We start from the raw sequence: 57,671 nt of genomic DNA on the forward strand, positions 1-57,671 counted from the left end.
TATTCGCATTGGCTGGCTGTTTATCGATGGCATCTGTCTGCGCTTTGGCTTTCGCTTTCGCGTCTTCCTTAGCTGCGTCTTTTTCACCTTGACTTAACTTATTGTTGTTGTCAATGGCTTGAAGTTTGGCATCCAACTCATCTTGAATGGCTTGTTTTGCCTTCTCTTTCCCTACTGGGTTCACCTTCTGAACATCGGCTTCTCCGGTAGCTTGAGCTGTTGTGACCGCTGTTTGAGAACCAGCACCTGTAATAGCAAGGTTCGCTTTTCTAGCTTCCTCTTTTGCCTGCTCCTTAGCCCTAGACTTTTCAGTTGGCGACAAGTGACCATTATCTTCAATACTTTGCTCTTTTTCAGTCAACTTAGCAGTTACAGCATCGTTTGCTTTCTTTTTAATTTGCACCTCTTCATTCAACTTTTTCTGCTGCGCTACAGCATCTTCTGCTACTGTTTTGTAGCTAGCTGTAGTACTAGTGTCAGAATTCAGTGCATCTTTAATTTTTTGCAATTTTGCCTCATAGACTGCTTTGGTTTCTGGCGTTGACCACTTAGTATCGTCATCTAATTGTTCTTTTAATTTATCATACGTCTTAGTCAACAACGCTTTAGCTGCTTTTTTAGTATCCTGAGTTATACTAAACTCTAATCCAGCGATAGGTAGAGCATAGTGCTTCCACGGTACTTGGTACCCCATACCTAAACGAGTATTATCAGCAGAACTGATACGCACAGTATATTCAGTGTATCCAGGAGGAATCTCAATATCTTTACTTGTAAAGGTCCCTGTCGTTCCGTTAGGACTCTTTCCTCTTTCAGCTAATTTTGTGTTTAGGGTATCTGTAGATGTATTACCTCTAGAAGTATCAATATATGAAGAATTTCCATCCCTAGCCGCAATCACTTTCATATCAGGAGTAGTGTTTTTCCTTGAAGGATCAAAAGTTACACTATAAAGACGGACAGGGGTGCTAGTCTCGTCAGTTCTTCCCAGAACCTCAACCTTATATTTAGCTTTACTACCATCTATATCTCCTGTATATCCCGTCTTAAACGAAACCTTTGTAGTTGATCCGACAGTAGGAGAAAAAGCTTTAAATGTTTTTTCTATCCCATTATAGCCTGTTAAACCTCTAGCAATTGTATTGCCCTCATAATTGTCTTTATACTCTGTTTTATCAAATACTTTTTGAGTTCTAGTTGCTTGAGTTCTTACTTCTGATAAAAGCAAGACATGTTCATTTCCACGATCTAAGACAGACTCTGAAGTCCATGTCCTATTTGTGTAATTATTTTGTTTTACAGTATTCACTGTCTCAATTGGAAAGACACCGTTTGCTGTTTTTCTTGCAACCGCAAACTTCCCCTGTCCGTCTGAATCTATTACAGCCTTCCACCCTCCGAACTCATTTAATTCTTTTACTTCACCCGGGGCTATACCCTTGGTTGCCGCAACCTTATCTATATCTGCAAGTTTTGTTTCGTTGTTAATTGTATTAGATAAGTTCACTAGCTTAGCCAGCAGTCCGTCTACATTTTCATTCTCATTCGGCGCTTCAAAAACTTGATTCGCAGCAGGATCGTCAGTTTGTTCAGAAGATGTTGAAAGATCTCGGCGCGACCTCTTCTTAGGTTTATCTTCTAAGGAGTTGGATGGAGTAGTATCAGAGACAGATTGTTCTTGAGAATCTCTTCCATCTTGAACTCTATCTGAAACTGAATTTGTATCTTTAGAAGTAGTAACAGCTCCAGTTGCTTCACCTTCAATTCCTTCAGCACCACTAGCCTTCTCCTTTACTACATTTGTACTATCAGAATGATCCAAATTTTCTTGATTAGAATCTCCTTGAGAATGCTCTATCTTATCTGAATTACTCCTTGAGTCAGGTCCTTCTACTTGGTGCACTCCTCTATCTCCAGAATCTTTTTCAGCAGCAGATACAACTCCGCTCCCCATAAAAAGATAGAGCGTTGCCACCGCTACCGATGCAGCACCAAAACTAACCTTACGAATCGAAAACCGCAAGCGTTTTTCTCTATCTTCGCTACCTTTATAAAACATATATAATCCTACTCCTTTTGCGATAATTATCTGTTGATATATATTAAGGAGGGCAAATAAAAAGCCCCCCCCCTAAAATTTTTATGTAAATTTTAGACTGGCATAATTCATTATACTCTTTTTTGTTTTATAAATCAAATGTTATGAACTAAGCTTGATATGATGCATCTTAGCCAATTCTTCTGTTTCACGCGAAACACCCTGCGCCAGGCAAGGTGTTCTTGCTTTTATACTCAATGAAAATCAAAGAGCAAACTAGGAAGCTAGCCGCAGGTTACTCAAAACACTGTTTTGAGGTTGCAAATGGAAGCTGACGTGGTTTGAAGAGATTTTCGAAGAATATTAAACCCCAAATTATTCATATCTCACACTAACCAAACAATTCAAAAACCACCAGAAGAGCCGTTAAAATACTGCCCTTCTGGTGATTTTCATTGATAGCTGAGTCTCGAAGAAGGTAGAGTTTAAATTGCAACTACTATCATACAAAACTCTTTGATCCTATTTATTTTTATCACAATTTTGATTTATAGTTCTCCGAATACCTTTTAAATGTGAAAGCATTTCATTGGAGCTTTGAAAAATACATACACTGTTTTTATTCGTATGTTAACTTGATAGAATCTTTGTCTTCAAGCATTTTTTTAATGTTAACGACAGGCAATATGAAGTTTGGGAACTCATTACCCCGAGTAATCATATCAGATACGATAGGCCGAATATAGGACCAAAGAATTGCTAAGCCATTCTCTTTAAGAAAAGTTTCAAAATCAATATCAAATTCTGTATCGTCATATATAAATGAAAATTCTCCAACAATATCTACAATAAGCTCAAAAGCAGAATCATCTGAATCTATATTTCCTTGCTTTGTTATCAAGTTAACATAAGCAAGGTTTTCAGATTTTCTTATTAAAATCTGTGCAGACAATTCAGGCTGTAAATTAATAGTACTATTTGTTTGGTCAAAACTAGGATTTCTTCGGTATGATACTTCATTTAAAAAATAATCTTTAAATTGTAAAGAGGACATTAAGCTGCCACCTCACTATTTTCTTTTGTTGTAATTAAGTTTTCAGAATCTATTGGTAAATATGAAAAACATGACTTCTTGTTTTTTATATTATATTCAGGCATTGCATTTACTTTAGTTATAGAATTCAAATCATCAAACTCTTTTTGATTATTTAATTGAGGAGTAAAATGGATTTCATCTTTATATTTTTTAAGACTTCCTGATATATTCAAATCATAATCAAATTCATTGTTTACTGAATAAATTTTGTTGGCCTTAATATTTTCAACTAATTCTTGGAACATTGGAGAATCCATCAAAGAAAATTCTTCAGTTCCTAAAAAGTTTGACAATAAACTCATAAAAGCCTCCTTATTTATAAAATGTTTGTAATACAATTTAAATCACGGATACAAATTTCCTCTCCATTCTTTCCGTCAATTACTGGTAAAAATGGAATATCTGTATATGTTTTAGACTGCACGGCTTCATAATTCTTCCCATGCTGAGACGCTAAATCAAGCAACAGTTCAATAATTAATCCTTGATTTTGGTTAAGAAGAGTAGCTCTATTTTTGGCTCCGCTACCTGAAATACCTGCAATCTCACGTTCAATTTGAATAGATGCCGCTTGTCGATATTCCTCTAATAACCTTTGGTTTTTTGGGTTATCTAAAATAAAAATCTTATCTATAGATTTTAGGGTGATTTTAGCATGAATTAACTCAGGCCTAACCCCAGGTTTGCTTAGTTCAAATGACTTATACTTTGCGACATAAGCAGAAGCAATCGTTTTACCAGTATCTTTGTTAAAAGGTAGAAAAAAGTAAATACCATTACCCAAGTCGTTCGGATGTCTCTGTTTATGAATACCAGGTTTATATTTCTCATAAGAAAACCCAGCAGATAGAATCTTTTCTTTCCTTTTATTGGTGGTGCCGTGCCACCCACTATATTGTAGCATAGAACCTCCTGATGAAGCTACTAGCTTAATTATACTGTTAAAGCTTAGATAATTCAACTATTACGGGCTTTTTTGAAAAAATTCTAGCGATTTCCAGAACGTAACTGAGCATTAAGACAATAACTACCTCACCTTATCATGCCGAAATTATCGGATTTTATCAGAATTAAAACCCCATAAAATCGGGCTTTTTTGAAGAATAGAGTGGATTGGAACTAGAACAGTACACTACGACTACTAAAACATTTCTAGAAATTAATTTGACTTTCCTAATCAATTTGTTCAAATCTTATTTCAATCTACTATAAAAAAACACAAGCCTAAGCCTGCGGAAACATTATCTATTCTAAATAGTCTTTTTCTGTTATGACTCTTAATCTAGTAGAATAATTCTGGAATGTTGAGAATTTAAAGCGTTTAGGATCTTCAAGTTTGTTTCTATCGTTCATTTCTAAAGCACGGTTATAGTCTATAATAGCTTTCACTAACTTATTGATTATAGCTTTATCATTATCCATTACTTTATAATAATCTTCGACTTTCCGAAGGCGAAAAGTGGTATTTAGTAAATAACTTTTATCTTCTAAAATCAATGTTTTACCAATATCTAATCCTTCAACATATCCTTCTTTTGCTGAATTTCTAAGCTTATACTTCAATTGATACTTTTTAGGAATGTAACTTCTAAATGGAATCAAGAAAGTTAGCCCCTGTATTTTGACAACAGTTACCGCAAATCCCCTTCCTTTATTCATTACTTCCTTCGTCTTAAAGTCATAGTCCATCGCTTGAATAAGGTCGTAATCCTTGCACATTTTTAAATCAATTTGACCTAATTTTAATTTTTTGCTTTTCATTTCTATTCCCTAGATAAAAAGCTCACTAAAAAGTGAGCAACATTTCCAATGAGATACTTCTGTTGACGAGCGCGTCTCTCCGCCCCCTCATTGCCTCACGAAAAGGCTAGACGAATCGAAAGGAGGTGAGTTTTCCTGTTTTCAATTCTACTTATTCTTACACATTTTTTTAATTTTGTCAAACAAAAAAACGCAAGCCTAAGCCTGCGGTGAGTGTAATCTATTTTGAAATTTTTAAATAAAAAAGGAGCATTTAAGCCCCTCCTTTGAAATAACGGACCCTTTGGCTGGTCGGTGTACCCAGCATCTCAGATACCCTTTTGCAAGGTGTGGCAGGAACCTTTCTGCCCTCAAATGTCTTTCGTTAATGTTATTCTAGCACTATCTAATTTTTTGTCAAGTTTTCTCAATCTACCAGACTTGATACGTATTAGCTACACCCTCAACAAACTTAAAAAAGTTCTCTTATCTGAAACCATCACAAAAAAACACTTGTTTTACTAATTTTAAGTGTACCACAATACCTCCAATTGCTAATCGATAGAATTGCTCTTAGGAAACATTCCCTTTCTGCTATTCTAGCATAAGTTTGTCTAACTGTGGCATTTGAAACTAGATAATTCTTCTGTTTCACGCGAAACACCCTGCGCCAGGCAAGGTGTTCTTGTTTTTTATGTCGTATAAATCGTTGAAGCTGTCGCAATGGTATGCCACTGGTTGGCTGTTGTGGCTGCGAAGTCCTTGTCTGCGTAGAAGTCGTTAAATGGCAGGATTTCCACTTCTAGTTCGTCGATGTGGTCAAGCTGTCCAGCCAGATAAGCCTCGATACGGCTTTCTGCTCGCTTGATGCGTTGCAAGAGTCCGCCCATACGGATGTCAACTGTATCCAAGCCAAAGACCTTGTTTTCTTTCAGCCATTGGTGGCTAAAGAGGACATGGAAGTGTTCGATTTGGCTTCTAAGTTCTGGTAATTCCTGTCTGGCGATTTCTTGCAGGCTTTCTTTATCATCCGTTTGGTAAGCCTGACGAATGCGTCTTCCCACATCGACTTTGCTACTTAAAATCTGATTCAACTGGGCCTGAGTTTCAAAGAGGTAAGAGTAAGCACCAGCTTTTTCTTTGATTTCAGCAAGTATCTCAGCAGCCTGAGCAAAGTGCGGTTTGTCCTGTTCAGGTGTCATGTGTCGGTCAAGGATAGGACAGAGAACATCCTGATAAAAGACATAGCGGTTGGGATTGATGCCACTGAGATTGTCCGGCAAGTCTGGCAAGAGGTTGGCAAGGTCAATCTGCATAAAGTCCTCAACCGATAGACCAGTATTGGTCTGGAAGTGAGCAGACAAACTATCTAGGTCATTGCGGTAGCTTAGTTCTGCCCAGATTTGCAAGCTTGGGAGGACAGAGAACTGGGCAGTTTCACCACCATTGTCCCCCCAACCCGTCACGATGACTTCTTTAATCTGATTGGCACGGCAGGCTTTATTTGCCTCGATAGCCACTAGACGGCTAAAATGGTTGTGAGGTGTAAAGCCAATCCACTTCCAAGCTCCCCCTGCAAATGCAAGGTCACGACTAATCTTATGATGATTGCGGAAATTGCGATTATATTTTTCCTCGCTATCCTGATAATAATCCCAGTAAACTAAGGTCACACGGTCTTTGAGACGGTCTAGGTAGACACGAGTGTCTTCTGGAATTTCCACGTCGCGGTCGTACTGACCATCCGCTGACATAAGTTTAAAGAACATATCGCTCCACATCTGGCAGTGGAAACCATATTTGTCAGCAATATCCAGCACGCGCTCCAAGTGTTGACACATGAGGAGACTACGATCCACCACACCGTTCAGAATCAAGTAGCGTCCCAAACCAACCAAGTGGGCTTCGTCCATCCCGATATTGACCTTGCGAGTCTTCAGTTTAGATAGAGTAGCAAACATACCATCAATCAGGTCATAAACCTTTTCTTCGCCGATAAGGAGGATATCCTCCACATCACGGAGCTCCTGAACTTCTTTGACACCCCATTTAACGAAGGCAGACAAGTGGGCCAAGGTCTGGATACATGGCACAAAGGTCATGTCAAACTGCTGGGCATAGGCTTCGATTTCCTGCAACTCCTCAGCTGAGTAGGCTCCACGGAAATAGCCAAAGTAAGGCTGCCCTTCAATCTGGTAAGTGTCTTCCATGTAAAGTTCAAAGGTTGAATAGCCCATGAGAGCTAAGAGTTCAATCATCTGCTTGGCAGAAGCCACATTCAGCACCGCATTGCGCGAACAGTCAGCCATATAGGCTAAATCTTCGTAAGCTGCTTGTTCCTCAATCTCTACTTTATCACCTTCTACTAGAGCTGTTGCCAACAAGGACAAGGCACGATAAAGTTGGTGAGGTTTGCGGTAGGTCAATTGATAGTGACCATCCTCACCCTTGATAGAGATAGAAGCTTGGTCAGATTGGGCGACAGCTACCTCTACATCTGGTAGCGAAATGTGCTTTTTAAGCAACTCTACTGCTTGCTCTTGTTTGGAACTAAGTCCTGTAAATGTTACCATTGGTTTTCCTCCTGTAGCCAGTTAACAAGGGCACCGTAAAGATTAGCATCTGCATGATAGGTGCAGGCTTGGATAACGGGTGCGACCGTGTATTCTTCGTAGGTATCGACAAAGTCTTCAACAGCTTCCTTGACACCTTGGATAAAATCTGGATTTTGACTGATAGAGCCTCCCAGACTGATGACATCTGGATCAATCAGATACTGGATATTGAGCAAGCCTTGCGCCAGATTACGGTTCATGCACTCAATAGCTTCTTGACAAAGAGTATTACCTTCTTTAGCTTCTTGGTAAATCTTGCGACCGTCCCAGTCAGTCTGACCAGACTTTTCAATCACGTATCGCACCATATTTCCAGTTGATGCTAGTTGCGACCAGTTATTGAGTTTTTCAGCAGGGGCAAGGGTTGTCATGTAGCCAAATTCTCCACCCAGACCGTGGCGACCTCGGTGCAGTCTGCCATTGATCATCATGGCTCCGCCAATCCCTGTCCCAATCACGACACAGGCTGCATTTTCAAGTTCTGGATGAGCCAGTAATTCACTGAGTCCAACGCAGTTGGCATCATTTTCCAGATGGACAGGAATCTGATAAGAGCTAAGCGCCTCATACCAAGAAAAGCCATGGATGTAGGGCACCGCACTGAAGCCATCAATCACACCTGTCTCTTGATTGACCGCACCTGGAACGCTCATAGCAATCCCGCTATAATCCTGTTCTGACAAGCGCTGGTCTAGCCAAGCTAGTAAATCCTCCAAGTTTTCTGGTGTTGAGATACTTGTCTTATCTAGTATTTTCCCATCAGGAGTCAGACTGGCAAACTTAATCCCAGTCCCTCCGATATCAATCGTTGCAATGGTCATTGTTTTTACCATAAAAAGGGGCGAATCAGCAGTTAGTTCTTACCTTTTCGCCCCTCCTTTCTTTTGATGTTTACTTTTTGAAATTAAATTTCTTCTTTTTTGATGAATTCTGTACGAATCTCTTGTGGAGCCAATAGTCCTGAATGAACTGGGTATGGTCGTTCAAGTAGGTCAAGGAAGAGATGTTGACTTTCTGGTACACGTACATTTTCACTACACATATTGTAGTAGCGAAGAACATAGCCTTCTTCATTTTCAGCTACCTTAAAGGCTGTTGGACAGATTTGCGGTATGCTGAGAACAGAATGGCTCAAGAGGCTACCAGTCGCAGCCACGCTTCCTTCCTGTCTAGCAAGCTGAAGGCTGGTAAACGGTGTCTGCAAGGCTTTAGCTCGACGATAAGCTGAGAAGCGTTCTTGGGCTTGGTGGCACTCAAGCGCAAACTCGACTTCAAATTCACGCAAGCATTGTGCTTCTGGTGTTGGGAAGTAGCCCCAGTCACCTAGCTCACCTGATGCACGCAAAATAGTCACTGCAATGGTGTCGTCTCCAAGGATTTCGTATTCATTCAATCCCTTGTTGGATACAGTCACTCCTTTTTCATCGTCATACAGACTGACAAAGGCTTGTTGGTGTTGAGGATTTTCAGGATTTTCCCATGAAGCAGCTGGTTTGTTTGGTCGTGTCACCACCTCATAGATGCTCTCTGAGTCATTGCTTGGACGCGTGTTATGAGTCTTGATCAAGAGACGGATACGGTGGTCTTTGGCAGTGTTGGTAAAGCGAGTCTTGCAACGGATTTGTGGATTGTCAACAAAGACAGTCAACTCAGTTTCAAGAGGAATGCTTGTCAATTCTTCTGACCGTCCAGCCTCACGCTTCATAAACTCGATAATGCCTTTTTGCTCTTCTTCTAGCTTTTCATCTGCACTGACAGGCACGGTCAATTCATGTTTGAGCAAAATCTTAGCGTAGCGAGCTGTGTTTTCCAAGACCTCGTAGCCCTTAAGCTCTGCATAGATTGGCTCTGTTCCTTTTGGTTGGAAATAGATATACTCATTTCCGATGTCACCACGGTCTTCGAAGCGGATAAAGTCTTCATAGGCTTCGTGAGTTGTCTTGTCATAGACTGTGATATTGTCATCCACACTCACCGTTACAAATGGCGTATCAATCACTCCGTTTTGGTAAATGCCTTCACGGTGTTCTTGCTCTCCTTCCAGCAATTGGAAGGTTGTCCAAGAAAGTGGCGCTAGGTGAACTGGAATGGTCACGCGCACTTGTCGAGCAATACGAGCTTGGCGGAACTTATCTTTTGGTAAATCATACTCAAAATTAGCCCCAAGATCCTCGATTTTAACCTCTACAGGACGCCCATCCAAATCCTCCACACGGTAACTTGGCAAGGTAAGAGCAGCCATCTTCTTGTAGCCTTCCGTTGGGTGTAATTCCTTGAAATCACAAGTCGCCACATCAATCACTGTGCTGACAGTATCAACCTTATCATGCAAGCCTGTGTTAATGACAGTAAAGAGATAATCACTTTGAGCCTTAGCCGTAGCAATTTTACCCTTCCACTCATTAAGAAGATTGGTCTTAACAAAGTTTCCGACTTGGTTGACCTTGGCAAAACGCGTTTCCATCTCGCGGTGAACTTCGTCCACGCTACAGCCACAGATACTATCATGCGGCGCATTCTGCAAAAGTGTTTTCCAAGCATAGGTCAACTGGTCCTTGTGGTTGTGGCCCCCAGTGATAATCGTCAAGGGTTCTACAACTTGCTCTAGGAGGTTGCTATTTTCTTGGAAGGCTTGTTTGAGATAAATACGAGATGAAGAAGTGTTGGCAAGTGTGTACCAGCCGTCTGTTTCCTGACTAGTCAGCTCACCTGTAACTGTTGATAACTGCTCTGGTAGGGCACCTTCCACAGCTTGAACATATTCATCAAAAGAACTGTGAACAAAGGTCACATCTGGGAAGAGTTCATTTGCCACACGAATAGCTTCGCTCAGATTTTTCTGTACAGGCTGGTGGTCACATCCGTTCATCATCAACCATTGGTTGGTCGAAGCATAGGCACGCACATCTGACAATTTTTGTTTCCAGAAGGTCAAGGCCTCATCTTTATCAACTGGAATTTCATTCCCATTACTGTACCAGTTGGCAAAGAGGATACCGAGGACACGACTTCCGTCCGCACCCTGCCAGTACATTTCTGAAAACTGGGAAGTAAACTGCTCATCTTCGAGGACTTGGTTGTCAAATCCAATCGGCTTCACACCACGCCCAAAGGCCGCCACGTGAATCCCTGATTTTTGAAGGATTTGAGGCGCTTGTCCCATATTTCCAAAGGTATCTGGGAAGTAACCAATTTGAGTAGATTTGCCCCATTTTGCACATTCTGCTTGACCAATCAAGGTATTGCGGACGTTGGCTTCACTTGAAATCAAGTAATCATCCTGCAAAATGTAAAAAGGACCAATCTTCAATTTTCCTTCGTCAATGTAGCGTTGAACTTTGTCGCGATTTTCAGGACGAATCTCCAAGTAGTCATCAAGGACAATAGTTTGTCCATCTAAATGGAAACTCTTGAACTCAGGGTCATTTTCAAAGAGATCAAAAAGATTGTCAAATAATTCCACCAACTGCATACGGTGGCTTTCAAAAGGCAAGTACCACTCACGATCCCAGTGACTATGTGAGATAATATGTACAACAACATTTTCCATGAAGTAAAACCTCATTCTAAATTAAATTTTTAATGTTTTAAATGTAAATTTGTGATTCTGACAAGAATCGGTTGCACTAATACTCAATGAAAATCAAAGTGCAAACTAGGAAGCTAGCCATAGGCTGCTCAAAACACTGCTTTGAGGTTGCAGATAAAGCTGACGTAGTTTGAAGAGATTTTCGAAGAATATAAATCACGCTCCTTAGCGAATATCTAGGTAATCCAAGACCAACTCACAGAACATCATGTTAGCCCAAGAGAACCATTCACGAGAGTAGAGAGTTGGGTCGTCCACGTGGAAGCTTTCGTGCATAAGACCTGTACCGCCATCGCAAGCAACCAGCTGATCCAGCAAGAATTTCTTCTCTGCCTTATCTCTTGTTGTCAAACCTTGGATAGACAGAGCGATTGGCCAGATATAGCGATAGAAGGTATGAGAACTTCCGAGACCGCTAGCGTATTCTCCTTGGTAGAAGTATGGATTTTCAGGACTCAGAATGGTACGACGAGTGGCTTGATAAACTTCATCATCGACCGAACAGTAACCCAGATAAGGTGCAGCCAGCAGACTTGGTACGTTTGGATCATCCATGATGCTAGCATTTCCTAGACCATCCACTTCAAAAGCATAAATTTTCTCGCCCTTGCTGTTGCTTGTGTAGGCGTAGTTTTCGATTCCTTCTTGAATCTCAGTCTGGAGACGCTTGGCATCAGCAATAACACTCTCGCTATCAGCTAGGGCTAGTTCTGCAAAGATTTCTTGGACATACCCCAAAACAACAACTGCAAACATATTTGACGGAATCAAGTAGCTATATTGACAACAATCATCACTTGGACGAAAAGCTGACCAGGTCATTCCTGTCACGGCAAAGTCAGGACCAAAACCATCATTTACCAAAGTGTCTTCCTTACGATCGGTATCACGAACAAAACGATAAGGAGAGTTCTTGTGGTCTTGTTCCACCGTCCACAGATGGATAATTTCCTTAGTCGCTGTGACAAAAGTTTTATCAAATTGACTAGTCTCGCCAGTTTCTTTCCAGAGGAGATATGCTAACTGCAAAGGATAGCAAAGCGAGTCCACCTCATACTTGCGTTCCCAAATCCAGCCATTAAGGTCGGTATGGTCTGTCTCGTGGTGGCCCTTCCAGTTTTCCTCAATGTTGAAGGAGTTGGCATAAGGATCCTTGAGTACCAAGGTCATCTGACGATTGACCAAACCTGCAATGGTCTGACGCAAGAGGGGATCTCTTTTAGCCACATGCAGGTAGGGTCTGAGTTGAGCTGTCGAATCCCGAAGCCACATAGCAGGAATATCTCCTGTGAGCACAAAGGTTGAACCATCTTCAAGGATTTCAACCGTATTGTCCAAGGTGTCGGTGTAGCAACGCTCGAAAACATCCACCCACTCTGGATGGTCCTTAGCCCGCTCTGCCACTTCATCTAGCCACTCTCTAACAATTTCTTTTGAATAAATCATCGTGCAGTATCCTCTTTCAAACAAGTTTCATTTTCAGTATATAGCTTTTGAGACAGAAAATACATACACAAATGATAGTCATTTTTCTACAAAATAGTTATCTTTGAAGCTCCTTTTCTAAAGGCTCTATTTTTCTGATATAATGTAGAAAAACAGCTAAAGGAAAGACTATGAAACCACTACTTGAAACCATCGATACCCGCTTTGGAACTGCCAGCAAGCATGCCTTTTCTCGGGGAAATACCCTGCCATACACAGGCGTGCCTTTTGGGATGAATTACTTTGTGCCCCAGACCAGTGACCAGGAGGGAGCTTGGTTTTTCGATCCACATCTGCCTATCTTTCAGGGGATTCGTTTAACCCACCAGCCCAGTCCTTGGATTGGCGACTACTCTTGGCTCCTTCTGACACCTGTCACCGGTCAACTGGGTGGAGACAGCCTCTTCCACCGCCAATCTTCCTATGACATAGATAAGGCCTCTTTCCAACCTCATTATCTGAAAATTTTCTCCCTGCGCTATCAGATTGAAAGCCAGCTCACACCGACTTGCTACGGCGCTTCTATTCGCTTAGAGCAAAAGCAAGGCAAAACCATCTCCCTCTACCTTCACGCAGGAGATGAACTGACAGTGGAGCAGGTAGATAAGCGAACTCTGGCCTTGAGACAAGAAGGAAAAACTGAGACTAACAAAAATCCGCTAAAACTATTCACTGCCCTGCAAATGAATACGGATATTCTTGCTGTCAGCCAAGAAGGGGGAGACTGGCGAATTGACCTGGAAGATAGCCATGCAGAGATTCAACTAGGCACTTCTTTCATCTCGCCTTCTCAAGCACTGCTTAATCTACCTCAAGTAGATTTTGATAACTGTAAAGCAAATGCACAAGCGGACTGGGAAAATCTCCTCCATCGTTTTGACATTATAGAGACAGGAGAGGCTGATCGAACCTTCTTTGATCACTGCCTTTACAGACTCTTCCTCTTCCCACAGACTTTTTATGAGGTTGATGAATCAGGGCAAGCCATCCACAAAGATCTGGCTACTGGAACTGTCAAGTCTGGTGTCCTCTTTAGCAACAATGGTTTCTGGGATACCTTCCGTACCACCTTCCCCCTCTTTGCCCTTATCATACCGGAGCACTATCACCGCTTTTTAGAAGGTCTTCTCAATAGCTACCGCGATACTGGTTTCCTTCCAAAATGGCTGGCTCCAGATGAACGGGGTATGATGCCAGGTACCCTTTTAGACGGTATTATCGCAGATAGCGCCTGCAAGGACATGGCCCCCGACCTAGAAGAAGAACTCCTCCAAGCCATGCTTGAAACAGCCAGCAAGGCCGACCCTCTCGGCATCAATGGTCGTCACGGATTAGCCCAATACCAAGAACTGGGCTACCTCTCTACCGACCACCACGAAAGTGTCAGTCATACCCTAGACTATGCCTATAGTGACTTTTGTATCGCCAGCTGTGCCAAAAAACTAGGTCAGAATGACATCGCGGAAACCTATAGGACTGCTTCACAAAATTACCGCCATCTATTTGATACTGAGACAGGTTACATGCGAGCGCGAGACAATCGAGGCAACTTCCGCCCTGACTTCTCTCCTTATAGTTGGGGACGTGATTATGCCGAATGCTCTGCCATCCAAGCAACTTTAGGCGTTCTCCACGACATCCCAGATTTAATTCAACTTATGGGTGGAAAAGAAACCTTTAGCAACTATCTTTTAAAAGCCTGTCAAGATGCTCCCCTCTTTGAGACAACAGGCTATGGTTACGAGATTCACGAAATGAGCGAAATGGCTACTGCTCCTTTTGGACAACTCGCCATTTCCAACCAGCCTAGCTTCCACATTCCTTATCTCTTCCGCTACAGCATTTACCCTGACTACACTGCCCTTCTTATCAAGACCTTACGTCAGAAAGCCTTTCACCCAAGTTGGCAAGCCTATCCTGGAGATGAAGACAATGGCAGTCTCTCTGCTTGGTACATCTGGTCAGCTCTCGGATTTTATCCTACCTGTCCAGGAAAACCAAGCTATGATCTCGGAATCCCTCTCTTTGACCACCTCCGAGTCTACCTGGCTAAAGAAGATAAATGGCTAGATATTCATACTGAGCAAAACCACAGCCACTTCAACTTTGTCAAAGAATGCCGACTGGACAAAAAACTAGTATCAACTATTCAACACCAAGACCTCCTAAAAGCTGAGCAACTAACCTTCACCCTCAGCTGGTTGCCAAGTCACTCATCCACTTCCTGAAATGCAAAAATCTCCTAGCAGACTTTCCTGCTAGGAGATTTTCTTATGAGAGGTACTTGTTTAATACTCAATGAAAATCAAAGAGCAAACTAGGAAGCTAGCCGTAGGCTGTACTTGAGTACGGCAAGGCGAAGCTGACATGGTTTGAATTTGATTTTCGAAGAGTTTAAGCTTTGAAAATCGGATTTATTATCTGATAACTATCAAACAATCTACCAATTAAGCTTCTTCGTCTTCTTTACGACGACGACCTGCAAGACCAAGACCAAGTAAGGCACTTGCGGCAGCTGCTACCATAGCTACAGTAGAATCTGCTGTACCTGTATTTGGCAATTCTTTAGCTGCTTTACGCGCGTTTGCTGCTGCTTGAGCAGTAGCTGGAGTTACATCTGATGTTTGAGCAGCTTGGTCCTTAGCTGGGCTTGTAGGGTCAGTTGATGGAGCAACTTTCGCCATAAAGTCTTCGATACGTTTAACCATTGCATCCACTTCATCTTGGCTTGCTTTCGGATCTGCAAATACTTTCTTAGCGTCTGCCAATAAGTCAGTCGCTTCTTTTGCAGTTTCTGCATCAAGCTTAGCTGATTCTTGGATGAACAATTCATCTAATTGATGGATAGCACCTTCCAACTTCGCTTTATCTGCTTTTGCGTCAGTGTTAGTAGCTCCGTTATTGCCTCCACTATTTGATGGTACATATGGACGTTGTTTGAATGCGTCATCTCTTGAAATAGCTAATACTTTACCTTCTTTGGTTACAATCGTTACATTTCCAGCTTTGTCAATGTTAATAGCTAATTCTTTCTTACCATCTTTGTCGACTGTTACATTACCATCTTTGTCGATTGTAATTTTCACTTTACCATCTTTAGATGTGTAAACTGTATTTCCGTCTTCTGTTGACTTAATGTAAGCATCTAAATCGAATTCTTCTACATTAGTGATAGCACCTAGAACTTTGAATTGGAATTTCGCTTTTTCTTCTGGAGTAATATTAGCAAGGTTTGCTACCGTTACTTTACTCAAGTCGAAATCAAGATTATTACCACCGTTTTTAGCTTTCGCTTCTTCTGCATTCTTCACTAGTTGTTCTTTAGAAATTGTTGCTGTAGAACCGTCTGGCATTGTTACTGTTGCGTTTCCTTTATCGTCTACTACTACAGTTGCACCTGGGTTAACTGCTTCAATTGCTTTCTTAACAGCGTCTTTTTCGTCTTTTGTTAAGTTTTCTTTATTTCCAACTAATGTACGGATAGCTGGTGTTTTCACTTTAGCGTTCTTAGCTTCGTCAGCTAATTTTTCTGCTGGGATGACTAAGTCTGAAGCTGGAATGTTAAGAACTGTGCCATCACCTTTGGTTACTGTTGCGTTTCCTTTATCGTCTACGACTACAGTTGAACCTGGGTTGACTGCTTCTACAGCTTTCTTAACAGCTTCTTTTTCAGCATCTTTAAGTTTCTCTGAATCTGCTACTACAGTCTTAGCTGCTGGTGTGTTCGCATCGTTACCACCATTTGGTTTCGTAGCATCATCTTCAACTTTCACTAAGTCTGTTGATGGGATAACTGAAACATTACCATCTTTAACTACTGTTGCATTTCCTTGGTCGTCTACGACTACAGTTGCGCCTGGATTTGCTGCTTTAACTTTATCTTCGATGGCTTTCTTCTCAGCTTCAGTTAAGGCATTTGGATTTGCGACTTTTGTCTTAGAGGCTGGTGTAACTGCATTGTCTTTAGCTTTTCCATCGTTCACATCTTTTTCAGATTTTGTTAAATCTGATGCTGGGATAACTGCTGTATTTCCGTTTGGAAGAGTTACTGTCGCATTTCCTTGGTCGTCTACGACTACAGTTGAACCTGGATTTACGGCTGCTACTTTAGCTGCAATTGCATCTTTCTCATCTTGTGTTAATGAGTCTGGATTTGCAACTTTTGTCTTAGAAGCTGGTTTAACGATGTCGTTTCCTGCTTTTGGTGCCTTTTCTGCATCTGCATTCTTCGTTAAGTCTGCCGCTGGAATGACCGCTGTCTTACCATTTACTGTTACTGTTGCGTTGCCTTGGTCGTCCACTACAACTTCAGCACCTGGGTTGACGGCTGCTACTTTAGCTGCAATTGCATCTTTCTCATCTTGTGTTAATGAGTCTGGATTTGCCACTACAGTCTTATCGGCTGGTTTAACGATGTCGTTTCCTGCGTTTGGTTTAGCTGCGTCTGATGCTGATTTAGTTAAGTCTGATGCTGGGATTACAACTGGTTTTCCATCTTTAGGTGTAACTGTTGCATTTCCTTGGTCGTCTACTACTACAGTCGCATCTGGATTTACAGCTTTAACTTTAGCAACAATTGCATCTTTCTCATCTTGTGTTAATGAGTCTGGATTTGCTACTACAGTCTTATCTGCTGGTTTAACAACGTCATTTCCTGCGTTTGGTTCTTTAGCCGAATCTGCTGTCTTAGTTAAATCTTTCGCTGGAATTACTGCTACTTTACCATCTTTAGTTGTTACTGTTGCGTTGCCTTGGTCGTCTACTACTACAGTTGCTCCTGGATTTACAGCTTTAACTTTGTCTTCGATTGCTTTCTTAGATGCTTCTAAGTCATTTGGATCCAAGACTGTCTTATCTGCTGGTGTGTTGACATCGTTTCCTGCGTTTGGCTTAGCGGCTTCTGCTGCTGTTTTCACTAAATCTTTCGCTGGGATAACCACTGTCTTACCATCTTTAGTTGTTACTGTTGCATTTCCTTGGTCATCAACAACTACAGTTTTAGCTTCTGGATTCACAGATTTAACTTTAGCTGCGATTGCATCTTGCTCGTCTTTTGTTAATGATTCTGGATCTTCTACAACTGTCTTGTCAGCTGGTTTAACGACGTCGTTACCTGCGTTTGGTTCTTTAGCTGAATCTGCTGTCTTAGTTAATGCCGCCGCTGGAATGACCGCTGTCTTACCATTTACTGTTACTGTTGCGTTTCCTTTGTCATCTACTGCTACAGTTGCACCAGGGTTAACTTCTGCTACTTTAGCTGCGATTGCTTTTTTCTCATCTTCCGTTAATGGTTTAGTAGAATCAACCGCTACTTTATCAGCTGGTGTGTTGACATTGTTTCCTGCATTTAGTTTCGCTGCTTCTTCTGGAGTTTTCACTAAATCAGCCGCTGGAATTGTTGCAACTTCTCCATCTTTAGTTGTTACCGTTGCATTTCCTTTGTCGTCAAATGCCACCTTAGCTTCTGGATTTACCGCTTTGATTGCTTCTGTAATCTTAGCTTTATCCTCGTCTGATAAATGATCTGGATCGCTTACAACTACTTTATCTGCTGGTGTGTTAACTTTGTTTCCTGCATTTGGTTGTTTCGCTTCTTCTTGACTTGTTACTAAATCTGCCGCTGGAATTGTTGCAGTTTCCGTATTACCATCTTTATCTTCTATAGTTACCGTTGCATTTCCTTTATCATCTACGAAGATCGCTTTTGCATCTGGATTTACTGCTTTAATCTTAGCTTCAATCGCTTTTTTCTCTTCTTGAGATAATGGTTTAGTTGGATCAGCTACTACTACTTTATCAGCTGGTTTGTTAATGTTATTTCCAGCTTTTGCATTTTTAGCTTCTTCTGGAGTTTTCACTAAATCTTTTGCTGGAATTACAAAGCTTCTACCATCTTCTGTAGTTATCGTTGCATTTCCATTGTCATCAACAACCACCGTTGAACCTGGATTCACTTCCTCAACAGCTTTCTTAATAGCTTCTTTATCCAAGTTAGCTGGATCTGTTACTAACACTTTGTCAACAGGTTTCTTAATTAAATCTTGTTTCTCAGGTTTTAATAGATCTGCTTTTGGTTTCGCTAAGGCTTCTACAGGGATTGTTGCGATGTCTCCATTTGCATTCTTAACAGTCGCATTTCCTTTTGCATCAAATACTACTGTTGCTCCTGGGTTAACTTCTAAGATGTTTTTCTCAATTTCTTGAATATCTTCCGCTGTTAATTTATCTCTATCTTTCACTAACACTCTGTCTGCTGGTGAATTGATTTTATTTCCTGCATTCACTTTAGCTTTATCAGCGTCAGTCTTCGTTAAATCAGCTACTGGAATTGTTGCAGTTTTACCTTCTGGTGTTGTTACTGTCGCATTTCCATTTTCATCTACAAATACTGTTGAACCTGGATTTACTCGTTGAACCTTAGCAGCGATTTTAGCTTTAACATCATCCGTGATTTGTCCATCTTTAACAAATACGCCGTCTGCTGGTTTGTTAATAACGTTACCTGCTTTTGGATCGCTTAATACTTCATCATCAGTTTTCACTAAATCATCCGCTGGAATTACTGCTGTTTTTCCGTCTGGTGTTGTTACTGTTGCGTTTCCTTTTGCATCAACTACTACAGTTGCTCCTGGGTTAACTTCTTCAACTTTAGCTTTAATAGCTTTACGGTCTTCATCAGTTAAGGCATCTTTATTAGCAACTACTGTTTGATCGATAGGTTTCTTAACTGGATTTTGTTTAGCTGGATCTAATAGATCTTTTTCAGCATTTGATTTCACTAAGTCACTTACAGGGATTGTCGCTGTAGCCATAGTACCGTCTTCATTCGGTACTGTTACTGTTGCGTTTCCTGCTTCGTCAAATACAACTTTAGTTCCTTCAGGGTTTACCGCTTGAATCGCTGCAGTAATCTTAGCTTTTTCAGCATCAGTTAATTCAGCTGGATTTGCTACTACTGTTCTTTCAGCTGGAGTATTTACTTTGTTTCCTGCTGATGGAGTTTCTTTAGCTGCTGGATCTTTCAATAAGTCATCTACAGAAATCGTTGCTGTGTTTCCTTCTGGAGTCGTTACTGTTGCGTTTCCTTGGTCATCAACAAAGACAGTAGCACCTGGGTTTACTGCTTCTACAGCTTTTTGGATTTTAGCTTTAACTTCATCTTTATTCGGTCCAACTAAATCTGCCGCCGCTGCTGCTACTTTATCCGCTGGCTTGTTGATGTTATTTCCTGCTTTTGCACCATCAACTTCTTGTGGAGATTTCACTAAGTCTTCTTTGGCGATTACTACAGTTTTTCCTTCTGGAGTTGTTACTGTTGCATTTCCTTCGTCATCAACTACGATAGTTGTCTTCGGATCTCTATTTACCTTAGCAATTTCTGCTTTGATTGCATCTTTTTCAGCTGGAGTTAATTTACCTGCTTTCTTAACAAGTGTTTTGTCTGCTGGTTTCTTAACTTCATCTTGTTTGTCTGGGTTCCTTAAGTCAGCTGCATCTTTTGCTAAATCAGATGCTGGAATTGTTGCTACAGCTCCATCTTTTGTTGTGACTGTTGCGTTTCCTTTTTCGTCAAATGCAACTGTTGCACCTGGATTAACTTTCAGGATTTCTGCTCTAATCTTATCTTCATCAGCCTTGATATTAGCAGGATCTGTTACAACCACTTTCGTTGCTGGAGTGTTGACTTTGTTTCCTGCATTTACTTCATCTTTAGCTGCTGGATCTTTGATAAGATCTTCAACAGGAATTGTTGCTGTCTTACCGTCTGGAGTCGTTACAGTTGCATTTCCTTGGTCGTCTACGAATACTTTTGAACCTTCTGGGTTCACTGCTTCTACAGCCGCTTTGATTTTAGCTTTAACGTCTGCTTTCTTCGCATCATCAGCTAAATCAGCTTTTGTTGCTGCTACTTTGTCGGCTGGTTTGTTGACGTTGTTTCCTGCTTTTTCATCTTTAGCTTCTTCTGGAGATTTCACTGAGTCAGTTACTGGAATTGTTGCTGTTTGTCCGTCTGGTGTAACTACTGTTGCATTTCCTTTTGCATCAACTACTACTGTTGCACCTGGGTTTACTGCTGCTACTTTAGCTTTGATTGCTGCGATATTTTCAGGAGTTAAGGCATCTTTAGCAGCAACTACTTTGTCTGCTGGTTTGTTGATGTTGTTTCCTGCTTTAGCAGTTTCTTTGTCAGCTTCTTTCTTCACTAAGTCAGCTTTTGGAATCACTACAGTTTTACCTTCTGGTGTTGTTACTGTTGCATTTCCTTTGTCATCAACTACTACAGTAGAATCTAGATTTACTGCTTCAACTGCTGCTTTAATAGCGTCTTTAGCTTCTTGTGGTAAATCTTTATCAGCTGCTACTAGTGCTGGATCAACTACTACTTTATCTGCTGGTTTGTTTACAGCATCTTGTTTCGCTGGGTCAGCTAAGTCAGCTTTAGCTTTTACTAAATCGCTCGCTGGGATTGTTGCCACAGCTCCGTCTTTCGTTGTTACTGTTGCATTTCCTTTTTCATCTACAACAACTGTTGCATCTGGATTTACTGCTTGAATTTTAGCTTTAATAGCGTCTGTAACTTCTTGTGGTAATGGTGCATCTGTACTGTCCACCACTACTCTATCAGCTGGAGTGTTTACTTGGTTTCCACCAGTTACATTGTCTTTATCCGCATCTGATTTGACTAAATCTGCCACTGGAATTGTCGCAGTTTTACCATCTTTAGTTGTTACAGTCGCATTTCCGTTGTCATCTACTACTACTGTAGCATCTGGGTTCACTGCTTCAACTGCTGCTTTAATTCGAGCAAGTTCAGGATCTGTTAATTGTGTACTGTCAGCAACACGTACTCTGTCAGCTGGGTTGTTGATGTTGTTACCAGCTTTGGCAGTTGATGTTTCATTAGGTTTTTTAATTAAATCATCTGCGTCAATAACTGCTGTTTTACCTTCTGGTGTTGTTACAACTGCGTTTCCTTGGTCGTCAACTACTACAACTGCACCTGGGTTTACGGCTTCTACTTTCGCCTTAATCACGTCTTTTACTTTAGTACGTTCTTCTGGGCTTAATGCTGCAATATCTTCTACAACTGTTTGGGCATTCGGTTTGTTGATGTCATCTCCACCGTTTGCTTTCTTAGCGTCTTCTTCTGTCTTGAATAAGTCACCTGCTGGAATTGTCGCAATTGTTCCATCTTTAAGAACTACTGTTGCATTTCCTTCAGCGTCATATTTAACCTTAGCATCTTCACCATTCAATTTTTTCAGTTTTTCAGTTGCTTTTGCTTGAAGATCTGCATTTGTTGCATCTCCAACCAACTTATCAGCTGGCTTACGAACTCCTGCATTACCTGAATCATCTTTTGCTGCATCTGCTAATGTACGTACTAATTCTGATGCTGGGAATCCTGCTGTATTTCCTTCTGGTGTTGAAACCGTTACTGTACCATTGTCATCAATTGTCACAACAGCATTAGGGTTTACTTCACGAACAGCTTTTTTGATGTTTTCTTTATCTGCATCTGTCAAACTTTCAGGATTTCCAACAATCACTTTATCCGTTGGACGGTTGATGTTGTTGCCACCACCTGCAGTATCTAAAGCATTTACATCTTTTGTTAGGTCTGTTTGTTTTAATGTTTCAGGTGCTTGCTTCCCTGGTAAGGTTACTTCAGCACTTCCATCATCCTTAACAACTACCGTCGTTCCAGGAGGGTTTACTGCTTTAATAGCATCTTCTAGTTTTTTCCGTTCATCCTCATTTAAGGCTGTTGGATTTTCAGCAATTACCTTGTTCGCTGGTAAACGAGCAGAGTTGATGGCTTTAATCGCTGCTTCTGCTGATTTCTTAGCGTTATCAACATCGGCATTTTTCTTAGCACCATCGATTGCCTCTTCCGAAGCTTTCTTAACAGCATCTACCTCAGCTTGAAGTTTTGCTCTAGCTTCTTCAGTCAAGGCTGCGTCTTGAGCAATTTCTTGCTTTTTAGCAGCGGCTGTAGTTTCTACCGCTGTTTTAGCTGCTGGTTTTTTAGCAGCAGGTTTAGTAACACCCTCTACCTGTGTTTTTCCAGTATCGCCTGCTGTATCGATTTTACCTTGCTCTTGTGTAGCTGCTTCAGGCGTTTCTGCATTATCATTTTTATCCTTAATTTCAGCTTTCTTAGCATCAGCAAGTTTTTTAGCTTCTGCCTTCGCTTCTGCCTTTTCTTCCTCTGTTAGGTCAGTGCGGGCATCCATTTCTGCTTCTTTAGCTTTTAAAGCTTCATCGATTTTGTCTAATGCTGCTTGTTTACCGATTGGGTTGATTTTAGCAACTTCTTTGGTTCCTTCAGCTTGTTTTTCATTTACAGTAGTTTGAGCTGCTGTTGCCGCAGCTGCTGTTTCTGCTGTTGCTGGTTGTTTTTCGATTTCAGCAAGGGCGGCGGCTGCCTTGTCTTCAGCATCTTTTTTAGCTTTTTCCTTCTCGGCTTGTGTTAAGCTATCATTGTTCGCAATAGCATCCTTCTTAGCTTCCAAAGTCTTAGCGATTTCTTCTTTAGCTTTTTCTTTACCGATTGGATTTACTTTCGCTACAGCACCAGTACCTTCATCTTTACCTGCAGTTATATCTGCTGCATTTGTTGCATCAGCGATTTTTTCTAATGCTGCGTCTTTATCTTTATTAACTTCAGCAATAGCTTTTTCTTTTTCAGCTGGTGTTAACTTATCGTTACCATTGATAGCTGCGATTTGTTCTGTCGCTTTGTTAGTAACCGCATCAATAGCTGGTTGTTTATCTAATTTCACAACTTTCTCTACAGGAATTGTATCTTTAGAATCATCTTGATAAGTTACTACTAAGTTCGTACCCTCTTGAACAAGATCTTTTACAACCTTCTTAGCATTTTCAGCTTCTACTGCTTTTCCTTTTTTATCTTCTAAGTTCTTATCTTCATTTTTCTTAGAGTATTCTAATGGAAGATTTTCTTTAACAGTTGCTAAGTCTTCAGGAGTCAATGTTGCAGTATTACTTACAACAGTTTTGTTAGCGTCGTCTAATTCTTTAACATCATATTTTGCTGTTTGAGCTTTTAGTTTGATAGTGAATGAACCTGGGTCAGTTGCATATGAACTACCTTTAGCAACATTATGGATTTCTTTACCATCTGTATCTGTCGCAGTTGCATAACGAGTTACAATTTTAAGTTCTTGATTTGCTTCTTTAGGGAATTTGCTCTCGGCAATTCCAGAGTTATCTTTTGAAATATTACCTTTAATTTTTACAATAGCAGGACTTTCTGCTGTTGCTACTGTTTCAGTAGAAATTTTTTCAACTGTTGTATTGTACTCATTATCTAAAATATCAGGATTAGATTCATCTTTAGCTGGCGAATCCTGATTCCCACCACGTTTAATTGTAGCAGATGCTACTTTTCCTGAATCATCTGTAAATTTAATAGGAATTTCAAAATCTTCGTTCGCATACACGTAAACATCTTTTTTACCGTCTACAGAATAAGGGATTGTTACTTCTGGAGCATTGTTTGTACGTGCAAAATCAGTCAATGGTCTAGTGTCTGTTGAACCATCTTTATAGGTTACAACTACATTGTTATCAACTTTTTTAATGCTTGTGATACGGTCTGCTTGTTTTTCTACAGCTTGACCTTTTTTATCAGCCAGACGAGCATCGATGTTGTTTTTAGAGTATTCAATCTTAATCTTATCTTTGATTTTATTAAATTCTGCATCACTCACATCTGACGCGTCATCCACTGCTACTTTATCAGCTTCTGCTGGTGTTTGAATGTCATACTTTTGAGTTTGTGGTTTCAATACAACTTCAAATGCTCCTGGGTCTGTTTGGAACGAATTACCTCGAGCAGTATTTTTAATTATTGCATTATCTAAGTCAGCCGCTGTTGCATATCGCTTACCTAACACTAAACCTTTAGTTCTGGCTGTTTCTAATTGTTTATTTGTTAGCTTACCTCCAGGCATTCCTGAATAACTAATAATTGCCGGTGAATCTTCTGTTGCTGTTGTTTCAGCATCGATAAAGTTCGCAGTGTATCCCCACTCAACATCTACTTTATTTTCTTCACCTTCTACTTTATTAAATGCATTATTCCCGCCTTGAACTACTGCAGCACTCTTGATCTTACCTGAGTCATCTTTGAATTTAATATCAAATGAATTTTCTTCTCCTCCATAAACATAAACCTGCTTTGTTGCAGCATCAGAGAATGGAATTTCGACTGTTGGTGCGTTATTGGTACGTGCCACATCAGAAATTGAAGCTGTGTCTGTTGAATCATCGTTATAGGTTACAGTGATAGTTTGTCCATTTACTTCAATACTTTTCACTACAGAAGCTTGATTATCTAAATCTTGACCTTTTTTAGATTCTAGTCTAGCATCTTGGCTAGTTGTAGAATATCCAATTTTGATTTGGTCTTTAATTTTCTGAATATCAGTTTCCGTTAAGTTGTTAATATCTGAAACACCAATTTTATTCGCATTGTTTTCTGGTTGCTGGATGCTGTATTTGTATGTTTGAGATTTAACAACCATTTTGAAGTAACCTGGATTAGATGAGTTTGTACCACCTGATATTTTGTCTCCATCTTCATCAACAATATGTAAATATCTATCCCCTAATACTGCATTTTGATTTTCTTGTTTAGTATATCCAACTTTAGGATTTGTTTTAAATGTCTCATTTGGTTTTCCTGTTACACGTACTGTTACTGGTCCTGTTGTTGGACTTGTAATTGAACTGTACGACCATCCGAAACCATCTGTTTCTACTGGTTTAATAGGCGAAGATATAGGTCTTCCATCTAAATACTGACCACTTCCTTTTTTAACTGTCACTTCTTTTAGTTTTTTACCAGTTGTTGAATTTACAGAAATCTCAATGTCTGTATCTTCTTCGTTATAAGCATAGACTTCTTTTGTAGCATCATCAGAAAATTCTACAGTATAGCTAATATTCCCTTCAGTTCTTGTGAATGGTCTATGATTTTTATCAGTTGCTTCTGTACGGAAAGCATTCTCTTTATCAATCTCTTTATCGTTACGTGGGTCGTTTAAACCTGTGTTTTCGATTGCGTTAGATTCTGATTTTTTCTCAGTGTTTTCTGCTTTTTTACCTACAGTTGGTTGTCCGTTAGTAGTATCTACTTTCGGAGCGTCTTTTGAATCTTTTGGTTTGTTTTTTAATTTTGAGCTTACTGTAGTGACAAGGTTTCTGTAAGCTACGTTCAATTCATCTTGACTAGTTGCAGAAGCGAGTACAGACTCAGCAGAAGCCAATTCACCATTCAAAAGAGCAAGGCTCTCCTCTGTTTTATTAGCATACGTACCTGCAGAAAGTTTTGATTTAACTTCTGAAATGTAGTTTTCAAGTTGCTTTTTGTCCAAAGCTGGAGTTGTTACTTCTGGTGCAGCTGGTTTTGCTGGTTCTTCTACGACTGGTTGTGCTGCTGGAGTTGATTGGGCATCAGAAGCTGGTGCTACTACCGAAGCACTTTCTGCTTCTTGTGGTCCCTCATGTTCAGAGGCTAGCCCTGGAGCTGCTAGAGATGTCTCTTGTTTGCTTAACTCATTAGCTGATACAGCTCCATTTCCCAAGAACATGAACAGGGCAGCAACTGCTACACTGGCTGCTCCAAAACTATATTTACGGATTGAGTAACGTGTGACTTTTTCACGGTGCGAGCGTTCAACACGACTCATAGGCGATTTTTTCTCCACTTATTGTGTTCTCCTTAAAAATATTTTTTATGTCCATATCTACATGCAAAGATTCCTCGCCATGGGCGAGGTTTTGCATATGATACTTTACTTCTTCATTGTACATGATAAGTGATATATATGCAAACTAAATGCTCATCAAATTTACTAAAAAAAAAAACATTTTCAGACAATTTTTACAATTCGTTCGTTTTTATAATCAAAATTATGAATTTTTTAACTTTAAAATCAGGAAAATGCTTTAATTTTCTATATATTGTTATATTTCCTTGAAAACTAAAATTCGGAAATGAATTTGAATAAATTCTTTTTATTTTGAAAAGCAGATAACTTTGATACCTAAAAGGAACTATTCTTGTTTTTTTGAACAAAATATTCGTAAAATAAATATACAAGGATTTTTAGGTTTTTGGCTTTTTTTCTTCCAAAAATAGAACCTGTCAGTTAAATGCTCAGATTCTCTGATAGCTTTCTAGCAGAGCCCAACAGAACCAGACCCTATCTCTCATATGCACTATTCTCTTAAAATTCAAAGGCTAAACACGCCAGAGTCGCCTCACCGTAGAAATATGACTGACTTCCACATCCTAATTACGACCTAAAAGTATTAGCATTCTCTGGCTGGTCTGCCTGTTGCAACTAACAACTAAAGCTAAAATAAAACATGCTACCTCATTTTGGCAACATGTCATCTGTTCCTATTTACAGCAATGCCTCAAACTCAGCCACAGTCATGCCTAATTGCTGACTGGCAATCTCAGGTGTCAGAAGACCTTGACGAACTAGATTTGCTAACATCGCGAAACCACCTTCAGCTCGACCACGCTCCTCCGCTTGTTCCAAGGCATAGTCCTGTGCTAACAAGGCTTGTTCTTCACGCATACGTAGTTGACTAAACATTTTCCTGTCCTCCTCGGACCAGCTCTTGTAGTCTAGCAGTTGGTCTGCTTGGCTGATGGCTCGCTCAGGTTGTTGGGTAAAGGGTTTGTTGCCGAAAAACTCTAACCACGGCTTGCGAACCTCGTCTTTGCTGGTTTCTCTGTATTTTTTTAATTCCAAGAACGCCATCTTAACCAGATGATTTTCTTGTCCGTTATTTGTGATAGTTAAGACCTCACCTGTCATATCCTCGCGCATGCTGAAACTGTGAAAAGCCAAGTCATCTGAGAAGTAATTACTATCGACAATTGCGATAGCGTATACTGGTGCGATGTGTTTATAGCTCTGGTGTGTATCACCTTCTCGTTGGCGAATTTTTTCTAGGTTTTGATTGACCTGACTGCACAGATAAGCCCACAGGCGATTGATGAAAAAATTCTGATGATGCACTTGAATCTCAATGATAACTTGGGTTCCATTGTCCAACTCAGCTAAGACATCAATACTGGTATAGAAATCCTGTGCCGAGTAGGGTAAAGAAGGCAAGACGTGAATATTGCTTCCCTCCAAAATGGTTACATTTTTTGCTGGCAAGTCCAGCATATCGCGGATAAATTGACAAGTGATTTCTGGATTGCTGAAAATTTTCTTAGCAACCAAATCATTGGTTGGGCTGATGCCCGGATGTCTTAAAGTCATCCATTTCCTCCTTCTATTATACCATAGTTTTAAATCTAATTTTGCTAGATTCGATGGTTCTATCTATTTATTCGGAAAAGAAATGAATTGTGAAGATATTTTATCTCGTTTCAACTAAAATATGAGCTTGATCAACCAACTGTCCATTAACAGTCAGATTTAGATAGAAATCTAAGGTCTTATCAGCAGCAAAATACAGGGTTGGTATGGTCAAATCTTTTTTGATTTCCCCTGCTTGGAATTGAAGGACTTGAATATCGTCCTGATAGGCGACACCATGGACACCTGTCCCCGGTTGAATCGAAATCTTAGCTTCCAAAGGAATATTACTTTCGCTACGTTCAATCCTAAAATGAAGAGTCTCTCCCTTTGCTACAGCTAGGCTTTTTTCTGCCAATGCTAGTCCCTGAACAACTTCTTTTTTTGATAAGCTAGGAGTTTTATAGAGTGAAATCTTGGTCAATACAGGTAAATCCTGTGAGTCTGTAATCATCACGCGCACCTTCTGTGCCTCTACTAGCGAACCTCGCAAGAGGCGTTTATGACCAATTGTAAAGCCCCTACCAAATTCCTGCCAGACGCCGTCCACCTCTATTTGCACATGAAAAGCAGCGATTCGTTGCCCTAGCTTCAAATCTTCTCTTAACTCAATTACATCAAAAGTTTTAGGAGAACCTAAGTCGAGTTCTAACTGGATTGGCAAGCCTACATCGCTTGCCCAAGAACTGGTCTCAAGGCCATCTGTCAGATGATGACAGGCAAAGTCTGCAGAAAGAGCTGGACCAGATACCTTGGCCCCCAGAGCCAAATCTTCTTTATAGAGCTCATTGCGATAGGCCGCAAATTCATAGAGGCGCTTGATATCTTTATCGTCAAAGAGCCCATCTTGATTCGGCGGAATATTGAGTAAAAGTGGCGTGCCTCGCCCTACTGAGTGAAAGTAGATTTCGACCAACTCCTCAAGTGACTTAGGATCCTGCTCTTCATGGTAAAACCAGCCTGGCCGAATGGAAACATCTGCCTCACCAATTGAAAAAATCGTACCCGAGGGATCCCCATGTTGAAGATAGTCCAACTCTGCTTCTGTCCCTAGTTTATCAGGATTCACCTTTTGCCACAGAGGATCACCTGCATATCCTCGTTCATTGCCAATCCAGCGGATACTGGTTCCTTCTGTTGAAAAAATCAAGCAATCGCCCTGCAGGTCACGAATGGTTTCAAACCATTTTTCAAATTCATAATTGACCTTTTGAGCGCCCTCTCCTCTGGCACCATCCATCCAGACCTCAGCAAATTTCCCTCCATTTCCATAGGCAGGATTTGATAAAATCTCCTTCAGCTGTGCCAGATAATAGGCATTATAGTCCGCTTCTCGGTCCACATGATAGAGAGGGCTGTGGGCATCCCAGGGTGACAGGTAGACCCCCATATCCATATCAAACTCTGTGGCAGCTTGGGATACTTCAAGGAGCAAGTCCCCCTCCCCATTCCTCCAAGGACTGGCCTTGACCGAATAATCCGTATAAGCCGTCGGATAGAGGACAAAGCCATCATGGTGCTTGACCACCAAAATCAACTTCTTAAAACCCGTTTCTTTGAGCACGCGAACCCACTCACGCGCATCTAACCTTGTCGGGTTAAATCGCCCAGGATCCTCCTGACCTGTCCCCCATTCCTGGTCATAAAAAGTATTAGGCCCAAAATGGATAAAGGCTGTTAGTTCATCCTCTAAATAAGCTAGCTGGGCCTGACTAGGCAAGGGGCCATGCGGTTTTATTTCTCTTACCATGTTACTTCCTATCTACATTTTTCTTTACTTTTTTTGCATACACTTGCAATTCTGTTAACGCTAGGGGACTGCTCAAGCCTTCAAATCGAAGACGAAGGGCATAAGTTTCCACCTTGTCAAATTCAAAACGAAGCCCTTCATCCTTGTCGCTTGAAACTTCTCGGATAGCTGATACAGGTCGCCAATTCTCCTCTTGCTTGAGCAGGGAATCCTTATCCAAATTGTTGGGAGTCCGAGGCAAGCTAGGTTCATTCCCTACATAATAATCGATAAAGGCCGGCTCAACAGCCACATAGTCTTGATTCTCAACATAATACAAGGTCAGGTTATCCACAAATCGCGGTTTTAAAATCCCTGCATCTCCAAACAGAATGCCGACATTGGCTTGATCTGACTTGGCAATCCAAGTATTGGCTGTTGATTTCTTACGTGCAATGACCTTGTCATTGAGATAAGAGGCTGGGTGATTTGGCTCTGAGTGAGAAGCAAAGACCAGAGGCAGGTTGGACCCTGTCCACTGATTGGAAATAACTTCTCCATCTACACTGGCATCTGTCACATGAATGGTGACTGTTGCTGGCAACTCACAGCCCGCTACCTGCCCTGTGAGCACACTTTCTCCTACCTGAGCATAGACTTGAGGTTCGAGTTCATCCCAAGTCACCTTGGCCGTATCTCGTCTACCATCTGATAAGACTAGCTTGACTCGGTCTGGTAAGTGTGGGGCTTCCTTGACAAGCGTCCAAACTTTTTCAGGCTCAATAGTGCAAATCCCTTGGACACAAACCTGAGCAGAGGCCTTTAAATCCAACTCCTCTAGCTGACCAGATACCGTAGACTCATGAAAGCTTTCCAAAGCTTCTTTAGGAATTTCCTCCCAGACAACCTTGACTCGTTTTGCATCGCCTGACTCATAGTCCACCAAGACCGAGGACGGAAGCTGTGGATAAGTCCCCTTAGCTGTATACAAGCGAAGTGGTCGTACAGAAACTGCCTGCCCTAGTGAGCTATTTTCTGAGACCTGCAAATGAGTTTGATAGGTCTTTCCTTGATAAATGGCGCGAATAGCCAAGTCCCCTGCAGACAAGCAATGAAGCACTCCCTGCTTGATAATGGCGTGGGCACTGCCACTCATCTCCCAAATCACTTCACTATTCCCCACCTTGTTCACAGGGTTATCCACAGTTTGTGGATAAAGTCCAATGGCTGGGGAATCCCCTTCTTGTAATTCTGCCTGCTTGTTCACTCGAATCTCAAACAAGCGCTTATTTTTCACTGGTTGGGTAGCCAAAGCCTCTCCCACTAAGAGATCAAAACTTGCTGGCTCTAGCCCTCTGGCACTGGCCTTTACTCTGACTAGACCTGCCTGCTCCAAGCTCTGAACTAAGAGGACACCTCTGCCATGAAAGGCTTTCCGCTTAAACCGACCATTTTTCTGAGCCTTGTAACGTTCATGACTGGCCTGCCTTCCATTATCCACACCCACAATACGAGCAGGGCCTTCAATTTTAAAATGAAGCTGATTGGAAGCAGTCGGAACCCAATTTCCAGCTTGGTCCAATACATCAAAATAGAGATAGAGGAGGTCTTGCCCATCTGGCTCCAGTTGTGATTTCTCGGCATGTAACCCAATCTTAGCAGGCTTACCTGCAGTCACCACCCTATCTTCTGCCACAAGCTGACCTTGACGGTCATAAGCTACAGCACGCAATTCTCCCGGTTGATAAGCCAAACGCCATTCAAGATAGAGTTGGCCAGAACCTTCTCCCTCTTGGTATTTTCTACCGCCTGAAGTCCATTTTTCCTGAAAAGTCTTTCTGCCTTGGGATTTCCCATTGAGAAATAGCTCTACTGAACCAGCATTTGAATAGACTCGAACAGGGATATCCCCATACTTATCCACAACTTGTTGATAACTCTTGTGGATTTCCCAATTCCAGTGAGGTAAGATATGAACCATAGGCTGCTGATCTAGGTCCACCCACTGACTTTGGTAAAGATAATAGTCATTTTTAGGAATCCCTGCCGTATCCACGATCCCAAAATAGGAACTCTTTACAGGCGTGTCATTTTGATTGTGCCAAGGAGTCGGCTCACCTATATAGTCCACTCCTGTCCAGATAAACTGACCCGCATAGTCTAGCCGATTTCTATCTGCTATCCAAGAAGCCGTCGCCGTCTTCCCCCAAGGAACCCGATCATTGCCATAGTCTGACTGTTCAAAATTCCGCACGTGGCGATTATCCCCAACCCATTCCTTAGCTGGGCGAAAATAGCTATCACGCGTTCGGGTAGCCGATGAGGTTTCAGACCCGTAAAGTCGCCACTTGGGATGTCTTTTACGAATCCTATCAATATTATCTTCCGAGTAATTCAAGCCTACCACATCCAGCAAATCAGCAATCTTTTCATGACCTCCAGAACCATCTCCAAAGCGGAACTGATCCATTCCCATGGTCACAAAACGGCTATCATCAACCTCCTTGACTCTTTCTAGCAAGCGTTTGATAGTCATCAATGAATGAGTATCGCCATCTGCTTCGCTGACTTCATTTCCCAAGGACCACATAAAAATCGCTGGATTGTTCTTACCACGTTCAATCATAGTGCGCAAATCATAATCTGACCAGAAATCGCCTGCTTTCGCTTCTGGATGAGTCGCTTCTTCCTCAAAAAAGCGACCATAATCATATTCTTTCTTGCCTCCATACCAGGTATCAAAGGCTTCTTCTTGGATGAGTAGGCCCATTTTGGCAGCTACATCCAGCAAAATACTACTAGCTGGATTATGGGTGATTCGAATCGCATTGACACCCATTTCCTTCATTTGGCGCAGGCGTCTCTCGGCAGCTGACCTGTTTTCCACAGCTCCCAGAGCTCCGTAGTCATGGTGCAAACAAACCCCATGAATCTTCAACCAGCGACCATTTAGAAAGAAGCCCTTATCCGCTTGCCAATCCATATAGCGGTAACCAAAGCTCTCCTCTCCTTCATCAACCAAAATGCCATTTTTGTAGATGCGAGTCTTCAACTGATAGAGATGAGGATGGTCAATATCCCAAAGCAAAGGTTGGAAAATTGATATGGCTTGTTGGAAAGAATATTTGTCCCCAGACTCAATCACTAGAGAGTCTGTCGCCTGCCAGTCTGACAGTTGCTGCCCATCATACCAGATACTCTGCTCCAAATACACCGACACGGACTGAAGTCCATCATTTGAAACCTTACTTGTAAGCTGGGTTTCCACCCAAGATTGCCTTTGCTCTTTGAGCTTGGGACTTTCTATCTTAATCCCATACAAATCCAGATGAACTGCATCTGTAATCAACAATTTCACTTCTCGGTAAACACCGCTACCCGAGTACCAACGACTGCTAGGTTGCTGATTCTCCACAAAAACCGCAAGCTGGTTGGCCGTCCCATCATTTCTTAGATAAGGCGTGATATCATAAGAAAAAGGCGTATAGCCACTGGGATAATAGCCCAACACTTGCCCGTTGATATAGACTTGAGCATTCATGTAAACCCCGTCAAACAACAAACGCACCGATACAAGACTGGCATCTTCTTCCAAGTAAAACTGCGTCCGGTACCAGGCTTGACCCCCGTTTAACTGACCACCCTCATTTTGCGCTGGCGAATACTGGTCAAAATCATTGTAAATACTCCAGTCATGCGGCACTTGAATGGCCTGCCAATTTTCCCTCTGAAAATCCGGCGCCAAGGCCTCTTCCTTCCCCACCTCTTGGCTAAAAAACCAGTGATTTCGTAAAACTTCTTCTCTTCTCATACAAGCATTCCTCTTTAAACGAATCGATATACTTGACTATAGCACAAAACAAAAGCGCTTTCAAGACTTCCTCTATCACTCCCTAAATCCTCAGAAAAGATTCTATAATTTGTGGAGGAGGATTTTAATCCTCAAAGCTACAAGGGTAATACAAAAAGAGCCTGTTGCCAAGCTCTTTAGTCTATTATTTCTTCTCAGCGCGAAGGGCTGACAAGATTTGTGTACGGATATCATCTACACCATTTGGAGTATTTGGTAAAAAGATAGTCTGATTTCCTTTAGAGGCAAAGGTATTCAAGGTATCCAAATACTGGTTGGTCAAAAGAATGGACATGATTTGTTCTTCTGTCATGCCAACATTGGCTTCCTTGAGTTCTGTGATAGACTCTGCCAATCCATCCACAATCGCCTTACGTTGTTGGGCAATCCCCACACCATGAAGACGGTCTTTTTCTGCTTCGGCTTCAGCTGCAGTGACGATTTTAATCTTGTCAGCTTCTGCCAATTCTTGCGCTGCAACCCGCTTACGTTGCGCCGCATTGATTTCATTCATGGATTGCTTAACTTCTGCATCTGGTTCCACCTTAGTAATCAAGGTTTTCACGATAATATAACCGTAAGTTGTCATTTCTTCCGCCACTTGGTGTTGAACTTCAAGGGCAATCTCATCTTTTTTCTCAAATAATTCATCCAAGGTTAATTTGGGAACAGAAGAGCGAAGAGCATCTTCGATATAAGATTTAATCTGAGATTCTGGACGCATGAGTTTATAGTAAGCATCTGTCACGCTCTGCTCATTGACACGGTACTGAGTCGCCACATTCATCATAACGAACACATTGTCCTTGGTCTTAGTCTCAACCACAATATCGCTTTGCAACAAGCGCAACTGAATCCGCGCTGCAATCGAGTCAATCCCAAAGGGCAAGCGAATGTGAATACCACTATTGGCAACCTTTTGGTATTTCCCAAAGCGTTCAATAATCGCCACCGACTGCTGACGAACCACATAAACTGTACTCAGTGTGACTATCACCAATAGGAGCACACAAACCACCACAAAAATCATCAAAAATGTTGCCATTATTGCGACCTCCATCATTATTTTTCCTGTATTATAGCACATTTAAAGAAGGTTGTGCAGTTTTTACTGCGATTTTTCCTGAAATGTCAATAATTAGAGGTGAAACGACATTTCAAGTTAGCAATCGCTTTTTTCATTATATTAACTTCTATAGAATCTACATCCATAGTCAGAGAATGACTTGCCTTAACTTTTCTCTCGTGCTATACTATTTATTGAAATTAATGAATAGGAGATATTTCATGAAAACAGCAAAAACTACTGTTACAATCCTTTCTGCACTTGCTTCTGTCGTCTTATTGGCTAGTTGTGCAACAAAGTCTACAGAAACACAGACAAGCAATAATAGCTCATCTGATAATCAGATTACATTGACATATGACCAACTACGGTCAAGAGAAAACACTATGTCAACCCTTTGGTATCAAAAATCAGCTGAAACTAAAGCTTTATACATACAGGGTTATAACGTTGCAACAAATCACCTAAAGGAATTGCTCAAAACAGAATCAGACAAACCTTACTCTATCGTTTTAGACTTGGATGAAACTGTCCTAGATAATAGCCCTTATCAAGTACAAAATGTTAAAGACGGTACAGCATTTACACCCGAAAATTGGGATATTTGGGTTCAAAAAGCTACAGCAAAAGCTGTCCCAGGTGCCAAGGATTTTCTTCAGTTTGCTGATCAAAACGGTGTCCAAATCTACTATATTTCTGACCGCTCAGCTAATCAAGTAGATGCTACCATTAAAAATCTTGAAAGTGAAGGAATTCCTGTTCAAGGACGTGATCATCTCATGTTCTTAGAAAGTGGTGTAAAATCCAAAGAAGGTCGTCGCCAAAAAGTTCAAGAAAAAACAAATCTTATCTTATTATTTGGTGATAACCTCGTAGACTTTGCAGATTTTTCTAAGACTTCTGAATCTGACCGTGATAAACAACTTGAAGAATTGCAAAAAGAATTCGGTGAAAAATTCATCATCTTCCCAAATCCAATGTACGGATCATGGGAATCAGCTGTATACGGTGGTAACAAACTAGATGCTAAAGGTCAAGTAGAAGAACGCCAAAAAGCCTTGCAAGGTTTTGATAAATAAAACAAATAAACTAATTCTATATAAAATAAAGCTAACTTACAATCTTCAAAAAGTGGATAGGAAGGAATTCTGATAATCAGAAAACTTTCCTATCCACTTTTATAATTGATATAACATCAAACTTTTACACACCTGATACTATACGTTTTTTGATTTTAAAGATTTTTCTCTTAGATCCGATATTTCAAGAATTAAGTGCCCTTGATGATCTAAATTTATTGTGGTATACTATTTTGGTCATCGGTTACCGATTACGTTCCTATGGGTTCGTGAGAGGAGGTGAAACTAATGAGCCTTATCATAGAGCTCGCTCTTACTATTATAGCGGATGTTATAGCTGGAATTATCTTGTATTTCGTCTGCAGATGGCTAGATAGTAAGGAGTAGACCGACTGACTAGCCTATCAACACCCGTTAAATCGCTAAGATACGTAAAAAAAGCCCTTAACTACGGCCATAGTTAGGGGCTTTGGTGTTCTAATGAACCTTATCAATTAACTACATTCTAGCATATAAGTCCTAATATTTCAAGCATTAAGTAAGGTTGATGGTCTAAATTTATTGTGGTATACTATTTTGGTCATCGGTTACCGATTACGTTCCTATGGGTTCGTGAGAGGAGGTGAAACTAATGAGCCTTATACCTGAGATTGCTCTTACTATTATAGCGGACGTCATCGCAGGAATTATCTTGTATTTCGTTTGCAAATGGCTAGATGGTAAGAAGTAGACCGACTGACTAGCCTATCAACACCCGTTAAATCGCTAAGATACGTCAAAAAAGCCCTTAACTACGGCAATAGTTAGGGGCTTTGGTGTTCTAATGAACCTTATACACTAACAACATTCTAGCATATAAGCCCAGATATTTCAAGAGTTTTATTTATTTTTTAAAGTTCTGGAAAGGTCTATAATGAAGTTAGCCATCTAATATCTAAAAACCGACTAGCTCTTATGAACTAGTCGATTTCTCATCAATGCGCCAACATTTCTTGGGCGATTTCTTGTCCAGATAGGTTATCTGGGTAGTAGGTTGGCCAGTTATCCATTTCTTCAAAGAGGGCTTCTTGGCTTGTGCCTCCAAAGAAGATATGGAAATGTTCTGCCTTAACTGGGGCGATATTGTGGTCACTAAACTGAACATACTTGAACTGTCCAGCGTCCGCATCTGTCGCTTCAAAGAGGAAGCGCACACCACGATTGCCTTTCTTATAAGTCAAGATTTTCTTACCAACATACTTGTAGGTGAATTTCTTACTTTGTCCACCTTGAACAAATTCCATAGTGTTATCAGTGATGTTGATCTTAGTGACATCTGTCTGATAGCCTTTTGTATAGTAGGCCTTGTACTCAGCCTGAGTCATCTTACCAGTCAACTTAGCCTTGTAGTCAAAGACCTGATCAAAAGTTCCATCTTCAAGGAAAGGATAAACTGATTGCCAGTTGCCTGCATAGTCGCTCAAGGTGCGATCCTTGACGTCTGCATCTTCGAAGTAACCATTTTGGACTGTCTTGGTATCCTCTGCCTTTTCAGGCTCGATAGCTGGACCTTCTTGGTCTGTTGTTTGTTTCAAAGCTTTGAGGTTTTTCTCCATGATAGAGATATAATTTTCTCCCGCCTTGGTATCTTCTTCTGTCAGACTTTCTAAAGGATTAAGGACATCTGTTTTGACACCTGCCTCTTTTGAAAGTGTGTTAGCAAGAGCTTGTGAAGCATTTTCTTCAAAGTAGATATAGGCGATTTTATTTTTCTTGACGTACTCTGTCAATTCTGCCAAGCGAGCTGCTGATGGCTCTGCATCTGGAGAGAGACCTGAGATTGCGACTTGTTTGAGTCCATAGTCTAAGGCAAGATAGTTAAAGGCTGCGTGTTGCGTTACAAAGCTCTTTTGTTTGGCTTGAGACAAGCCTTCTGCATAAGCCTTATCCAAGGCTTGTAATTTTTCGATATAGGCAGATGCGTTCTTTTCAAAGGTCTCTTTTTTATCCGGATAATCTGCTGACAAGCTATCACGGATGTGCTCTACAAGTTTAATGGCACGGACTGGTGATAACCAAACATGGGGGTCAAACTCATGGTGATGGCCTTCTTCTCCATGGTCATGGTCTTCCTCTTCTTCCTCACCACCTGGCAAGAGCAACATATCACCTGTCGCCTTGATGGTTTTCACCTTTTTCTTATCCAAAGTATCTAGCAATTTAGGAACCCATGTTTCCATGTTTTCATTTTCATAAACGAAGGTATCTGCGTCTTGGATTTTGGCAACTGCCTTGGCAGACGGTTCGTATTCATGAGGTTCTGTACCAGCACCGATGAGGAGTTCTACATTAGCAGTATCTCCTGCGACTTGCTTGGTAAATTCATAGACAGGGTAAAAGGTTGTCACGATATTGAGTTTGCCATCTGCCTGTTTTTGATTGGAACAAGCCACTAAAAACAAGGCACATAGACTGGCTAGTAATAAGCTAATTTTTTTCATGTTCTTCTCCTATTTGATAAAACGTCTTACTAAACTGATTAGCAAGAAAACAGTTACAAAAATAATGGTAATACTTGCACTTGCAGGTGTTTCTGCATAGTAGGAAATGTAAAGTCCTGCCACCATTCCCAAAAATCCAATCGCACTGGCAAGTAGCATAACCGATTTAAAGTTTTTCCCCAGACGCAGGGCAATACTAGCTGGCAAGACCATAATGGTCGATACCAGAAGAGCTCCTGCAGCAGGAATCATAAGGGCAATGGCCACTCCTGTAACCATGTTAAAAAGAATAGACATGGTACGAACGGGCAAACCATCCACAAAGGCTGTATCCTCATCAAAGGTCAAGATATACATAGGACGAAGGAAGAGGAAGGTCAAAATCAAAACAACCGCCGCAATGACGAAGAGGGAAATGACCTGCTCCTCACTGATGGTCACAATCGAACCAAAAAGATACTGGTCCAAACTCATAGAACTGGAGCTTTTACCCTTGCTCATAACAATCAGAGAAACAGCCAGACCTGTTGACATGAGGATAGCTGTCCCGATTTCCATAAAGCTCTTGTAAACCGTACGGAGATACTCCAGAAAGACCGCCGCAATCAAGACAATAGCAATCGTAGAAACAGTCGGAGAAATCCCCAGAACCAGACCAAAAGCTACACCCGACAGCGAGACGTGGCTAAGAGTATCACTCATCAAACTCTGACGACGCAAGATAAGGAAGGTTCCAAGAACTGGCGAGAAAAGACTCATAGCAATAACCGCCAGAAAGGCGCGTTGCATAAAGTCATAAGATAATAAACTAAGCATGGCCCACCTCCTGGTCATTCTCATGAACGTTGAAACAACGCCATGGTGAGTCTTGGTTACGGACTAGATGGATATTGCGGTCCGCATAGTCCTTAACTTCTTCAGGGTCATGGGTAATCATCAAAACAGCCTTGCCATGATGATGGGCGCTGTGGTGCATGAGTTCGTAAAATTCATTTTTACTTCCTGCATCCATCCCCGTTGTCGGCTCATCTAGGATAAACACATCTGGATCCGAAGCAAACATGCGCGCAATCACCGCTCGCTGCTTTTGTCCCCCAGATAGAGAACCCAAGCGTTTGTCTCGATGTTCCCACATGCCAACTGAGTTCAGACTAGCCTTGATATGCTCCTCATCATGAGCATTCAAGCGACGGAACCAGCCTTTTCTCGGATAGCGACCCGACTTGACAAATTCATAAACCGTACTTGGAAAACCAGCATTAAAACTGGCAATCTGCTGGGGAAGATAGGCTATTCTCAATTTATTTCCCTGAGTATTTGTCTTTGAAATGGTCACCTTGCCAATGCGTGGTTGGAGAATTCCAAGACTGGCCTTAATCAGTGTCGTCTTAGCTGCCCCATTTTCCCCTGTCAAGGTAACAAATTCCCCACTATCAACACTATAATTGATATGTTCAAGAACAGGCTCCTTATCATAATAGAAGGACAAATCCTCTACCGTAATATATCTCATTATTTGATTTCTCCTACTAAAGCAGTCAAAAACCGCTGAATCACTTTTTGTTCATTTGGAGTAAACTGAGTCGCCACTTGTTCATAGGTTAAAAGTGTATGCTCATGGTGATGATGATGCTCCTCAGCGATTGGACGAGCCAAGTCAGTCAACTGATAAAAAACCACACGCGCATCCTTAGGATCTTTAGATGTTTCCAACATCCCTTCCTTGACCAAAGACTTAATAGCCTTGGTAACTGCTGCCTGACTGACATTGAGGCGACGCGCCAACTCTGAATTTGTTAAAGATTCCTCTGACAAGAGCATAAGAATGTGCTCCTGGGTATTAGTCAGGGCCACCTCGCTAGTGCAATGACCTATTAGGATTTCATGTTGGTTTTCCGCCTGCAAAATTACCTCATTCAAAAAGCCATCAATATCCTTCGCTAGCTGTCTCATATCTGACTCCTTTCCTTCTGGACTTTTCTTTTTTAAGACAAAAATACTATTCTGTAGAATTTTATTTACCAGTTAATTATATCACAAGCAAAAAAAGAGTCAAGAAAAAACGTAAAAATCGGCTTTATTCTTGAACTCTTCCATACTATTATCTATTGAAATTCCTTGATATCTCCATCATAAGTCGCCCAATCTTTGCTGAAAAAGCGCTCATTCAGATGGTAAGTCGGAGCTGGTGTGGGATTGGATAGGAAAGGATCAACTGCCTTGTCAAATGCCAACCAACCCAACCAACCAAGGTGAATGGTGTCCTTCATAAAGAAAGACTCCCCGCCATCCTTAGAAAAATCTGCTATATTGGTAAAACCTTGACTCTCTAACTGGTAGCGAATCTTCTGCACCGTTTGTTGGTACATATCCTCTCGTAGACCAGCATAATCCATCCATTTTTTATTAACAGGTGGAATGATAAAAATCGGGTTTACCTTAGATTTAGAAAACTGGGTTAACACCAACTGCAGGTCATTATACTCCGGTGATTTAAGGTAGGTAAAGTTTTTCTGAGAATCCTTTAATTTCTTCAAATCCTTCTTGATCTGCTTATTATAGAAATCATTCTCCATTCCCAGATCATTATTGGAAGTATTTTTTTCAGCATCTGCTTTGACAACATCTTCTATGGCTTGATAAGAAAACTGATCTGGCAAGGTCTTTAAATACTTAGATACATGCTTCTCGTAGTTGATATAGCCTCTAACCGAAAACTGACCAAAAAAGGAAGCTTGGCGCTCATTAAAACGAGCCAATAATTCAATCATTTCATTGTCTGCCGTCGACAATTCTTCTTTACTTGCCAACTTCTGAACCAAATCCTTCATAGCTACGTTTGGGAACTGCTGTAGTAAGCGAGTCGCCGCATATTGACTAGCCTGATCTCCAGATTGATGTTCCAGAAAACTGGTCAACTGGTCTCCATTAAAATACTGCTGGAAGGCTGCTGGCTCATAGCCGTTTTTACTGAACCACTGAGGTGAGATAACATACACAACTTGTTTATTCTCCAGCTGTGGCAGCATCTGTTGCATCCCAAAATACTGATTGAGCGAGGCAGCTCCCCTCTGTCCTAAAAGATAAGGACGGTAGGAGCGATTGTATTTCTCAGCTAATACCGCAGGATGAGCACCGTCAAAACGAAGCCATTCACTGGAGCCAAAGAAAGGAACAAAACGCATATTTGGATCAGATAGTGCTCTGACTTTTTGACTTCGCTCCTTAAAACTATCGATAGTAGTAGCCACCGCTGAACGCTTTTCAGCTCCTAGATTATGACGCATCTCAGTAGGATAAAAGAAAATGAGCAGAAAAACCAACAAACCAGCTATCAAGACCGGTCCGAAGATCATCCATAAGCGTTTAAGCATTTTGTAGCTCCACAATGCCAGCTATAATTTTATTAGCTGTATTCCAGTCATCACGACCAAACTCTGTTACAGGGACACGAATGTCAAAACGGTTTTCAATCTCCACAATCAATTCAACCGTTCCCATACTATCCAAGACACCTGCGTCAAAAAGATCTTCATCCATCATGTCAGAAACATCTTCCATAAACAACTCATCAATAATTTCGATAACTTCTGATTTGATATCCATATTTTATTTCCTTTATTTTTTAAACCATAAATCATTCAAAAATCCAGAAAAGATCAAGAATGACAGCATGACGACATGGAAGGTGATAACCATGCCAAGCAACTGAATCCAGCGATTCTCAGGTAGAGCAGGCTTCCCTGCTTTTTTCCGCTCCTTATTGAGCGTTTTTTTCTTACGAACCCAAGCGTCATTGATGACCAGTCCAATCCCATGAAAGAGTCCATAGGCGATATAGTACCAGGTCACTCCATGCCAAAATCCCATAATCAGCATATTTACAATATAAGCCACGCTTGAGGTTACATTGCGATTTTTAAAGACCTTCTTTCTGGTCAACACCATGACCATTCGCATAAAGACAAAGTCACGGAACCAGAAAGAAAGACTCATGTGCCAACGATTCCAAAACTCCTTCAAATCCCTTGATAAAAAGGGCTTGTTAAAGTTGATCGGGCTACGGATCCCCATCAAATTTGAAATGGCCAAGGCAAACATAGAATAACCTGCAAAGTCAAAGAAGAGTTCCAGACCAAAGGTATACATAACTGCCAAGGCATAGAGGTTAAAGAAGCCACCTGATTGCAGGGCTAGATTCTTTAGAGGAGGTAGTAAAGTTTCTCCTAAAACATGAGCTAGGATAAACTTGTACAAAAATCCCCACATGATATAGCGAACGGATTCATCCAGCATATCCATCAACTCATCCCGCTCAGGAATGGTCTGATAATTTTCATTAAAACGCTTAAAGCGATCGATTGGACCACTCGAGAAAGTCGGCATGAAGAGAAGGAAACGAAGGAACTCCCAGAGGGTAAAATCCTTAATCACTCCATCTCTCAGCTCGATGATAATCCCAACCGAACGAAAAGTCAGGTAAGAAATTCCCAAGAACCCAAGCAAAGACTGCGTTCCATTGATAGCCGGCTGCACCTTGACAAAGATAATCGGAAGTAGGGACAGAAAACTAACTAAGTAGAAGACCCACTTGCCATCCTTGCTTTTTCGATAGTGCTTGTAGAAGAGCAGGAGCAATATCTCCCAGCAAAGGTAAATACCTAAGGCAACCAATTGATTGGTCTTCCCACCTACCAACATGGTGACGATAAAGAAGAGACTAACCAGTACTTCATACCAGGCAAAGCGTTTCTTGAAAAAAAGACCGATAAAGATGGGCAAGGTTGCAGCAATCACATAAACAAAATACTGAGGATTGCCATATGGCTCTAAATGAGGAAGCTGTTGAAAAAACTCCATCATCTCTTATTCACCTCGTTAATCAATCCTTTGATGTCAATCTTTCCATTTGGAGTCAGTGGCAAACTGTCTCGATAAAGGAATTTAGACGGCATCATGTAGGACATCATGATGTCTGTCAAATCTTCCTTGATGGCCTTAGTAATATCGATATCACGCTCAAACTGCTCACGAACACCGTCTTTTAAGATGACATAGGCCAGTAGATTTTGTACCTTGTGGTCCTTGTTATAACGCGGTACTGCGACAGCAGACTCGATATAGCGAGACTTATTAAGATTTTGAGAGACATCTTCTAACTCAATGCGGTAACCGTTGAACTTAATCTGGAAGTCCATGCGTCCGCCGTAGAGAAGCAAGCCTTCATCTGTCATGGTTCCCACATCGCCTGTGTGATAGGCTGGCAGACCTTCAAACTCAAAGAAGGCTTCTGCTGTTTTTTCAGGATTGTTCATATAGCCTTTTGAAACAGCTGGCCCTGACACAATGATCTCTCCCTGTTCACCATTTGGCAATTTATTGCCTTCCTCGTCAATGATAAAGGTTGGAGAGTCAGCCTTGGTATAGCCGATTGGTAGGCGTTTGAGAGTCGCTAGCATCTCATCTGTCACGGCAACTGCTGACAGAGCCACTGTCGCTTCTGTTGGGCCGTAGGCATTGATAATACGGGCATTTGGGAAACGCTCGCGCAGTTTTTGAGCCGTTTTAACCGTCAATTCTTCGCCATCAAAGTAGAAATGCGTGATTCCAGGCATTTTCTCACTGTTGAAGGCTTCAGACAACATGGCCATATCTGCAAAAGAAGGGGTTGATGTCCAGATAGCGATTGGCAATGAAAAGATAGTCGCAAAGAGTTGCTTAAAGTCCTGAGTAATGGCAGATGGAAGAGCAAAAAGCGTCCCACCAAGTGCCAAGGTCGGTGCCCAGTACATGACAGACAGGTCAAATGAATAAGGTGGTTGAGCCAGCATTTGCGGACGACTTGGCGTCGCAAATTCCTTATCCGTAATCATCCAGTTGGTAAAGCTGAGGAGGTTATCATGGGAAATCTGCACTCCCTTTGGCTTACCAGTCGTACCAGAAGTAAAGATAATGTAGTAATTATCATCGCCCTTGACTGGATGCGTGATCTCATAGCTAGTCCCTTGAGCAAAGGCTTCTTGAACCTGAGCTAGAGTCATCATCGGTGTAGAAACCTGCTCCAAAGGAAAGTCTGAAATGGCAATAATCAAACTTGGCTCCGCTACTTCTAAAATAGCCGAAACTCGCTCCAAGGCCGAATGGCTATCAATGGGAATGTAGGCATGACCTGACTTAGTCAGCGCTACAAAAGTTGCCAACATTTCATATTCTTGGCCACCAAAAACAACCACAGGAGACTTTTCAAGCAAGCCTAGTTGGTCAATGGCTGTAGCCAAACTATCCGAATCAGCCTTCAAATCGCCATAAGTGTGTTCCTGCCCCAAAACATTGTAAACAGGATAGCTAGGCTGGGTCTGAGCAAAATGCTCTATGGTTTCAATCATATCTACTATTGGTTTATGTGACACAATAGGAATTCTCCTTCAAGTTAAAATTCATTATAGATAAAGCTTCCTTGACCCTGACCAAGATAGCTAAAGAAGTACAGCAGCCCCAGAAAGATAAGAAAATACAAGGCTGTCCGACCAAGAAAGAGGTACAATTCTTTTCTCTGTTTCATAAAGAAAAACCATTCATTTCTGTAATTTTTCGCTAAAATAAGAGTGATTCTTACTAGCTTATTTTTCTACCATTGTACCACTTTATATAGTATTTTTTCAATTGTTTACCGTAGATTTTCATTATATTTAAGCTAATTTTAAAATTATGCAGTTTTTCTATGTATATTTCAAATAGAGTGATCCTGGGCAAAAACTCAATTTCAGTAGAAAATGAGGTAAATCTTTCCATAATAAAACGCACAATATCAAGTTTTCAACACCTGATACTATGCGCTTTTCTAATTTCTCAAGACTTTTTAACCAGTCTCTTATTTAAAATAATCTCGTCTGATATAAATTAAAATAGCTTCTATCATCAGACAAATGGCTGATAGCCAAAAACTGATGCTAATACCAAAACTCTCAGTAATATAGCTCATTAGCAAAACAAATACTGAAAATGCTAATGTCGAAATCACTTCAAGAACAGAATAGACATTAACCAAATGATTTTCCTCTACTGTTTCCTGAAGAAATACCCTTTCAGGAACTTCTTTTAGCTGCGATAACATACCAACTAAAGCTGAAAATAATAAAAACATCTGTGCATTTGGAAAATATAGAATAGTCAGTGTCACTATTGCCATGGCTACAAGAGGAAAAAGAATACTTTCCCATTTAGCAGCAAGGAACTTTTCAGATAGCCTAAAAGCAATTAAGCCACTAATTATAATACCAATAGAGTATGCTGTATTAGAATATCCCCAGTAACTTTCCGTTTTATTTAATAACTCAGTTACAAAAACAAGTATAATGGAAGAAACCCAAATCGTATTTGAGAAAATTTCCAATAAATTTGCTGATACAAAAAGTCTTAATCTAGGATCTCTAGCAACTAACTTCCAACCTTTGAGCAAAATTTCAAGATTAGTTTCTGACTCTAACACCTCCACTTCAGCGTTAGGAAGAAATAACATCAGAAAGCTAGAAATTATATACAACATTAAAATGATAAACGTGGTAGGTAAAAGACCAATTGTTGCAAACAAGAGTCCACCTAATCCCCAACCCACTAACTGAACAGCTTCACCACTCATTGATAAGGCTGAATTAGCCTTACCCAAATCGGTCGCATAGCGTGGCACAATAGCATAGGAAACAGGTGCTGCAAAACCATCTAATATTGAAATTGCCACAACAAATAGATAGGTTACCAAAGGCGCTACGGATTGCATTACGGTAAACATTCCTACCAGTATCGCCAATAATATAGTCTTTCCAAATTGGGATAAAGATAAAACTCTATTTAGCGCTATCCTTTTAGTAACTAAAGGAACTAAAAGACTCGCAACAAAAGAGGATATCCCTATTAAAATGGGAACTAATGACGTGGCAATTACTGATTTTGAAATAATGTATATGTTAGCAATGATTGTTACTCTAAAGAAAATATCTGCTAAATTTGCAAACAATTGAGAGACTAACAACTTGACAAATGAATTAGACATGTAGCGCTCCTATAACATAAAAATATTTAACTGATAAATGGTATAGTAGACTTTGTTTGATAACTATTTGACACAAGATTAGGTGGTCAGAAATTGAATTTTTAACATTCCAACTTAGCCATAGTTTTTAGTTCTCACATCTTTAAATCAGCTAAAACAATCCATAATATAACACATATATTATGGCTAGCAAGATGCCGAACAAGTCTATTTATTTTATTCTATATTTTCCCAAATCAATTACTTGATTATAAACCGTTTCTGAATCAATATGATGAGCAACTTCAATCAAAATGATAGGCAACTGCAAAAGTAACTGGCGCACTTGATATGCATTGTCCTTGTCTAAGGATGATGTAACCTCATCCGCCAACACAATGTCTTTTTTCCGAAGCAGACAGCGAACTAATTCAAGTCGTAAACGTTGCCCACCTGAAATGTTTTCTCCATTATTTATCAGTTGATAATCCAAGATATTAGTGATTTCATTCGTTAAGCCAACTTGTTCTAGGCAACAGAGTAATTCTTTATCTGAAATCTCCTGTCCTAATGTTAAATTTTCTCGAATTGTCCCATGTCTGAAAAATGGATTCTGAGAGATATAAGCGACATTCCCTTGATAATGAGTAAATTCTCGACCTGATTTATCACGTACGATAATTCTACCACTATTCGGACTTATCTTTCCTGCTACCAACTGTAGGAGAGTTGACTTTCCGGTACCACTAGCTCCCTTTATTAAAACTTTACTTGGCTTGGTTAATCTAAGTGACAAATCATAAAAGAGCACTTGCTCTCCAACCTGTTTTGAAACACCCTCCAAAACTAGCTCAGCTAAAGATTCGACTGTCGGATATGATGTTTCTAAACAAGATTCTTCCAATAATGAAAATATTTTTTCTTTCACTGTTTGCGATCGCTGTATATCAGATATGCTATACATAATTCTTTGAATAGGTCCGCTAAGATTCATTGTAGCTATATACATAGAGACCAAACTAGCTGTTGTTAACTCTATACCGCTCTTTTGTAATAAAAGACCAAGTGCAAGAGGTAGTACCTGACTAAGGAATTCTAAAGGACCATTGAAAAAATAAACGACATTGCTAGTCCATTCATTTTTCCAACGAGCGTTCTCGTAACACTCGTTGTTTTTTCTCATCTTAGCAAGGTTTTCTTTACTAGCGCCATAAAAATATATCGTATCTGCTCCCTTAAAAAAATCTCCTACAGATAGATGAAAAGCTTTTTGCATTTCCGAAAAATTTGCACCACTTTTCATTAAATGATTATTCATTACCCATTGAGGTAATGGTCGAAGAAAAGAGAACACGATAAAAACAATACCAAGCCAAAAATTTTGCACCAAAATAAAAACAATCGTTGTACAAAGTATAAAAACTCTTCCAACTATCATATCCAGGGGTAAAAAGAAGCGATTATAGAGCAGTTCCATATCTTGTGTAACAATTGAAACTTTTTCATCATATACAACATTTTCCTTCAAAAATAGTTTCTTGATAAGCTGATCTTTTAAACGAATTTGTAGATGACGCTGCAGATTATTACTGACAAAATTTGCTAGCAACATCGTGCTATAAAAAAACAGGTGCAAACACAGTCCATATAAAACAAAGTATGAAATTGTACCAATTGTAAGTTGCTCTTCACGAATATTCAATAGCTTATCCAATAACAATGGCTTTATTAGAGCCATCCCACTATTCAAAAGCACTCCTATTAAAAAATAGATAAAAATATTAGTTTTAATGTATTTTAGAAATTTCATAAATAAGCCTATCTAAAAGAAAGCGAATAGATATAAAAGCCTCAGTCTAAAAGTTATAAACAAATTAACTCCAACTGAGACTATACAATAATTTAACTAACCTATATATGATGCTGTTTATTAAGAGTGATTACCTCCTGAACTAGACTAACTAAATTTCGATTTATATTTTAAAAATCAATCTAAAACTCATTTCCATCTTCATCGCAATAATGATCACGGAGTACAAGTATATCAAGTTGAGTAGTACTCTTATTTTCAATTACAATCATCTTTTCACCCCCTCTCTTATTGCATCAAGATAATCACAATATTCCTTATTTAACATAAATAATTCTAGATTTTTATCAATTTTCTTTTTTATTTGATTGCATAATGTTCTTTGCTTATTACTTCTATGTTTGGGCGGACAAAATCCTGATTTACAAATTAAAACAATAGGACACTGCTTACAATCTGAATCCATGTTTAAGTGCCATTTATCAAACTTTTCCTTATTAAACTTAGCATGTACACTTCCAAATATATTAGAATTAGAATACAAGGCAACCGTACAAGTTTGAATTACACCCTTTACATTAATAGTATAGTGATTTTTTCTATTTGCATAACAGTTGAACAAATTTGTTATTATACCTCTAGCAGCAGGAACATTATAACCTTTTTTTATGGCAAACTTTGATAATTCAAAACTAGCATCTGAATTAGGTAATGTCACTTTATAATTTTGGGCACGCTCCCCACAACCCCAACTACCTACATTATAAAAATAAAATCTAAATCGTTTATCATGCTTAAAATATTTCCCATCTGAATCTAAAAAAATCTTAACATTATTAAAATTTTCTTTCGATATATTAAATCTTAAATTACAATAAAAATTCAAATTTGAATTTTGTAAACCTTTGATATTCTCGAGTATTTTGATATATGATCCCTTTCCATTACGCAACACTCTTTGAAAATTATGACTTTCCTCATCTCCATCAATTGTTATCTGAAAATTATTAACGCGATAGTCTAGAATTAACTGATGAATCATTCGTTCATTAAGCAAATATCCATTAGTTGTTATACTAGCAGAATAATCAAGTCCATTTTGAGAACAAATACTAATAAATTTTTTTGAAAGATTCTTTATCGTTTTTAGCCCTAATAAAGGCTCTCCTCCAAACCATGATACATGTAAAGATTTAAACATAGATTCAGATAATAGTTTTTCTGTAAATTCAACTATCGCAATCTCTGTTTCTTTACTCATTTTTATATTTTCAAATTTTTCATAACAATATTTACATCTAAAATTACAGTCTCCATGTGTTAAAATTGTAAATTCTAACGTCTCCGTTTCACTATTTTTAACATAATCTATTGTATTCTCGAATTCATTTTCTTCTTGAAAATAATTATACTTATTCAAATAATTTTCATATTGTTCCTTAATCTCTAAATCATTTTCCATAACATCTTGTAAATCATTTGTAATGAAAAAAGAATGATTATTTTTACTATTGAAAAATAATTCTCCTGTTTCACTTTTCTTTCTTAAAATATATGGAGATAGAACTTGCATATTAAATACCTCAAAATTCATAATTATGGTGACAACTTCGAAAAATCCTATCGCTCAAATACAATGAACTGATAAAACAACTGTAATTGAAATTTCTAAAGACAATTCTACCAAAATATTATTTCGAGATACTTCCTTTCCCATATCTGCACACTACCCTTTATCTGCTAAAATTTTTTCTAAATGTCCCTCATAATTCTTTGCCAAATGGTTACTTCCCGCTAATTTCATTGCTCCAATACACTTCCTCATTTCAATAATTGCTTTACAATCCGTCTCTTTTTTATAGCGATATAGATATTGGGCATACTGGAATACCAACCGTTCATAAATTTCAGTTTCAGTGAAAAAGCATTGGTTTAGTCGTTTTTCAAAATACAAAGCATCAAGCAATTTTCCTCTTTCAATACATGTGATATATCCGTTCAATAGCATAGATGAAATCAATCGTCTATTATTAGGAATTTCTTTATAAAAATCAGAACGTCTAGACATCTCTCTAGCCAAAACCATAAAGACATCGTGTTTTAGGACATCTAAAGTATTTGAAAAAATCAATAATTCATAGTATCCCCAGTATTCAACACTAAAGAGATAGTCAGTTAGATAAGATAAATCATCACCAGAATAATAAGCTTCTCCAGATAAATCTTGTAAACGAATTTTTAATAAAATAATGTTAAGCTTATGAAATTTCTCTTGTTTAGAATCTGACTCCATCTGAGAATAAAGTAGTTTTTTCAACCCATCAACATCATGATTTGATACAAAATGCCTAATCTTTGATAAGAGTTCATTCAGTTCATCACGATGAAAATCATGAACAGCATACATAAATTCATCAATAGGCATGTTAATTTCATCCAAAATAGCCATAAATTTTGAAATGGTTAAATCAGTCTCTCCCTTTTCAAAACGTGAGAGCTGTGATGTTGATATACCAGCTTTTTCGACATCTTTTAAGCGAAACCCTCTAGATTCTCGAAACTTTTTAAAAATTTCTCCAAATTTTTTCATAATATCTCTCCAACAAGCATATACGGGAACAATTTTTGATTTTTAATATTTTAGCATAAAATAGAAGAAAATAAAAGTGAGGTATTTCACATGAAAAAACAAAAACTATTGCCTTTATTATTCCTAATTTTAGGAGGAATTATGATTATCGTTGTTGGCTAGTACTAAGAAATTAGTTACTAAAATACTTACATCTTCAATCGAAAAAAGATACTGGAGAAAAAGTCTTAAAAATCATAAAAACGCATCATATCAGGTGTTGAAAACTTGATATGATGCGTTTTATTATGAGAAGATTTACTTCATTTTTTGCTGAAATTGGGCTCTTGCTCAAGCTCTTATCAACATAATTATTTTCTAAACTAGAAAAGGGAAAACACAAGAACTGCCAAGGCTGCACCGATAACAGGTCCCACAACAGGAATCCAAGCGTAAGACCAATCTCCGTCTCCCTTGTTTGAAATTGGAAGGATACTGTGCATGATACGAGGTCCAAGGTCACGTGCAGGGTTCAAGGCATAACCTGTTGTCCCACCTAGTGATAGACCGATACCGACAATCAAAGTTCCCACTGCAAAGGTTCCGATACCTGCCTGAAAATCGTAAAGACCCAAAGCAAAGATTGTCAAGACCAAAACAAAGGTTCCAAGGATTTCGCTAATCAAGTTTGATACAGTATCTTTGATAGCTGGTCCTGTGCTGAAAGTAGCCAAAATATTTCCTGCATTTTCTTCTGCCTCATAATGCGGCTTGAATTGCAACCAAACCAAAATCTGACCCAGCATAGCCCCTGCGAACTGGGCTAAGATATAAGGCAAAACGGAAGCCCAAGGCAAACCACCTTTCAAGGCCACACCAATCGTCACAGCTGGGTTTAAATGAGCTGGACTGAGCTTGCCAGATACAAAGACCGCAACTGCAACTGCAATCCCCCAACCCATAGTAATCACAATCCAACCTGAGCTGTTGCTCTTGGTTTTAGGAAGAACCACACCAGCCACAACACCATTTCCTAGAAGAATCAGGATTAGAGTCCCCAAAAATTCTCCAAATAATTCATTCATCATCTTTCTATCTCCATTAAAAAGGGAGAGAGGGTAGACTAGGAGTCCTGCCCTCCACCTCTTTTATTTTTTCTTAATTTTTTAATTCTGCTAAATCGTTATTAGCGAGAGCTGCTTCGACATCAGCACGGTAAGTTGCTTTTTCTTCTTCTGTCCAGTCATAGAATCGTCCCATTTCATTCAAAACTGGCTCAACGATGCTATCCAAACTATCACGCATAAAGAGCATATGGTTGGTACGACGAAGAAGGAAGTCAACTGGGCTAAGAGCCAACTCATTGCGCATTGCATAGTGAAGTGATAAAGTATCTGCCAAGCTGAGTCCTGGTGCTTGTTCCAAACTATGAGCAAGAGCAAAGACCTTCGGTGCATTTGAACCGTAAAGATTTGCTAGGTAATGGGCTTCCTTACTATCCAATCCACGTGACACTCCAAGTTGCGCAAAAGCTTCGATTTCTGAGTCTACATTTGCTGGGTTCAATTCTCCACCTGAAACAGGGTAAGTCTTAGAGTTGATCAGTTTAAAACTACGGTCAAATTCTGCTTTGAGGATGTCAACCACGCGCTCCATAGCTCCTTCAGCCATCTTACGGTAGTCTGTGATTTTACCACCAGCAAGGGTCAAGAGACCATTATCATCTCGGTCCAAGCTAGAGCCACGAGAAACAGCAGATGGGTCCAAATGTTTCTCAGAGGTACTGCTTTCAAGCTTGCTGACAGCAGATTCAACATCTTCACGCGTTTTTTCTTTAGAGAGATAAGATTCAACAGTCGCAATCAAGTTGTTAAAGCTTTCATCACTGATGGTTCCGTTATTTCCTCCATTGTAGTCAGAAGCGCTATTGCCTGCGATCAATGGGCGAAGACCTGCCCAGCTACTTTCGATATCATCAATGGTAATGTTAGCTTCTGGGAAGCGGTTGTTGACAATACCAAGTAGATAATCTACATCTTCCTGAGTCACTTTTGGATGTTCCAAATCACCTGTGTAATCTGTATCCGTTGTACCAAAGTAAGTCTTGTTTTCACGTGGGAGAACAAAGACCATACGACCATCACCCAAACCTGTGTCAAAGTAAACTGGCTGTGAAACCTTGATCTTGCTTGAATCCACGACTAGGTGAACCCCCTTAGTTGGGCGCATTTGTGAGAATTGTGTTCCCTTATTAGACAAATTACGCACCTTGTCGCTCCAAGGACCTGTTGTGTTAATCACCAGACGCGCCTTGATTTCAAAGACTTGGTCTGTCAAGAGATCACGAGCTACAACACCTGTAATCTTGCCACTTTCGTCAAAGAGGAAACCTTCTGCCTTCACGTGGTTAGCAATGAGGGCACCGTCTTGGTTAGCACGTTTGATATTTTCAATCACGAGACGCGCATCGTTGTTACGGAAGTCAAGATAAACTCCACCTCCTACCAAGCCTTCTTTCTTCAAGTTTGGCTGGCGTTCCAAGACTTGATCCTTGCTCAAAACCTTGTTTGCAGCAGGTGTGTTGTTCACACCTGCTAAAAGATCGTACAAATCCATAGCTACTTTAAGGCGGAAGAGGCTAAAGGTCGCTCCATCTTCTTCATAAACTGGTAAGAGCATTGGGTCTGGTTTTGGAATGTGAGGTGCAATTTGTTGTACCACTGCACGTTCTGAAACCGTATCTGATACCACTTCTACGTCAAATTGTTTGAGGTAGCGAAGACCGCCGTGAACCAATTTTGTTGAACGGCTGGATGTTCCTTCTGCGAAGTCCTGCATTTCAATCAAACCAGTCTCAAGACCACTGGCTGCCGCCTGCAAGGCTACACCAGCCCCTGTGATTCCTCCCCCAATAATCAAGAGGTCCAGGGTGCGTTCCTGCATTTTTTTAATTGATAATTCACGTGTTTTCTTTGAAAATTCCATATTTACACACTTTCTAACTGAGTCGCTTTATTCTGCCAGTATTAGTCGTCTACTTCCGCAAAGACTTGCGTTGCTTTCACAGCCTTCTTCCAGCCCTTGTAGAGTTGTTCCTTGCGCGATTCGTTCATCGATGGCTCAAAAAGTTCTCCTGTCTCGTTCAAGAGTTTCAACTCATCCAAGTCTTTCCAGTAACCTACTGACAAACCTGCTAGGAAGGCCGCACCTAGAGCTGTTGTTTCCAAGTTTTTGGCACGTGCGATATCGATTCCCAAAATGTCAGCTTGGAACTGCATGAGGAAGTTGTTCATAGCTGCACCACCATCCACCTTCAAGACTTGGATAGCTGTCTGAGCATCCACTTGCATGGTGTCGATGATGTCACGCACTTGATAAGCGATAGATTGAAGAGTTGCCTTGATAAAGTCTTCCTTACTTGTTCCACGAGTCAAACCAAAGACAGAGCCGCGAGCATTTTGGTTCCAGTATGGTGCTCCTAGTCCTGTAAAGGCTGGAACTACATAAACTTCATCATCATTGTGAGAATCACGAGCGTATTTTTCAGATTCTGGTGAGTTCTCTACCATGCGAAGACCGTCACGAAGCCACTGAATGGCACTTCCTGCGATGAAGATAGAACCTTCCAAGGCATAGTAAACCTTGCCATTGATACCGTAACCAATGGTTGTCAAGAGGTTGTTCTCAGACAACTGCATCTCTTCACCAGTATTCATGATGATGAAAGAACCTGTTCCATAAGTATTCTTGACCATACCAGGCTCAAAGGCCAACTGTCCAAAGAGGGCTGCCTGTTGGTCACCAGCCATACCTGAGATTGGGACTTCTCCACCGTAGAAATGGAATGGGGCTGTCTTACCGTAGATTTCAGAGTTAGAACGAACTTCCGGAAGCATAGCCTTAGGAATGTTGAGAATTTCCAAAATCTCATCATCCCATTTAAGTTCTTTAATGTTATAAAGCATGGTACGAGCTGCGTTTGAGTAGTCCGTCACGTGAGCCGCACCGTCAGTCAATTTCCAAACCAACCACGTATCGATGGTACCAAAGAGCAATTCCCCTTTTTCTGCTCGCTCTTGAGCGCCTTCTACATGGTCCAAAATCCAACGAACCTTGGTCGCTGAGAAGTAAGCATCGATAATCAAACCAGTTTTTTCATGGAATTTTTCCACATAACCTTGGCTTTTTAGTTGTTCAGCCAAAGGTGCTGTCTGGCGTGACTGCCAAACGATAGCATTGTAGATAGGAAGTCCTGTTTTCTTATCCCAGACGACAGTTGTTTCACGTTGGTTGGTAATCCCGATTGCTTCGATTTGATTTGGCTTGACACCGCTTTCGATGAAAGCACCCGCAATAACTGACTGGACTGAGTTCCAAATTTCATTGGCATTGTGCTCAACCCAACCTGCCTGAGGGAAAATCTGAGTAAACTCTTTTTGGCTAGAGCTGACCTTTTCTCCTTTTTTATTAAAAATGATGGCACGAGAACTTGTAGTTCCCTGGTCAATAGCCATAATGTATTTTTCTTGTGACATGTGCTGTCCTCCTCATAAAGATCTTGAGGTGTTTCCTCTTTACACTTACTAGTATACAAAATAAAGCGCTTTCTTGTTTATCAACTTTTTTTAATTTTTTAAAAAATGTGAGGAGATTGTGTGAATTTCACAAAAAAGGCCTGGGTTAACCAAGCCTTTTAGGTAAATAATAACTGACGAATCCCTGCCAAATCTTCCATATCCAAATCATTTTTTAAATAATAGACTGGTGTTTGTTCCTTCTTATGAATCGGGTTATTGGTAACCAGCAAATCATAATGCCGAGTTCGGTCATAGGCTTCAATGGTAATAAAACGATTGTATTCCAAATACCGTTTTAAAATAGCAGCCATCCTTGAAAAGACAAGAAAACCAGATGTCAAATCAAGACCAATCCGCATATGCTGGCCACCATTTTCAGCCATATATTCGATTAACTGGAGCCATTCCCAGAGAATCTTCTTATCTAAGTCTGTCCCCTGATGAAAAGCAGGTAGAGCATGAAAAATCTCCTCTGCCGTTCCCCTAAAATCATGTTCCATCAGCAAATATGGATGACGATTCTCTAACTGGTACTTGTAGCGATCCTGTAAAATATAGCCCTTGTATAGATAGACTTGAGCACAAAGCTGACTGAGTTCATAGGTGACATGGTCCTCTGTATAACCGCCCAGCAACTCCTCCTTCTTCATTTCTTGAATCAATTGCGTCAGCAAATCTGCCAACTGCCCTCCAAAACCAAGGATATACTCCATAGTATGAAGAGGAAGAATACGATGAGATAGGAGGAAAGAGAAGAAAATCATCATCTCCCCGTCCTCAGTTCCGAGAGGGATGTGTTGCCCAGCAAAAAAGGACGGAGCCTTTCGATGCAAACGAAGGTAGAAAATATTGTCAAAATACCCTCGCATTTTTTCTTCTATGACTTGAAACTGACAGGCATTGACACGGAGACGTTGTTGACTGATATGAGACCAGAGAACCAAGTCCAATTTCTGCCCTGAAGACAAACTTGCACCGCAAATTTCTTCTAGTGTAGCAATCTCCTGTTTTCTCTCTGGTTTCTGCATGTGACCTTCCCACTCCTGACTTGACCAGACCTTGCGGAAAAGACAGAAATAGAAATAGCGTATCTGATGCTCTGGACCTCGCCAACGTCCATTTTGGATGGATAAATCAAATTCTGACAAAATCTGATTTAAACCAGCCAAGTGGCGGCCAAGCGTAGCCTCGCTAATCATCAATTCTTGAGCCAGCTGATGGGCTAAAAACTGTTGGTGGTAGAGAAGATAAACCAAAATCTGGTATTTAACAGCATTCTCCAAAAACAAGCTCCGAATATCTCTCCCCTTGGTAGCTGCACCGATTGACAGATGCAGATTTTCATCTTCTAAGGAGATAGTCAGCTCTAAACCACTTTCCAAAGTCTTGTCATTGAGCAGGGTGACATATTTGGTTAGGGTTGCTTTTGAAAATCCTGTTTCCTCCATTACAGCCTTGACGGTCGTCTGAGACTCTTGTAATAGAAAGGAAAGGATTGAAAATTGACCACACTCGGCTTTCTCCATCAAATCTCCTAAATACATTTGTTACCCCTTTCATTTTCTACCTTAAGCATAGCATAAATCTTAGAAATCCTGAAATAATCTGTTTCTCTTTTTATTTTCATGCTGATTTCCTGGTCCATTATCCTGAAAATCAGCAAACACACGGCTCCCCCTTTGGGCATTTTTATGCTAAAATAGTAGCTATGGATAAAATTATTAAAACTATATCAGAAAGTGGCGCCTTTCGTGCTTTTGTCCTTGACACCACAGAAACCGTCCGCACTGCTCAAGAAAAACACCAAACCCAAGCTAGCTCAACTGTAGCGCTTGGTCGAACTCTTATCGCTAGCCAGATTCTCGCAGCCAATGAAAAAGGAAATACCAAACTAACAGTGAAGGTACTGGGAACTAGCTCTCTAGGAGCCATTATCACCGTTGCTGATACCAAGGGGAACGTCAAAGGCTACGTTCAAAATCCTGGTGTTGACATCAAAAAGACTGCAACTGGTGAAGTTCTAGTCGGACCTTTTGTTGGAAATGGTCAATTTCTCGTTATCACAGACTACGGCATTGGAAATCCTTATACTTCCTTGACCCCACTCATCTCTGGAGAGATTGGTGAAGACCTTGCTTTCTACCTAACAGAAAGCCAACAAACCCCTTCTGCAGTCGGTCTCAATGTCCTTTTGGACGAGGAAGACAAGGTCAAGGTTGCTGGTGGTTTCCTAGTTCAAGTCTTGCCAGGAGCCAAGGAAGAAGAGATTGCTCGCTTTGAAAAACGCATCCAAGAGATGCCAGCTATCTCAACTCTTCTAGAGAGTGACGACCATATCGAAGCCCTCCTCAAGGCTATCTACGGTGACGAGGCCTACAAGCGTCTTTCTGAAGAAGAAATCCGTTTCCAATGTGACTGTAGCCATGAGCGCTTTATGAACGCTCTTGCCAGCCTTCCAAGCTCAGACTTACAGGAAATGAAAGAGGAAGACCACGGGGCAGAAATCACTTGTCAATTCTGCCAAACGACTTACAACTTTGATGAAAACGACCTGGAGGAACTC

At 40.4% G+C, this 57,671-nt stretch carries 34 protein-coding genes (1 of these 34 running past the window's edge); 3 read left to right on the plus strand and 31 right to left on the minus strand.

All coding sequences use genetic code 11. From position 1 onward, the window contains the following. The 9 genes from HT728_RS05615 to HT728_RS05655 form a co-directional block, all read right to left on the minus strand. Positions 1 to 2,059: YSIRK-type signal peptide-containing protein (locus HT728_RS05615; protein WP_173234272.1), on the minus strand; the 2,059-nt coding region annotated here is incomplete at its 3' end. 598 nt (positions 2,060 to 2,657) lie between these two features. Further along, positions 2,658 to 3,092: a protein-export chaperone SecB gene (locus HT728_RS05620; RefSeq protein WP_000096817.1), complete on the minus strand. Its 435-nt coding sequence runs from the start codon at positions 3,090 to 3,092 to the stop codon at positions 2,658 to 2,660. Continuing rightward, positions 3,092 to 3,436, minus strand: coding sequence for a hypothetical protein (locus HT728_RS05625; protein ID WP_033680294.1), 345 nt, complete (start codon positions 3,434 to 3,436; stop codon positions 3,092 to 3,094). Before HT728_RS05625 ends, HT728_RS05620 begins: the two co-directional genes overlap by 1 nt. A 14-nt stretch (positions 3,437 to 3,450) precedes the next feature. After that, positions 3,451 to 4,038 (minus strand): hypothetical protein, encoded by a 588-nt coding sequence (locus HT728_RS05630; protein WP_173234274.1) that lies wholly within the window; start codon positions 4,036 to 4,038, stop codon positions 3,451 to 3,453. 341 nt (positions 4,039 to 4,379) lie between these two features. After that, positions 4,380 to 4,895 (minus strand): hypothetical protein, encoded by a 516-nt coding sequence (locus HT728_RS05635; RefSeq protein WP_050242789.1) that lies wholly within the window; start codon positions 4,893 to 4,895, stop codon positions 4,380 to 4,382. A gap of 671 nt (positions 4,896 to 5,566) precedes the next feature. Next, a complete protein-coding gene (locus HT728_RS05640; RefSeq protein WP_173234276.1) occupies positions 5,567 to 7,447 on the minus strand; it encodes a beta-N-acetylhexosaminidase in 1,881 nt (626 codons plus the stop codon). After that, entirely contained in the window at positions 7,441 to 8,310 is an 870-nt protein-coding gene (locus tag HT728_RS05645; protein ID WP_173234358.1) for an ROK family protein, read from the minus strand. The genes HT728_RS05640 and HT728_RS05645 overlap by 7 nt, the downstream gene beginning before the upstream one ends. Positions 8,311 to 8,393: 83 nt before the next feature. After that, entirely contained in the window at positions 8,394 to 11,039 is a 2,646-nt protein-coding gene (locus HT728_RS05650) for an alpha-mannosidase (RefSeq protein ID WP_173234278.1), read from the minus strand. A 204-nt stretch (positions 11,040 to 11,243) separates the two neighbouring features. Next, complete coding sequence (locus HT728_RS05655) at positions 11,244 to 12,524, minus strand: glycoside hydrolase family 125 protein (RefSeq protein WP_173234280.1); 1,281 nt, start codon at positions 12,522 to 12,524, stop codon at positions 11,244 to 11,246. A gap of 170 nt (positions 12,525 to 12,694) precedes the next feature. On the opposite strand from HT728_RS05655, the gene HT728_RS05660 reads away from it, so the two are divergent. Next, positions 12,695 to 14,791, plus strand: a complete 2,097-nt coding sequence (locus HT728_RS05660; RefSeq protein ID WP_173234282.1) for a GH92 family glycosyl hydrolase — start codon at positions 12,695 to 12,697, stop codon at positions 14,789 to 14,791. A 219-nt stretch (positions 14,792 to 15,010) separates the two neighbouring features. Here the strand turns inward: HT728_RS05660 and HT728_RS05665 are convergent, their stop codons facing one another. From HT728_RS05665 to HT728_RS05685, 5 genes are all read right to left on the minus strand, one after another. Continuing rightward, the gene (locus tag HT728_RS05665) at positions 15,011 to 26,302 is read right to left on the minus strand and encodes a DUF1542 domain-containing protein (protein WP_173234284.1); all 11,292 of its coding nucleotides are present in this window, start codon (positions 26,300 to 26,302) and stop codon (positions 15,011 to 15,013) included. Positions 26,303 to 27,004: 702 nt separating this feature from the next. Continuing rightward, positions 27,005 to 27,880, minus strand: a complete 876-nt coding sequence (locus tag HT728_RS05670) for an Rpn family recombination-promoting nuclease/putative transposase (RefSeq protein WP_173234289.1) — start codon at positions 27,878 to 27,880, stop codon at positions 27,005 to 27,007. Between the two features lie 100 nt (positions 27,881 to 27,980). Continuing rightward, a complete protein-coding gene (locus tag HT728_RS05675) occupies positions 27,981 to 29,669 on the minus strand; it encodes an alpha-L-fucosidase (protein WP_173234291.1) in 1,689 nt (562 codons plus the stop codon). 1 nt (position 29,670) lies between these two features. Further along, a complete protein-coding gene (locus tag HT728_RS05680; RefSeq protein ID WP_173234294.1) occupies positions 29,671 to 33,459 on the minus strand; it encodes a sugar-binding domain-containing protein in 3,789 nt (1,262 codons plus the stop codon). A 184-nt stretch (positions 33,460 to 33,643) separates the two neighbouring features. After that, positions 33,644 to 34,528 (minus strand): SPFH domain-containing protein, encoded by an 885-nt coding sequence (locus HT728_RS05685; RefSeq protein ID WP_004235732.1) that lies wholly within the window; start codon positions 34,526 to 34,528, stop codon positions 33,644 to 33,646. Between the two features lie 257 nt (positions 34,529 to 34,785). Between HT728_RS05685 and HT728_RS05690 the strand changes: the two genes are divergently transcribed. Beyond that, positions 34,786 to 35,643 (plus strand): 5'-nucleotidase, lipoprotein e(P4) family, encoded by an 858-nt coding sequence (locus HT728_RS05690; RefSeq protein ID WP_173234296.1) that lies wholly within the window; start codon positions 34,786 to 34,788, stop codon positions 35,641 to 35,643. 974 nt (positions 35,644 to 36,617) lie between these two features. Here the strand turns inward: HT728_RS05690 and adcA are convergent. The 17 genes from adcA to HT728_RS05775 form a co-directional block, all read right to left on the minus strand. Beyond that, positions 36,618 to 38,123 (minus strand): zinc ABC transporter substrate-binding lipoprotein AdcA, encoded by a 1,506-nt coding sequence (gene adcA, locus HT728_RS05695; RefSeq protein ID WP_173234298.1) that lies wholly within the window; start codon positions 38,121 to 38,123, stop codon positions 36,618 to 36,620. A 9-nt stretch (positions 38,124 to 38,132) separates the two neighbouring features. After that, the gene (locus tag HT728_RS05700; protein ID WP_000950038.1) at positions 38,133 to 38,939 is read right to left on the minus strand and encodes a metal ABC transporter permease; all 807 of its coding nucleotides are present in this window, start codon (positions 38,937 to 38,939) and stop codon (positions 38,133 to 38,135) included. Beyond that, positions 38,932 to 39,636, minus strand: coding sequence for a metal ABC transporter ATP-binding protein (locus HT728_RS05705; protein WP_173234300.1), 705 nt, complete (start codon positions 39,634 to 39,636; stop codon positions 38,932 to 38,934). Before HT728_RS05705 ends, HT728_RS05700 begins: the two co-directional genes overlap by 8 nt. Continuing rightward, positions 39,636 to 40,076, minus strand: coding sequence for a zinc-dependent transcriptional regulator AdcR (adcR, locus tag HT728_RS05710; RefSeq protein WP_050208104.1), 441 nt, complete (start codon positions 40,074 to 40,076; stop codon positions 39,636 to 39,638). Before adcR ends, HT728_RS05705 begins: the two co-directional genes overlap by 1 nt. Before the next feature lie 152 nt (positions 40,077 to 40,228). Beyond that, positions 40,229 to 41,497 carry a D-alanyl-lipoteichoic acid biosynthesis protein DltD gene (dltD, locus tag HT728_RS05715; RefSeq protein ID WP_173234302.1) on the minus strand — a complete coding sequence of 423 codons (1,269 nt, stop codon included), beginning with the start codon at positions 41,495 to 41,497 and terminating at the stop codon, positions 40,229 to 40,231. Beyond that, positions 41,490 to 41,729, minus strand: a complete 240-nt coding sequence (gene dltC / locus HT728_RS05720; RefSeq protein ID WP_000351967.1) for a D-alanine--poly(phosphoribitol) ligase subunit DltC — start codon at positions 41,727 to 41,729, stop codon at positions 41,490 to 41,492. The genes dltD and dltC overlap by 8 nt, the downstream gene beginning before the upstream one ends. A 12-nt stretch (positions 41,730 to 41,741) precedes the next feature. Then, entirely contained in the window at positions 41,742 to 42,986 is a 1,245-nt protein-coding gene (dltB, locus tag HT728_RS05725) for a D-alanyl-lipoteichoic acid biosynthesis protein DltB (RefSeq protein WP_173234304.1), read from the minus strand. Next, positions 42,983 to 44,533, minus strand: coding sequence for a D-alanine--poly(phosphoribitol) ligase subunit DltA (dltA, locus tag HT728_RS05730; RefSeq protein WP_173234306.1), 1,551 nt, complete (start codon positions 44,531 to 44,533; stop codon positions 42,983 to 42,985). Before dltA ends, dltB begins: the two co-directional genes overlap by 4 nt. Positions 44,534 to 44,553: 20 nt before the next feature. Continuing rightward, positions 44,554 to 44,685, minus strand: coding sequence for a teichoic acid D-Ala incorporation-associated protein DltX (locus HT728_RS05735; protein WP_000813667.1), 132 nt, complete (start codon positions 44,683 to 44,685; stop codon positions 44,554 to 44,556). A 309-nt stretch (positions 44,686 to 44,994) separates the two neighbouring features. Next, on the minus strand, positions 44,995 to 46,173 hold the full coding sequence (locus tag HT728_RS05740) for a ryptide export MFS transporter (protein ID WP_173234308.1): 1,179 nt from the start codon (positions 46,171 to 46,173) through the stop codon (positions 44,995 to 44,997). A 211-nt stretch (positions 46,174 to 46,384) separates the two neighbouring features. Continuing rightward, positions 46,385 to 47,962, minus strand: coding sequence for an ABC transporter ATP-binding protein (locus tag HT728_RS05745; RefSeq protein ID WP_173228922.1), 1,578 nt, complete (start codon positions 47,960 to 47,962; stop codon positions 46,385 to 46,387). Positions 47,963 to 48,230: 268 nt separating this feature from the next. Continuing rightward, a complete protein-coding gene (locus tag HT728_RS05750) occupies positions 48,231 to 49,535 on the minus strand; it encodes a radical SAM protein (protein WP_173228924.1) in 1,305 nt (434 codons plus the stop codon). Between the two features lie 153 nt (positions 49,536 to 49,688). Further along, entirely contained in the window at positions 49,689 to 50,552 is an 864-nt protein-coding gene (locus HT728_RS05755; protein WP_173228926.1) for an Rgg/GadR/MutR family transcriptional regulator, read from the minus strand. A 362-nt stretch (positions 50,553 to 50,914) separates the two neighbouring features. Then, positions 50,915 to 51,619 carry an MIP family channel protein gene (locus HT728_RS05760; protein ID WP_016398345.1) on the minus strand — a complete coding sequence of 235 codons (705 nt, stop codon included), beginning with the start codon at positions 51,617 to 51,619 and terminating at the stop codon, positions 50,915 to 50,917. A 70-nt stretch (positions 51,620 to 51,689) separates the two neighbouring features. Next, positions 51,690 to 53,516, minus strand: a complete 1,827-nt coding sequence (gene glpO, locus HT728_RS05765; protein ID WP_173234311.1) for a type 1 glycerol-3-phosphate oxidase — start codon at positions 53,514 to 53,516, stop codon at positions 51,690 to 51,692. A gap of 41 nt (positions 53,517 to 53,557) precedes the next feature. Continuing rightward, on the minus strand, positions 53,558 to 55,066 hold the full coding sequence (gene glpK / locus HT728_RS05770; RefSeq protein ID WP_049511829.1) for a glycerol kinase GlpK: 1,509 nt from the start codon (positions 55,064 to 55,066) through the stop codon (positions 53,558 to 53,560). Between the two features lie 158 nt (positions 55,067 to 55,224). Then, positions 55,225 to 56,652: a helix-turn-helix domain-containing protein gene (locus tag HT728_RS05775; protein WP_173234313.1), complete on the minus strand. Its 1,428-nt coding sequence runs from the start codon at positions 56,650 to 56,652 to the stop codon at positions 55,225 to 55,227. A gap of 164 nt (positions 56,653 to 56,816) precedes the next feature. On the opposite strand from HT728_RS05775, the gene hslO reads away from it, so the two are divergent. Beyond that, on the plus strand, positions 56,817 to 57,671 hold the 5' portion of the coding sequence (hslO, locus tag HT728_RS05780) for an Hsp33 family molecular chaperone HslO (RefSeq protein WP_173234315.1). Its footprint extends 18 nt past the window's final position; only the first 855 of its 873 coding nucleotides appear in the window; it begins with the start codon at positions 56,817 to 56,819; its stop codon lies off the right edge, out of view.

The organism is Streptococcus sp. 544, assembly GCF_013277385.1.
In the GTDB taxonomy this organism is placed as follows: domain Bacteria; phylum Bacillota; class Bacilli; order Lactobacillales; family Streptococcaceae; genus Streptococcus; species Streptococcus mitis_BA.

Coding starts and splice junctions, on each gene's coding strand:
- HT728_RS05680 (WP_173234294.1), bottom strand. CDS start 33,459: ATGAGAAGAGAAGAAGTTTTACGAAATCACTGGTTTTTTAGCCAAGAG.
- HT728_RS05670 (WP_173234289.1), bottom strand. CDS start 27,880: ATGACTTTAAGACATCCGGGCATCAGCCCAACCAATGATTTGGTTGCT.
- HT728_RS05775 (WP_173234313.1), bottom strand. CDS start 56,652: ATGTATTTAGGAGATTTGATGGAGAAAGCCGAGTGTGGTCAATTTTCA.
- HT728_RS05660 (WP_173234282.1), top strand. CDS start 12,695: ATGAAACCACTACTTGAAACCATCGATACCCGCTTTGGAACTGCCAGC.
- dltB (WP_173234304.1), bottom strand. CDS start 42,986: ATGATGGAGTTTTTTCAACAGCTTCCTCATTTAGAGCCATATGGCAAT.
- HT728_RS05685 (WP_004235732.1), bottom strand. CDS start 34,528: ATGATTTTTGTGGTGGTTTGTGTGCTCCTATTGGTGATAGTCACACTG.
- HT728_RS05650 (WP_173234278.1), bottom strand. CDS start 11,039: ATGGAAAATGTTGTTGTACATATTATCTCACATAGTCACTGGGATCGT.
- HT728_RS05705 (WP_173234300.1), bottom strand. CDS start 39,636: ATGAGATATATTACGGTAGAGGATTTGTCCTTCTATTATGATAAGGAG.
- HT728_RS05755 (WP_173228926.1), bottom strand. CDS start 50,552: ATGAAAAAATTTGGAGAAATTTTTAAAAAGTTTCGAGAATCTAGAGGG.
- HT728_RS05750 (WP_173228924.1), bottom strand. CDS start 49,535: ATGCAAGTTCTATCTCCATATATTTTAAGAAAGAAAAGTGAAACAGGA.
- dltD (WP_173234302.1), bottom strand. CDS start 41,497: ATGCTTAAACGCTTATGGATGATCTTCGGACCGGTCTTGATAGCTGGT.
- dltC (WP_000351967.1), bottom strand. CDS start 41,729: ATGGATATCAAATCAGAAGTTATCGAAATTATTGATGAGTTGTTTATG.
- HT728_RS05735 (WP_000813667.1), bottom strand. CDS start 44,685: ATGAAACAGAGAAAAGAATTGTACCTCTTTCTTGGTCGGACAGCCTTG.
- glpO (WP_173234311.1), bottom strand. CDS start 53,516: ATGGAATTTTCAAAGAAAACACGTGAATTATCAATTAAAAAAATGCAG.
- HT728_RS05740 (WP_173234308.1), bottom strand. CDS start 46,173: ATGTCTAATTCATTTGTCAAGTTGTTAGTCTCTCAATTGTTTGCAAAT.
- HT728_RS05760 (WP_016398345.1), bottom strand. CDS start 51,619: ATGATGAATGAATTATTTGGAGAATTTTTGGGGACTCTAATCCTGATT.
- HT728_RS05745 (WP_173228922.1), bottom strand. CDS start 47,962: ATGAAATTTCTAAAATACATTAAAACTAATATTTTTATCTATTTTTTA.
- HT728_RS05655 (WP_173234280.1), bottom strand. CDS start 12,524: ATGATTTATTCAAAAGAAATTGTTAGAGAGTGGCTAGATGAAGTGGCA.
- HT728_RS05640 (WP_173234276.1), bottom strand. CDS start 7,447: ATGGTAACATTTACAGGACTTAGTTCCAAACAAGAGCAAGCAGTAGAG.
- HT728_RS05635 (WP_050242789.1), bottom strand. CDS start 4,895: ATGAAAAGCAAAAAATTAAAATTAGGTCAAATTGATTTAAAAATGTGC.
- HT728_RS05620 (WP_000096817.1), bottom strand. CDS start 3,092: ATGTCCTCTTTACAATTTAAAGATTATTTTTTAAATGAAGTATCATAC.
- HT728_RS05700 (WP_000950038.1), bottom strand. CDS start 38,939: ATGCTTAGTTTATTATCTTATGACTTTATGCAACGCGCCTTTCTGGCG.
- HT728_RS05645 (WP_173234358.1), bottom strand. CDS start 8,310: ATGACCATTGCAACGATTGATATCGGAGGGACTGGGATTAAGTTTGCC.
- HT728_RS05625 (WP_033680294.1), bottom strand. CDS start 3,436: ATGAGTTTATTGTCAAACTTTTTAGGAACTGAAGAATTTTCTTTGATG.
- adcR (WP_050208104.1), bottom strand. CDS start 40,076: ATGAGACAGCTAGCGAAGGATATTGATGGCTTTTTGAATGAGGTAATT.
- adcA (WP_173234298.1), bottom strand. CDS start 38,123: ATGAAAAAAATTAGCTTATTACTAGCCAGTCTATGTGCCTTGTTTTTA.
- glpK (WP_049511829.1), bottom strand. CDS start 55,066: ATGTCACAAGAAAAATACATTATGGCTATTGACCAGGGAACTACAAGT.
- HT728_RS05630 (WP_173234274.1), bottom strand. CDS start 4,038: ATGCTACAATATAGTGGGTGGCACGGCACCACCAATAAAAGGAAAGAA.
- HT728_RS05690 (WP_173234296.1), top strand. CDS start 34,786: ATGAAAACAGCAAAAACTACTGTTACAATCCTTTCTGCACTTGCTTCT.
- HT728_RS05675 (WP_173234291.1), bottom strand. CDS start 29,669: ATGGTAAGAGAAATAAAACCGCATGGCCCCTTGCCTAGTCAGGCCCAG.